This is a genomic window from Streptomyces sp. NBC_01717 (assembly GCF_036248255.1).
Classification (GTDB): Bacteria; Actinomycetota; Actinomycetes; order Streptomycetales; family Streptomycetaceae; genus Streptomyces.
On sequence record NZ_CP109178.1, the window covers coordinates 9,082,183 to 9,139,853 of the forward strand.

The following is a 57,671-nucleotide window of genomic DNA, read 5'->3' on the forward strand; positions in this document are numbered from 1 at the left end:
CATCTCAAGACCATCCCCGGCCCGGTCGTCCTGGTCGGCCACTCGTACGGTGGCGCAGTGGTCACCAACGCGGCCACCATGAGCTCCAACGTCAAGGCCCTTGTCTACGTCGCCGGCTTCGCCCTCGACAAGGGCGAGAGCGGCAACGAGATGTTTGCCAAGTTCCCGGGATCGCACCTCACCGACGACCCGGCCGCGCCGGTGCCCACCGCGCTCAACGCTGTTCCCTTCCCCCAGGCCGACGGCACGACGGGGGTGGACCTCTACATCAAGCCCGACAAGTTCCGCGACGTCTTCCTCAGCAACCGCCTGACGGCCCCCGCTGCCGCCTCCCTGGCTGCGACCCAGCGCCCGATCAGTGCCCAGGCGGCCGGGGACCTCTCGGGCACCCCGGCTTGGAAGACCATTCCCTCCTGGTACCTGGTCCCCAGTAAGGACCACGTCATCCCGCCGGCGGCCGAGCGTTACATGGCCGAGCGCGCGCACTCCCACACCATCGAGATCGACGCTCCGCACGCGGTCCATGTCAGCAACCCGGGCGTCGTCACCGGGCTCGTCGAGCGAGCCGCCTCCCAGGTCGGCTGAGCCGACGGCCCCGCTGCGGCATGCGGTGCAGCGGCTGCCGGTCCGACCAGATAGGTGTGGCGCGGTGGCGCCCCGGGCCGCACCGCCCGGTCGGGACTGCAGTCAGTCGACTGTACTGCGGGCCGCGGCGAGCCGATCGCTCGTCGGAACAGTCCGGAGGCTTTTGGGGAGTGCAGCAGGAATCCGACTGAGGTGCGCCGGCGGATTCTCCGAAGACGGTGACGTTGTCGGGGTTCCCACCAACACCCGGCGATATGGTCGCCGGAGGCACCCATGACTTCCTGAACTGGCTTACCGTAAGGGGGCAGCGCGCTTGTGAAGCGGGCGAGGCTGCACTTCGGAAGGCGGCAGAGCAGAGCGGGCCGGAACGCGAGCATGGCCGACGCGCGATTCGCCGGGCGCACCTAGCGGCAGCCGCACCGCAGCTGTCGGAACGGCCCGAAAGTACGATTACGCCAGGCTTCACCTGGGTGTCCATCTGCGTGACAACGCCGACGAACAGTCGCGGACGCCGACGCACACCTGCGGACTGCCCCAGCAGCTCAGAGCCGTATCACCTCAAGGCAGCGCCACCGCCCAAGTTGCTTCGGGACGAGGAGGGCCTTCCGCCGCATCCCTTTGCATAGCACAACGACCGGCTTGCCCGCCCCGGACCGCTCTCACCCAGGACCCGCACAGGTCTCTGCCAGGGGCACGGCATATCGTTTGTTCCCTGCCGCTGGAGGGGGAACGGCCATGGTGAAACAGCGGTTGGTGAGCATGGTCCTGCTCAGCCTCAGCGTGGGCCTCGTTTCCGGATGCCTGCCGTCACGGGACTCGCAGGTCACGCGATCCGACCTGGTCGGCGAGTGGCATTCCGGCGCCCCGTGTGATTCCTTTCTGAGGCTTGAGGATGACGGCTCGGCACGGGTGTCGGGATGGGTGACGGCGCTGAACGGCGAGGGTGATATTGCCCAGAGGAAGAACGACACGGGGACCTGGTCACTGGAAACATTCCAGGGCGAGCAGTATGTCGAGGTAAAGCGGGGCAGGACGTTCGAACCGTTGGATCTGCGCCGACGTGATGGCCGGCTCGTACTCCTGCAAATGCCGGGGGACGACCCGGACAACAGCATCGGTTGCCGCTTTGGGCGGGTCCATGAATCCAGTTGAAAGAGTGCTCGGCCGGTTGCAGTCCGGTACTCGCCGCCGCATTCCGGGCACGAACGTCAGGTAGGCACAACCTGAACTAGGCAGCATACGAAAGGCCGTGCCCGATGCATGCCCGATCAAGCGGAGAGCGGCGGTCGATCACGGGCTCCCACCAATACCGTTCTCGCAGCTCAGATTCCGGTTGGCCCCTGGCGGGGCCGGGGCCGGCGATACCCAAGCTCATAGCGCGAGTTCGGGCCTCGGCATGCGCTCCACCCGATAGCCCCAGGCCTGCTCCACCCAAAGGATCCAGCCCGTAGTAAATGATGTCGGTCTGCCACATCGAAAGCACCGGATGCCCGAAGCTTCCACGGCCGGCGGGAAGGTATCGATGGGCGTATAGGGGCAACCGGCTGGGTCAGGACTTGGCGGGCCGGGTGCGCAGTCCGTCGAGGATGAGGTCCAGGATGCGGGCGGCGCGGGCCTCCCCGTCCTCGCCCGGCGGGATACGCCACAGGATGCTGAGCTGGAGGAGTACGTCCTGCGGGTCGGTGTCCGGTTTGAGGTCGCCGGTCGCGGTGCCGGCGTCGAGGAGGGCGGCGATGGCGCTCAGGAAGGGTTCGTAGTTCTTGTCGTCGAGTCCGCCGTTGGTCGCCGCATGGATGACCTCGGAGACGCCGTACTTGAGTTTCCCGTATCGGGCGACTTCCTCGAACCAGCGGCGCAGCGCGTCGAGCGGGGGCAGCTCGGCTGCGAGGGTGTGGGCGAGGTCGATGACCTTCTGGATCTCTTGGTGGTAGAGCTCCACGATCAGTGCCTCGCGGGTGGGGAAGTGCCGGTACAGCGTCCCCACTCCGACTCCGGCCTGCTTGGCGATGGCCGTCATGGAGGCACCCGAGGACGCGGCGAAGGCTTCACCGGCGACAGTGAGGATGCGGGCCCGGTTGCTCAGTGCGTCGGTGCGGGTGGCGCGGGCGGGAGGTGGGGTCATGGCTGGTCCGATCGGTCCGGTTGCTAAGCGGAAGGGCTTCCGTTACGTTCGAGAGGTAATAACGGAAGGGCTTCCGTTTAATCTTGTCACACCCTGTGGAGGACAGCCATGCCGGAAACGGTTCTGGTCACCGGAGGCAGCGGCTATGTCGCCGGCTGGTGCGTCGTCGAGTTGCTGCAGCGCGGCTACCGCGTGCGCACCACTGTGCGCAGCCGCAGCAAGGAGCAGGCGGTGAGCGAAGCTGTCGCCACCCGGCTGGACGCGGGCGGCCGACTGGAGTTCGCGGTCGCCGACCTCACCGCGGACGAGGGCTGGCACGCGGCGGTGAAGGGCGTCGATCACGTCCTGCACGTCGCCTCCCCCTTGGGCGGCGCTGTCGCCGATGACTCGGAGGCCATGATCGCCCCCGCGCGCGACGGGGCCTTGCGCGTACTGCGCGCCGCCACCGCGGCCGGGGTGCGGCGCGTGGTGATGACGTCCGCGGCGAACACCGCCAGCCCCTCCTCCTACACCGAGGAAGGCGTCACCGACGAGGCCCTGTGGACCGACCCCGACGACCCGACACTGATCCCCTATCGCCGCTCCAAGACACTCGCCGAGCGCGCCGCCTGGGACTTCATGGCCACCTCCGGCGGCCCCACCGAGCTCACCACGATCCTGCCCGGCGCCGTCTTCGGACCGATCCTGGCCACCAGTACCATCGGCTCGGTCGGCATCGTCCAGCGGATGCTCTCCGGCGCCATGCGGGGCGTGCCGCGCATCGGCCTGGAGATCGTTGACGTGCGTGACCTCGCCGACATCCACATCCGCGCCATGACTTCACCCCTGGCCGCAGGCGAACGCTTCCTCGCCACCGGCGAATTCACCTGGATGCTGGACATGGCCCGCGCCCTGCGCGAAGAACTGGGCCGGGACGCCGCCCGGGTCTCCAGCCGCCAGATCCCCGACCTCGCCGTCCGCCTCGCTGCCCGCTTCCGCGACCCGTCACTGCGTGACATCACCCCGGCCCTGGGACGCCGTAACCGCCACAGCACCGCCAAGGCGCACCGCATCCTGGGATGGCGGCCGCGCCCGGCCCGCGAGACAGTCATCGACTGCGGCCGCAGCCTGCTGGCCCACGGCGCCGTGTGACAGGTACAGATACGGCGGCTCGCCGAACCGCGCTCACCGGCGGCAGCAGTGTCCGCCCCGGGATCTCATGAACGACCGTCACCGATACATTCGCCGACCAAGAATGAATGTCATTCTCTGCAGCTGATGCACGCGGTGACGGGGGAACTCGCGACAGTTGAATACGCGAGCTCACCAGCATCACGCCCAAAGTCGGCGCTGCGGCTGCGGAACGACCCAAGCGTGAAGAACCTGACGCTCGGGATGCTCCACCCGGCGGACTCGGTCAGCGCCGACAGGGAAAAGGGGACCTGGTATCGGGTGAGCCTGCAGGAGCGCTCCGAGTCCGGTCTGAAGCCCGGCACCACGGGCTGGGTCACGAAGACCGGCCTCAAGCCGCAGATGTGTATGCAGTTGGACTGACCGAAGCAATCGGCGAGGTGAGTAACCGGCCGAGTGCGAGTGGAAGCGGCCGCCCACCTGGAGAGTCGTGTCTGGCTGCTCTCGGGGCGTGCGGAAATAGCGGTGACGTTTCGTGGTCAGTAGACCCGCGGTCCGGCGTCGGTGACGCGCACCGGTTCGGCCAGTCCGCCCGGGGTCCTGCCCTTGAAGACGACCTCGCAGGAGTACTTGGTCTTCACGTTCAGAGGGACCAGTACGGCCTTGGGGATGTCATTGCAGCGCGCGTGGTCGATGCTGTCGCGGTAGTTGCCGTACAGCAGGCGTGCGACGCCGTCGCTGGTGAGGATGCCCTTGTCCGGGACCGCGTTGAATTCCACAACGTTGTCCGACCAGCCGGACTTCCTGCCGATGGTCACGTTCCACACAACCTTCAGACCGTCGTAGGTGGTTGTGCAGGTCGCCCGTGTACCGCTCTTCGATTCCAGGCCCTTGGGGCACTCGGCGGTGGTCTTGCCTGTGGCCTGAGCCATTTTGAGGGTTCTGAGGCGCAACTCGTACGCCAGATTCTCATCGAACGGGGCATTGTCGGCCGGGGACGGGTGCGGCTCCGTCTCCGGCTCCGTGTTCGGCTTGGTCAGCTTCTGCTGCAGCACGGTGGGGTCTGGCGCCGGCTTTGCGTCTCTCCCTGAGTTGGCACTTCCCCTCGCGCATCCCGTGGCCAGCAGGGCCACCGCGATGACAGCTGTAACGATCTTCATCCGCATGGCCGTCACCCTGTCGATCACACAGCGACCGCCTTGACCGGCAGCAGAGAGGGACACTCCCGCCTGCACTGTCAGATGCCGCGCCTAGGCTGTCCGCACGGACCGGCATCAAGGAGCAGCACAGTGTGGATAGAGCGTCATCAGGTGGGTGGGGCCGCCATTTCGGCGGCGCGCGAGGACTTCGCGAACCGGATAGGGGGACAGGTCCGGTCCATGTCGAAGGCCGGCCGGATGACCACCTACGAATGGCAGTCGATCGCCGACGAGTTCCTCGAATATTTGGGCGCCCTCTCCGTCGAGACGCCCACCCTCGATACCTCTGAGGCCAAGGCCGCTCTCAAGGACGCCACCGAGGCCGCGGCCGGCGCCGTCTCCTTCGCGGCGTACCACCCTCACTGCACCTTCCAGGTCTTCCTCGACTACGTGAACTTCGGCATCAGCTATGACCCCCGAGATGAGGACGACGCCGAAGAGAGCGTCACCCCTGCTGCGTGGATCGACGCGTTCTGCCTCACGATCCTCACGGACAAGGCCAAGTGGCACGGTGAGGCCTTCCACTTCGCGCGCGAGAAGTTCGCTGAGAAGGCACAGGGAAGCCCCGCCGGTGAGCTCGCCACGGGCTTCATGGCCCAGGTCCTCGACGACACCGGAGAGGACCAGGACTACCCGCCGAGTGGACAGGCGAAGCTCGCCGCCATCGACGCCGCGCTGGCCCGTATCCGCAACCGGGCTGAGGAGACCGGCGAAAGCCTCCTCGACCGGCCGGAGAGCGTGGCTCTGAGGACCTTGCGCGCCGTGGCCGCCGAGGACCGGGAGGTCTTCGACTCCGGGCTGACCGCCCTTCTGCTCGCGCACGCCACCGTGCAGGGCCCTACGGCCTCGCCGAGCAGTCTCCTCCCGCTCCTGCCGCTGGGCCTGGTCGCGCTCGCGTACCGGACCCTGGGCTGGTCGCCGGCCCTCCACACCGACTACCTCCCGCACGCCCTGGTCACCGGCTTCGAGACCCGCGGTCCGAGGGTCGCGGGTTTCGGCCGAGACCGGCGCCCTGACGCGGTTGCCGCGCTGGCCGCAGGACTGCTGGTGGTCGAGCGGCCGGCATGCGACCGGGCCGTGAACGCGGAGAGCGAGGCCCTGTTCGACCAGTACACCCGGGAGGCCTTCACCCCTCCGGAGGGAGAACCCCTTGTCGTAGGGCGGCTCGGGAGCGCCATGCGATACCAGGAGCTCCTCTTCAAGTGGCGCGCCGGGAACTCCGCCGATGTCACGGACACCCAGCTCGCGAACCTGCGGCTGGCCTCCCAGCTCGGGGCGGCCCTGTTCCGCGTCGCCTTGGCTGAGCCGGGCACCGAGGCCGAGGTGACCATCGACGGTCAGAGTCTGCGCTACCCGGCTGGGCGGGGCGAGGCGGCAGGCGCCGGCAACTGGGCGAACGCCACCGCCTTCGCCTTGATCACCGGTGTACGCGAGGACCTCGCCCCTCTGGTCGTTACCGGCCCCGCGGTTGCCGGCAAGGACGGCTCCGCCTACGCCGCGTACCGGGAGGCCCTCCACGTCCATCTGAGGGGAGTGGATCCCGAGCCGGCGGCGGAGCGGGCTCTGCGGGAGGCCGAGAAGGCCAAGGAATGGGGCTTCTTCGCGGCACCGGCCGTACTGCTGTCGCAGCTCGTGGAGGGCGATGAGGAGAGCTTCAACCTGGCTCTGGCCGATGCCCTCGAAGCTCACCGCGATCACTACCAGGTTGCTGACCGCGCCGACGATCCGGACGCCACGATCGATCTCGACGTCCTCGCCCTGGCCTGCCACGCCCATCGCAGGGGCTGGGACATCCGGGTCGAGTCCCCCTACCTGCCTCAGCGGCTCCTCAAGGCCGCCGAACACATCTAGCGGCCACGGAGCCTCCGCAAAAACCGTTTGTGGACCACGACGACCGTTGCTAATCTCCCGGAAGCCGTGCGAGAGAACGAGGAGGTGGTACCCGTGAACGCAGTATTGACATGGGTGCTCCCCTCCGGGGTCACGGTCGGGCGATAGGTCGTCCGGGAGCGCCGTTCAAGAGCACTCCCGAAAGGCACGACCATGCAATTCACTTCTGAAAAGCGCCTCGACGACGGCGTCCTCGAGCGCGAGTTCACCCTCGGCGAGATCCCCGGCACCCTGTGGACGCCCGGATCCGCGCCGGCCCCGCTGGTCCTGATGGCCCACAACAACGGTCTGCCCAAGGCGGAACCCCGGCTGGTGGCCCGGGCCCGGTACACCGCGGCGCGCGGCTACGCGGTGGCCACCATCGACGCCTCCGGGTGCGGTGACCGGCCCCGTTCCGCCGCCGACGAGCAGGCGCGGGCCGACCTCCGGCGGGCGATGCAGGCGGGTGAGCCGGTCGACGAGATCTTCGAGTCCTTCATCGGCCCGCTGGTCGAAAAGGCGGTCCCGGAATGGCAGACCACTCTGGACGCCCTCCTCTCGCTGCCCGAGATCGGCGGCCCGGTCGGGTACTCAGGGGGGTGGACCGCCCTCGGCATTCGGCTGGCGGTGGTCGAGCCGCGCATCGCGGCCGCCGGCTTCTTCGCCGGGGGGTACGTGCCCCGTGCCCAGCGCGAGGAGGCCCGGCAGGTCACCATTCCGCTGCTGTTCTTGCTGCAGTGGGACGACGAGGGGAACCCCCGGCAACGGGCCCTGGACCTGTTCGACGCTTTCGGCAGCCAGGAGAAGACGCTGCACGCCAATCTGGGCGGGCACACCGGCACCCCGTGGTTCGAGCTGGAGGACGGGTGCCGGTTCTTGGACCGACACCTGAAGTGAGGCCGGGCCGTCTGGCGGGCAGCAGACGGTAGGCGTTGTCGGCCAGGATGCCGTCATCGAGGAGAGGTCCCGGCCCTCCTCGATGGCGGTGGCCGGCAGATGTACAACCGCCCCGACCGGCCGGTACCGCCGCGATCGGGGCGGTACCGGCCGGTCGGGGCGGCGCTCGGCCACCGGCGCCGCCATCAGCTGGGATCATGCCGTGAGGCACTCGACCCGTACCTTGCGGATCGCCGGGCAGGCGACCGACTCGACCACCAGCGCCCGGGCCGGGCCGGGGTTGGCGGCCGGCAGCCGGCAGTAGGCACGCATCGCGGCGTTCAGCATTCCGCGGGGGCCGAGCCGCCATTTTTGCGCTGTGAACGTCGGGGCGCCCAGGTTAGGAGGACACTGGATCGTATGGCCCTACCCAAAACGCATCATTGCTCGGCCTGCTCGGACGGTGCCGCGCCGGACTCGGTCCTTCACGAAGACCTCGTCGTCGGAGCACCGCTGTCCATGGAGGATCTCACCGACGCGCAGCGCCTCGACCGGTTCGCCCGCAAGTACGCCCACGACGGTTGCCAGGTCAGAGAAGTCCGGCGGGTCCCGCACGACAGCTTGAGCGGCTACGCCTGGTCCGTCCGCTTCACCGAGAGGTCATGACGATTCGACCACCGGGCAGCTCAGGGAACATGCCTGAGAGGAGGATCCCGGCTCCTTGCACAGGCTCGGACTTCGCGTAGCGGACGGCGTTGCCGTGGCCCGCCGTCTCGCGATCGAACTTGCAAAGCGGGTGTGGCAGCCCAAGGGCCGGATGCTGAGAGTTGTCCCGTAAGGAACCAGCGCCGGTGTCGGACTCAAGTGGCTCAAGAGCCGTACGGCGAAACGGATTTGCCAGGGGGAGGTTCCACGGCATGACCTGCGATCATGAGCAGAATGGCGCAGGTCCTCGTCCTGGCGTGGCAGTTTCGAGCGGATACCCGATTGGTTCGTCGGCGGGTGGTACCTCTGGTTCTACCGGGAGAGCCAGCGCCGCGGGGTGCTCGCGGGCCTGGAGGCGTGGCCGTGGAACAACCCGGAGTGCGTCCAGGTCTTGCTCCACGACGAAGACGACGACTGCTCCGCTTGGGTGATAGCCCCCGCGTGGGTGGGAACACGGCGTAGCCGAGTGAGGTGACGTGGAAAGCGGGGCGGAGAGGGGCGGTTAGCCTGACCTGACCAGGAGCCCAGCAACGTCAGGAGTTACACGTGGCAAGGCTGGGAGCGGCGTGGAATTGGGTGGGGAAGCGGGGCCGCCTGCTGCCGGCCATCCTGCTTCTCATTGCCGTATTGATTGACCTCAGCACGCCTCGCACCGTCAGCGCTGCGGCCCTCTATGCGGCTGCGATCTTGTCGGCCGCTCCACTGCTGTCTCTGCGGGGCACCGTTCTCACCGGAGTGTTTGCGCTCCTCATGGACTGGATGATGTTCCGCTATTTCGGCTATCGCCGGAGTGCGATCGCGATCAGCGAGCTGATCATGGTTGCGACAGTGACCGTGGTCGCAGGCTTCCTCAATCGCGTCTTGTACCACCGGAAAATGCAGCTGGAGTCCGTACGTGACATTGCCGCGGCTGTTCAGCGTGCTGTCCTGCCACACCCTCCGGACAGAATCGGTCCGCTGCGCTTTGCCGCACGTTACGAGGCTGCTCAGGCGGATGCGCAGATCGGCGGGGACCTCTACGTAGTGGTCGACACTCCGTTCGGCGTGCGCTGCGTCATCGGCGATGTGCGTGGCAAGGGGATAGGGGCAGTCAGGGCGGTCGCGCTCGGCATCGGGACTTTTCGGGAGGCAGCCGTGCACGAGCCCACCCTGACCGGTCTCGTGGAACGGCTGGAGCAGGCCCTCGTCCTCGAGGCTCAGCAGTCAGGGATCCTGACCGAGCTCGAAGGGTTCGTCACCGGCGTAGTGGTCGAGTTCCCCCGGTGGGGAGACAAAGTTCGGTTGGTCAACCGCGGCCACCCGGCGCCCCTGCTCATCGTGGGAGACACGGTGCAGTATGTCGAGCCCGGTAGGCGAAGTTTGCCCCTGGGCTATGGGGCCCTCGACGCCGCCCCTGAGTGCGTCGACACGGTGACGTTCCCCGAGGGGGCCACTTTGCTGCTCTACACCGATGGACTCATCGAAGCCCGGGACGAGACGGGTACCTTTTACGATCCGATCGGCAAGTGCACGGGCCATCGCTATGCCGACCCGGATGCTCTACTCGACGCTCTGATTGCCGACCACTGCCGACACACCGGTGGCCGGAGAACTGATGACATGGCGCTGCTGGCCATCACCCATGCACCCAACAACCCGTGACCGATGAGCGTCCGCTAGGCGCGCTCCGACCTTCGATGGCGTCGGCACCTCGCTGACGTCAAGGGGGAGCCCGAGACCGGATCACGGCGGCAGACCCTCACGACCTCCGTGACAAGCTACCGAGTGCCGTAGCCGTCTGCGCGTTCCTGGGCTGCACGAGGATGCTCCGGTCCCGATCAGCGAGTCCCGTTTCTCGGCGACGAGTTGCTCGCAAGCGACACGTCCCGGAGTCCGGAAGCCACGTCCGCTGGGGCACCTGATATCGCGCCGCCGCGCCCGGCGCGGGCATACTCGGGCCCTGCGGGCGCATCGGCACCCGCGAGCAGCCGGAGGTGCGCGATGGTGTCGTTGTCGGGGACGGAACCCAGGAAGGTCACGATCAATGACGTCGCCAGGTCCGCCGGGGTGTCCCGTCAGACCGTGTCGCGGGCGCTCAACGACAAGGACGAGATCGACGGCTCCACCAAACAGCGCGTGCTCGACGCCGCCCATGAGCTCGGCTACCGGCCGAGCCGGTTCGCCCGCGGTCTGGTCCGGCAGGACACCACCACCATCGGGCTGGTGATCCCGGACCTGCTCAACCCGTTCTTCACCGAGGTCGCCGCGGGCGCTCTGGAGGCGGCCCGCGCCCGCGGCTGGCATGTCGTCGTATACGACACCGCGGACAGGGCCGAAGAGGAACTCGGTACGCTGCAGGTGATCGCCTCGCAAGTGGATGCGGTCGTGGGCTACTTCAGCTGTTCCGAGGACGAACTCGAGCTGTTCACCCGCGGTGTCCCGGTGGTGCTCATCGGCCGTGAGCACCACACGGCGCGGTTCAGCTCGATCCGGATCGACGGCGAGGCGGGCGTCCATGCCGCGGTCGCGCACCTGGTCGCCGCAGGCCATGAACTCATCGGCATGCTCGACCACGACGGCCGCACCGAGCCGAGCATCCGGCGCGAGTGGTTCACCACGGCCGCGGCGGCGTACGGGATCGAAGCCGGCATGGTGGTCGGCGCGGACCAGTCGGCCGACGGCGGCGGAGAGGCGCTCAAGACCCTGCTCACCGCCCATCCCGATGTCACCGCAGTCTTCACCTTCAACGACATCATCGCGATCGGCGTCCTGCGCGAGGCGCGCCGGCTCGGCAGGAGCGTTCCGCAGGATCTCGCCGTGATCGGCTTCGACGGCCTGCAGCTCGGATCCCTCGTCGAGCCCCCACTCTCCAGCATCGCGCTCGACACGCGAAAGCTCGGCGCGCTCGCCATCGACCAGGTCGCACGGCTGCTGACCGGGATGAACCCGCTCGGGGCCGACGACCTCGTCGTCCGGGCCGAGCTGCGGTTGGGCGGGTCCGCTTAACCTGCCGGACTCGTGCGTGACCCGAAAGCCTTGACACTCGACCGCACACGAGAGCACACTTCCGAGCAATTCACAACGCTCCCGTGCACGTTCCCGTGAACGCTCCCGTGAACGCTCACGGGAACGCTCACGGGAACGCTCACGGGAACGGGTCTGCTGATTCCCGCCACGGCGCTCGGCGCTTGAACCGACACCGTTGCGTCCTGTCCATTCCAACCAGAAGGCATCCGCCCGAGGTGTCACCGTCGACCCGTCCAGCGCCGTCGCCAGTCGTTCTCTGGTAAGGAAATTATGAGCAACACAGTCACGCGCATCCGCCTCGCCGTCGTCGCCGCGGCAGCCAGTGTCGCCGTACTCGCCGGGTGCTCGTCGCCCGCTCCGTCGGGTGATGCATCCGCAGCCTCCTGCGAGCCCGCGAAGGGCAAGGTCACCCTCGAGTACTGGAACACGGTTCCGGGCATGGACCAGGTCGTCGCCCTGTGGAACAAGAAGAACCCGAACATCCAGGTTGAGATGAAGAACATCTCCAACGACCAGTACGGCACCATCGGTAATGCCCTCAAGGCGGGCAAGGCGCCGGAGCTCGCGCAGGTCGGTTACGACGAACTCCCCTTCCTGCGCACCCAGAACGCCTTCGTCGACGCCTCGGCCTGCTCGGCGGCCACCGCGGTCAAGTCGAAGTTCGTGCCGTGGACCTGGTCGCAGTCCAGCTTCGGCGGCACCGGGGTGTTCGCCTTCCCGCAGGACACCGGCCCGATGGCCCTCTACGTGCGCAGCGACATCTTCACGAAGCACGGTCTCGAGATTCCGAAGACCTGGGACGAGTACGCGGCGGATGCGCAGAAGCTGCACAAGGCAGACCCCAACCTCAGCATCACGTTCTTCGACCCGAACAACGCCGAGTGGTTCAACGGACTCCTCTGGCAGAACAACGCCGAGATGTACAAGTACTCCGGCGACAAGTGGCACGTCACTGCCGCATCGGACCAGAGCAAGCAGGTCGCCGAGTACTGGCAGAAGCTGATCGACGCCAAGCTCGTTCGCACCGACCTCGCGCACGGTTCGACCCAGATGTACACCGCGTACCAGAAGAACCAGATTGCCAGTTACGTCGGCGCCGCATGGGGCTACAGCATGTTCCGCGACAACCTGCCCAAGCAGGCCGGCAAGTGGTCGATCGTTCCGATGCCGACATGGGGTTCGAGCGCCGCCTCCGGCGACTGGGGCGGATCCACCGTCGCGTTCATGAAGGGGAACACGCATCTGTACGAGTCGGTCAAGTTCAACTCCTGGCTGAACACCGACCCGGAAGCCCTCGCGCTGGAGAACAAGCTGGGTGGCCTCTACCCGGCAGCCACTGCCGGTTCGGAGCTCCCCGCACTCTCGCAGGGCGTCGAGTACTACAACAACGAGAAGATCTTCGACGTCTTCGCTGAATCGTCCAAGAACATCGACACCGACTTCTCCTGGGGCCCTACCCAGAAGACGGTGAACCTGGCACTTCAGGATGCGATGGCCAAGGCAGCAGCCGGCGACGGCACGCTCAACGACGCGCTCTCGGCCGCCCAGGCGACCGCGCTGAAGTCGATGAAGGATCAGTCAATCCCGGCTGTTGCGGGCAAGTGACTGCAGCATGACTGACATCGCAACCCGCGCGAACCGCGTGGTGGCGGAGACAGGGGGCCGCCGCCGTCACTACGGTGGCGGCCCCCGGGCGGGCACCATAGTCGCGTTCCTGACCCCGTTCTTCCTCCCGTTCGTGTTGTTCTACCTGGTGCCGGTCGGCTACGCGATCTGGCAGAGCTTCCTCGTCGTCCGCCGCACCGGCGGCCAGTACGGCACGTCGTACACGACCTTCGGCGGCTTCGAGCAGTACGCGCAGGTATTTCAGAACACCGAGTTCTGGTCCAGCATCGGGCGCATCGGACTGTTCGGCATCGTGCAGGTCCCGGTCATGCTGCTCGTCGCGCTGAGCATGGCGCTGCTGCTCGACACCCCCCTGCTGAAGATCAAGCCGTTCTTCCGCATCACGGCGTTCATGCCGTACGCCGTGCCCGGCGTCATAGCCGCGATCATGTGGTCGTACCTCTACTCGCCGCAGGTCAGCCCCCTCGTGGACGTGCTGAAGGGCATCGGCCTCCAGCCCGACTTCCTGGGCCCGGGCGCGGTGCTGTGGTCGGCGGCGAACGTCTCCACCTGGCTCTGGACCGGCTACAACATGCTGATCATGTACTCGGCACTGCAGTCGATCCCGCAGGAGCTCTACGAAGCCGCCAAGCTCGACGGTGCGAGCAACTGGGCGATCGCGTGGAAGGTCAAAGTCCCGATCATCGCCCCGTCAATCGTCCTCACGACGGTGTTCTCGATCATCGGCACACTGCAGCTCTACGCCGAGCCGGCCGTGTTGCGCCAGATCTCGTCGAACATCTCGAGCACATATACACCGAACATGCTCGCGTATGCGGTGGCCTCCGGGAACAACTACCAGCAGGCCGCAGCGATCTCCGTGGTCATCGCCGTCATCACCTTCGTCTTGAGCTTCGGGTTCATGCGACTGACCTCGAAGAAGGCCGGACTGTGAGCAACCAGACCCTGATCCGCGAAAGCCGCGTCAGCCGCACGGCTGCCATGGCTCTGATGTTCCTCCTGGCGATCTACTTCCTGCTGCCGATCTACTTTCTGATCGTCGCGGCGACGAAACCGCAGGGCGACCTCGCCTCGACCAACGGGCTGGCGTTCTCGCACTTCGACCTGTTCAGCAACCTGGGCACCCTGTTCGGCCGCAGCGACGGAATCTTCGGGCGGTGGGCTCTGAACAGCGTGATCTACGCGGTGCTCGGCGCGGCCGTCGGAACCCTGATCTCCGCGCTGTGCGGCTACGCGCTCGCCAAGTTCAAGTTCCGGGGCCGCGAGTTCCTGTTCTCCGTCATCCTCGGTGGCGTCCTCGTTCCCACCACCGCGCTCGCGCTCCCGCTGTTCCTTCTGTTCTCGGCGACCGGGATCGTCAACACCTACCTCGCGGTGTTCCTGCCCAGCATCGTCAGCCCGTTCGGCGTCTACCTCGCCCGCATCTTCACCGCCGCCGCCGTCCCCGAGGAGATCCTCGAGTCGGCGCGCCTGGACGGCGCCGGCGAGTTCCGCACGTTCTTCTCGGTGGCGATCAGGCTGATGGCGCCGTCGCTGGTGACCATCTTCCTGTTCCAGTTCGTCGCCATCTGGAACAACTTCTTCCTACCGATGGTGATGCTGCAGAAGGAGTCGCTCTTCCCGATCACGCTCGGCCTCTACCAGTGGAACGGCCAGACAGCCCGTGCCCCACTGCTTCAGGAATCCGTGATCACCGGCTCGCTGGTCTCGATCGTGCCCGTGATCATCGTCTTCATCCTCCTCCAGCGGTTCTGGCGCACCGGGCTCGCCTCCGGCTCTCTCAAGTAGCTCCGCACCCCTGCGCTTTTGCCTCCCACGTCACCCGCCAATAGAAGGTCCCTCGCGCTATGCAGAACTCCGCCGTCTTCGTGCCCCATTTCCATTGGGACCGGGAATGGTACGAGCCTTTCCAGGTGTTCCGGCACCGGCTTGTCGCCGCTCTCGACACCGTGCTGGAGACAGCCGAGGCGAACCCGGACTTCCGGTTCACCGTCGACGGTCAGATGGCCGCGATCGAGGACTACCTGGAGATGCGACCGGAGAACCGCGATCGCGTCGTGGCCCTGGTCGCCGATGGCCGGGTCGCCATCGGGCCGTGGCTCATCCTGCTCGACGAGTTCCTCTGCTCCGGCGAGACCATCGTGCGCAACCTGCAGATGGGCTGGGCGGCCGCGGCTGACCTCGGCGGCCCGATGCCCGTCGGCTACCTGCCGGACATGTTCGGCCACGTCGCGCAGATGCCGCAGATCCTGGCGCGCGCCGGCATCCAGCATGCGGCGCTGTGGCGCGGAGTTCCCGGCTCGGTCGGTGGTCACGCCTTCCGCTGGCGCGCTCCCGATGGCTCCGAGGTACGCACCGAGTTCCTCTTCGACGGCTACGACAACGGCCTCGACGTCTTGCTGGTGCCCGACCACATCAGGCGCGCGCTCGGCGAGTACGCGGAGATGACGGCCGACCGGTGGGGTGACGACCCGGTGCTCGCGATGGCCGGCACCGACCACAACGCGCCCGACCCGCAACTCGCGACCTGGCTTCGGCGCGCATCCAGCGACGAGCTCGCCATCACCATCGCGACACTCGACGAGTACATCCGGGAGCACGTGCGCGACGAGGTCTCCGCCCTCGTCACCGGTGAACTGCGCAGCCACGTGCGCGGCAACATCCTCCCGGGCGTGCTCTCCGTGCGGCTCGCGCTCAAGCAGCGGATGGCAGTCGCCGAGCGCACCATCGACCACGCCGAGCGGGTGAACGCTCTGTGGTCCCAGCGCGACGACTCGCCATTCCTCATGCTCGCATGGCACAAGATCATCGAATCGTCCGCGCACGACTCGGTCGTCGGCTCCGGCACCGACGAGACCTCCGATCAGGTCGAAGCTCGTCTAGCCGAAGCCACGCACGCTGCGCGGGCGGTCCGGGATGCGGCCCTCGCCGAGCCCGCCGCCCTGGTGCCGAGCGACGGCTACCTGGTCGCCAATCCGCTGCCGTTCCCGCGTACGGCATTGGCTGAGGTGGATGTCGTCGCCCCGCCCGAGGGAACCGTTCTCGTCGCGACTTCCGCGGACGGCTCGGCACACCCCGTGCAACTGATCTCGCAGGCCCCGACCGTGCTCAGTGACGAGCACATGGACGCCTCGCAGCTCGAACGTGTGCTGCGCCGCATCCACCGCCGGGAGCTCTTCGGCCGTCTGATCGACCACTACGAACTCACCCCGGGGTCGCTGGTCTTCCACCTCGCCGAGGTGCCGACCAGCGGACCGTTCGACCTGCTGATCCTGCGCCGGGAGGTCGCTGCCGCGGCCGCCGCGCATCCGGGTGAGTGGAGGGTGCTCACGCTGGAGGAGGCTCGCGCGACCGCGCTCGTGTCCCTGGACGTCCCTGCCTCCGGGCTCGCGAGTTTCCGGGTCGAGCCGAGCGACCGGACTGCCGCGCACTCGACGACGTTCGCACCCGCGACGGCGACGGCCCGCGCGCTTTCGAACGGACTGGCCGAGGTCGCGATCGCCGCCGACGGCACCCTGGACGTGGCCGGGGCCGACGGAACCGCGCTGCACGGAGTCGGCCGCCTCATCGATGGCGGTGACCGCGGCGACAGTTACAACTACGCTCCGCCGGCGCAGGATGTGCTCGTGTCGGAGCCGACGGAGGTCACCGTCGAACTCCTCGAGAGCGGCCCGCTGCGTTCGAGAATGCGTGTCACCCGCGTCTACGCATGGCCCGCCGCGCTCTCCTCCGAGCGCGACGTACGCAGCAGCCGGACCGTGCCGACCCCGGTGGAGACACTCGTGGAGGTGCGCGCAGGCGAGCCGTTCGTACGCGTGTCCACGTCGTTCCTGAACCAGTCCGCCGACCACCGGCTGCGCTTCCACGTGCCACTGCCCGAGCCTGCTGCCGTGTCCGCATCCGCCGGGCAGTTCGCCGTCACCGAGCGTGGGCTCACCGCCGAGGGCGGCTGGGGCGAATACCCGATCCCGACGTTCCCCGCGAGCTCGTTCGTGTCGGCCGGCGCCGCCAACGTACTGCTCGACCACGCCACTGAGTACGAACTGGTCGGTGACGGCTCCGAACTCGCCATCACTCTGCTGCGCGCGATCGGCTCGATCAGCGTAAACATCCATCCACTCCGTGACGAGCCCGCGGCGAGCGAGATCCCCGCACCCGGCGCGCAAGATCTCGGCGTGCGCATCGAGAACCGTTTCGCCGTCGTGCCCTCAACGACCGGCTGGCAGGGTGCGAACGTGGTCGCTCTCGCCGAAGAATTCCGCAACGACGTGCTGGTGGCCCGAGGGACCGCGCCCGCTGAAGGTCATCTGCCCCCCGACGCGACCGGCGTGCAGGTCGACGGTGCGGACATCCTCGTCTCGAGCATCCGCCGCGTCGCCGACGACGATCGCGGTGCCGGCACCGAGGTGCGGTTGGTCGCGATGAGCGACACGGGCTCGACCGTCCGCGTGACGGGCGCGTTCACAGAGGCCACCACGGTCGACCTGCTCGGCCGGCCGCTCTCCACGACGCCGATCACGGACGGACTCGAACTCGCCCTCGGCCCATGGGAGATCCGAACGGTCGTGGTCCGGTAGACAACTGCACGCACGAAAAGGATTACCAACCAAGCCCCGATCACTCGAGTCGGCGAATGCAGCCGGCGTTCGGATCCTTTTTGTCAGAAGAAAGAGTTGTGACCTCGTGTCCTCCCAACCTCCCGCTTATGTTTCGGACCCCACACCAGGGCGTGGCGCGCTGCGCACGGCGCGCTCGTGGCTGCACTCCGACGTCCCTTCTCGCTCCCTGAACGGGATGTGGCGTTTCCGTCTATCGCAAACGATCCCGGTGGCAGAGGATTTCGCGGCCGACGGCTTCGACGACAGCGGCTGGGACGACATCTCGGTGCCCTCCCACTGGGTGCTCCAGGGTGACGGAGCCTACGGCCGGCCGATCTATACGAACGTGCAGTTCCCGTTCCCGATCGACCCACCCCATGTCCCGGATGAGAACCCCACCGGCGACTATCGCCGCCATTTCGACGTGCCCGCAGACTGGTCGGAAGCCGAGCGCGTCCTGCTGCGGTTCGACGGTGTCGAGTCGCTTTTCAAACTGTGGGTGAATGGCGAGGAGATCGGCAGCGCCGGCGGCAGCCGGCTCGCCCACGAATTCGACGTGACATCGTCTCTACGCCCGGGCGACAACGTCATCGCTGTGCGCGTGCACCAGTGGTCGGCGGCCAGCTATCTCGAAGACCAGGACCAGTGGTGGCTGCCAGGCATCTTCCGCGATGTCACCGTGATCGCACGGCCCGCCGGCGGCATTGATGACGTCTGGCTGCGAACCGGGTTCGAGAATGGGCACGGACAGATCGAGACGGAGGTCACCGCCGATGCGACAGCATTCCCCGTCACCCTTCGCCTCCCTGAACTCGGCATCGAGCAGGTGTGGGCGACAGCGGCCGATGTGGCCCCGCTCGACGTCGATGGCGTGGAGCCCTGGTCGGCGGAGCAGCCTCGCCTGTACAACGTCACGGTGTCGACCGCCGCAGAGAGCGTCGCCATGAGGGTAGGTTTCCGCACGGTCGAGATCCGCGGCGACCAGTTCCTGGTCAATGGCCGCCGCGTCGTGTTCCACGGGATGAATCGCCACGAGACGCACCCCGCGCGCGGCCGCGTCTTCGACGAGGAGCACGCTCGCGAAGACCTGGCCCGCATGAAGCGGTTCAATGTGAACGCGATCCGCACCAGCCACTACCCACCGCATCCACGACTGCTCGACCTTGCCGACGAACTCGGATTCTGGGTCATCCTCGAATGCGACCTCGAGACGCACGGCTTCGACAAACTCGATTGGGTTGGCAATCCGAGCGACGACCCGGTGTGGCGTGACGCGTACCTCGACCGCATCCAGCGCACCGTAGAACGAGACAAGAACCATCCCAGTATCGTGATCTGGTCGCTCGGCAACGAAGCAGGAACCGGCAGCAACCTCGCTGCGATGTCGGCGTGGGTCCATGCCCGCGACGCCGGACGGCCTGTGCACTACGAAGGCGACCACGCAGGCGAATACACCGACATCTACTCGCGTATGTACGCGTCGGTGCTCGAGACCGAGCAGATCGGAACCGAAGGCTCACGCTCGAAGCTGCTGAACTGCACTCCCACGCAGGGCGCTCGGCAGCGCACCAAGCCGTTCCTGCTCTGCGAGTACGCCCACGCGATGGGCAACGGGCCGGGGGCGCTCGACCAGTACGAGGCGCTCGTGCACGAGCATCCGCGGCTGCATGGCGGCTTCGTCTGGGAATGGCGCGATCACGGCATCCTGACGACGACCCCGGAAGGTACGCCCTACTACGCGTACGGTGGCGACTTCGGAGAGGTCGTTCACGACGGCAACTTCGTGATGGACGGAATGTTGTTGAGCAACGACGTCCCGACTCCCAGTCTCCACGAGTACAAGGCAGTCGTGCAGCCGGTCCGCTTCACCTTCGACGGTGACGAACTTGCGATCACAAACCTGCGGCACTCGGCTGACACGTCTGACCTGCGCTTCCGCTGGCGCGTCGAGCACGACGGGACGCTCGTGGATTCTGGGGACATAGAGGTTCCCGTCATCGCGGCAGGCGCGTCGGCACGTGTGCCGCTTCCACGGATCCCGGTGTCGCAAGACTCGGAAACGTGGCTCACCATTGATGCGGTATTGGCAGCTGGGACTGCTTGGGCGCGCGACGGGCATGTGATCGCGACCGCCCAGCTGGACCGTTCGACGCGTCGTCCCGGGCCTGGTGTCCGACCCGAGACCAATTGGCGGCAGAGCGACGGAACGCTGACTCTTGGAATCGCCGAGTTCATCGACGGGTCCCTCGTACGCCTCGCCGGCCGCGCTGTGGCGGGCCCCCGGTTGGAACTGTTTCGGGCCCCCACCGACAACGATGAAGGCGCGTCCGAAGATGTCGATGAGAGCGACGCCAGCATCGCCGGGATTTCCAACGCTGAACTGTGGCATCGCGACGGTCTCGACCGGCTGACCTCGCGGCGAGTGTCCGTGGAGCGCACCGCGAAAGCCCTGCGAACGATCGAAAGAGTCTCCGCTGCGAACTCCGCCTTGTCGGTGATTGTGGAATCCGTCTGGTCACTTGAGGGTGACGAACTCGAGTTGCGTGTGGAGATCGAGCCGTCGAGCGGGTGGCTGACGGTGTGGCCGCGGATCGGGATTCGCTTCGATCTGCCGGACGGCGCGGCTCCCATCGATGGCGCCGAGTGGTTCGGCCTTGGCCCGCTCGAGTCCTACCCTGACAGTCTCCGCGCGGCACGCACCGGCCGTTTCACCTCCACCGTCCGCGACCTCTCCGTCGACTACGCCCGTCCCCAGGAGACTGGCCACCGCTCTCAGCTGCGACAGTTGGCGCTGACGAGTGCCAACACCAAGGTGCTACGCATCGTGACGTTCCCAGACACGCACGGACGTCGCCCCGGCTTCACGCTCAGCCGCCACACCCCGCAGCAGATTGCACGAGCTGGACACCCATTTGAGCTTCCGGATTCGACGACGAGTCACCTGATCGTCGATGCGGCCCAGCACGGGCTTGGCTCACGGGCCTGTGGACCGGATGTGTGGCCCGCGTTCGCGCTTCGCCCCGAATCTCGCACGATCAGGCTTCGCATTGCAGCAGGCCAAGGGCTGTCCCGTAATCCCTGAAGTACGTGCCGCACCGCCCGGCTGGGTGGGAGATGGCCGCACGGGCCTGACTGGGCTTCACAACCCGGTCAGCTCGCGCGACCTCTGCCGTGTCCGCACCCGTGAGAGGGCCATCGGTTGCGGGGGTCGGCTTGTCAGGATCCGCCGCATTCGCTGTTGTCGCCGCCGGACCGGCACAGCGCGCCCGGGTTGATGGAGGGGGAGGTCGGGGCGGGCTGTGGGTGCGTGTTGCGGTCTGCGTCGTTCATTCCGATGACGGCCATCAGGACCAGGGCCAGGCCGGCGAGGACTTGGGCATCGATGCTGATGATGGCGCGGGCCATGAACAAGGGGAGGGCGGAGACCAGGACGACCTGTGAGCTGGTTGAAGCAGTGTTCGACAGGAAATGCCGTCTGTCTGGGCGGACCGGTACTTCGAATGGGTGTGAGACGTCCAAGGCCCGCGGAGGGCATCAACCATGGCTGCTCACCCCCCGGTGACCATCACCCTCACCTGGTTTGGCGCCACGGTTGCCCGAACCGTGACGCCAAGCCGACGCGCAGGCACTACCGGACGAATTGGGTTACGGGGACCAATGTGAGACCAAATGTAGTGTTCTGCGCCCAATGGTCGTGCCGCTGGTCACGCCTAGCGTCGTTCTCACTGACGCAGTGGGATCCCCGGTCAGAGGGAGCGGGACATGAAGGCGACACATGGCACAGCAGTCGACCCGGGCCGGACCGTGCCACACGGCGCTTTGTCGAGCGGTAACGGAAAACCGTCCGGCGTGGAGCCGCGGGTACTGGGCGGACCGGAGCACTCCGACTACTACCTGCTGGACAACCTGCTCACCGACGAGCAGCGAGCCCTCCGCGAGCAGGTCCGCGAGTTCATGGACCGGGAGGTCATCCTGATCATCAATCCGTATTGGGAGCGGGCGGAGTTCCCCTTCGAGTGGTGCCCAAGCTGGCGCGGCTGGACATCGCGGGTTTCCAGATTTCCGGATACGGCTGCCCGGCGATGAGCAATGTGACGGCCGGCCTGGTGATTCTCGAGCCGGCTCATCCAGTACCGGCGGTCCCGGATGCTTGCGGACATCACCGACATGCTGTGCATGCAGTACCGGCTCAGCCAGCTCCTCGACGAGGGCGATTACTCGATGCCACGGGTCGTGCCGGCCAAGATGCACTACATCGAACGAGCCCGGGCCATCCTCGCCGACGCCCGCGACATGCTCGGCGGCAACGGGATCCTGCTCGACTACCACGTGGCCCGGCACCTGTGCGACATCGAGGCCATCGACACCTACGAGGGCACCGACACCGTGCAGGCGCTGATCGTCGGCCGCGACATCAACGGCTACAACGCCTTCGTGCCCGTGTCCGGCCACTGACCCGGCCTGTATCGCGCGGCGCCCCGTGGCAGCGGGGCAATTCCGGGCATCGCGCGACTTCACTGAGGAGAAGGAGCAGTCATGAGCAACACGCCCCTCCTGGAGGGACTGCACGTCGTCGATCTCGCGAGCTTCATAGCCGGGCCCGCCGCAGCCACCCTGCTCGGTGACTTCGGCGCCGACGTCGTCAAGGTGGAACCACCGCACGTGGGCGACGCATACCGTGCGCTCAGCCGTATCCCTCCCAACCCTCAGGTCGAAGGGGTCAACTACCCCTGGCAGCTGGACAACCGCAACAAGCGCAGCATTGCGCTCAACCTCAAGTCGCCCGCATCCGGTCCGGTGCTCGAGCGTCTGGTGCGGTGGGCCGATGTGTTGGTGACCAACTTCCCGCCGCGAACGCGGGCCGGTCTGGGCCTGGGGTACGACGCTCTGGCGTCCCTCAACCCCCGGCTGATCTGCGCCGATGTCACCGGCTTCGGCGAGGAAGGTCCGGATGCGCAGTTGCCTGGCTTCGGCGTGACGGCGTACTGGGCGCGCAGCGGCCTGATGGACCTCACACGCCAAAGGGACGTGCCGCCGGCCATGAACGCGTTCGGATCGGGTGATCACTCCACGGCGATCACTCTCTTCGCCGGGATCATGACCGCGCTGTACCGGCGGGAGAGGACCGGCCAGGGCGCGCGCGTCACGGCCTCACTGCTCGCCGAAGGCGCCTGGGCGGCGGGCATGTGGCTGCAGGCCGTACTGGTCGGGGCGAAGGCGCCCCGCCCCATCGACCGGTCCGACCCGCCCAACGCGCTGGGGAACATGTACCGCACGGCCGACGACCGCTGGATCGTCCTCGTCTTCGTCAACGAGGACAAGCAGGTCCCGCCCTTCCTCGAGGCCATCGGCCACCCCGAGGCAGCGAAGAACCCGCGCTACGCCGACACTCCGGGCCGCCGCGCCCACGCCGCTGAGATCGCCGCCCTGCTGGACAAGACATTTGCGGCCCGCTCGCTGGCCGAGTGGCGTGAGGTGCTCGACGCCGCGGGCCTCACGTATGGAGTCGTCCAGACGCTCGAAGAGTGCGCCCAGGATCCCCAGCTCCTCGCCAACCGGGTGTTCGTGCCGATCGACGACGGCAGCGACGAGGCGCACCTGACCATCGACAGTCCCGTCCGGCTGGACCAGGAACACAAGGTCCGTCCGGGCCCTGCCCCCGATCTGGGCGAACACACCGATTCCGTGCTCCGTGAGCTCGGCTTCGACGCTGCCGGAATCAAGGAGCTGCGCAAGGCCGAAGCCATCGACTGAGGCCACAGCTCAGCAGCACCATGGAGGAAGAGAAGCACCATGATGACCACGGCCACGGACCCGCCCGGCGTACGGACCGAGGAGAACGAAGGCATCTTCGTGATCACGATCGACCGGTCGAAGTCCCGCAACGCCGGCGACGGGGCCGCCGCCAGGGCGCCGGCCGCCGCCGTCGACCGCCTGGGGTCCCGCAACGAGCCATGTTGTAGGGCACGAGCCCGCACGGTCCGGCCCGGACACCAACCATGGCCCGGGGGCGAGGGACCGGGGTGGTTCGTCACCGGTGGCATCCGGGGGTTGAGCCGAGGCGACGGACCTACGCTTGCGCCGGGATGCTGCCCACCTCGCGGCCGGCCGGATCCACCCTGACGCCGCGCGCACGCAGTCGTACCTCAATCCTCGAGAGTGGTTCGTGACCTCTGATGACCGCCGACGGATTGGTCCATCGGCACCAATTCCACCTCGGAAGTTGTATTGCGCGCCCAGTGGCTTCCGCGCGCTCCACGCCTAGGCTCTGCTGACTGACGGAAACCGTCCGGCGTTCGGCCTGGGGGATCGACTGGCCTTTGGCCCGCTGTTCGAGAACCCCCGAGGGGCGATCGCGTTGACGAATATTCTCCGATACAGCCTCACAGAGGGGCCGAGCCCTCGAGAGGTGCCCGACGCTGCGATTGCGATGCTCGACGGCGACGGCACGGTGGTCGGTTGGACGAGGACCGCGCAGCGGCTTGTCGGTTACTCGGCCAGGGAGGTGGTGGGCCGGCCTGCCTGGTGCGTGATGCCGTTGTCCCGGAGCATGTGGCAGGTACAGGCTTTTGTCGAGGGCTGCCGGGCGCGGGGCGGGTGGTCGGGTACCACGGCGGTCCGTCATCGAGACGGGCACATGCTCCGTGTGGGTGTGCGGATCTCGCTGCTGTGGGGGCTGGACGGGAGTGTCCACTGGCTCGTCTCCGGCACCGACATCGCCGCTCTCTCCCCGGTGGCGATCAGCGGGTCGGTGCGCGAGTCACTTCTCGTGCGCACACCGATCGGCATCGTCGTGCGTGACCAGGAACTGCGCTGCACCTGGGTCAACGACGTCATGGAACGCCTGGACGGTGTCCCCCACGACTGGCGGCTCGGACGCCGCCTCACGGACTCGCTGCCGGGCTTCGAATCCGAAGCGCTCGAGGCGGTGATGCGGCAGGTTCTGAAGAGTGGCACGCCCACGGCCCACGAGTGCCGGACATGGCCACTGGAGGATCAGCCCCGCGAGCATGCCCTGGCGGCGTCGTTCTTCTGCCTCCACGACGGCCACGGCCGGCCGCTGGGGGTGTGCTCCGTGAGCGTGGATGTCACCGGCAGCAGGCGGGCGCACGAGCGTCTTGCCATCCTCAGCGAGGCCAGCACCCGGATAGGCAGCAGCCTGGACGTGATGCAGACCAGCCAGGAGATGGCCGACCTCGCCGTGCCCCTTCTGGCCGACTACGCCGTTGTCGACCTGGCGGATTTCGTCCCGCTCGGCGAAGCACCGGCGGCCCACATCCGCTCGACGGGGGAGTGCCGCCAGACCTTCCGCCGGGCAGGTGTGGCGTCGATCCACTCGGGAACACCGGAGTCTCCGTGGGCGCGCGGGGAATCGATCTTTGTGCCGCCGACCTCTCCCTGGATCCGTGTGCTGGCCTCCGGCAGCTCTCACCTGGAACCCGTCCTGGACACCTCTGCGGGTACCTGGGTCGGCCAGGACCCCGCGCGGGCGCGGTCGATCCGTGAGAACGGGATGCATTCCATGATGCTCGTGCCCATTCTTGCGCGCCATGCCGTGCTGGGCGTGGCCCTGTTCATCCGCACCGAGAACCCTGAGCCGTTCCAGGAGGACGACCTGCTCCTGGCGGAAGAGCTGGTCACCCGGGCCGCACTGTCGCTGGACAACGCCCGCCAGTACACGCGCGAGCACACCACGGCCCTCACTCTCCAGCGCAACCTGCTGCCCCAGCACCTGAGAGGCAGTACGACCGTCGAGGCCGCCTCGCGCTACCTGCCGGCCGATGCGGACAACGGCGTCGGAGGCGACTGGTTCGACGTGATTCCCCTCTCCGGCGCCCGGGTGGCGCTGGTCGTCGGAGACGTCGTCGGGCACGGCATCAACGCAGCGGCGACCATGGGAATTCTCAGAACGGCCGTACGCACTCTTGCGGACATGGACCTGTCCCCCGACGAACTGCTGTCCCACCTCGACGACACTGTCCGGCGCCAGGCCGAGGAAGACCCCGACGCCGCCGACGCGGCCATGGCCGCCGTCGGTGCCACCTGCGTCTACGCCGTCTACGACCCGGTCCACCAGCAGTGCACGATGGCACGAGCCGGACACCCCCCGCCCGCGATCGTCGACCCGCAAGGCAAGGTGACGTTCCCCGACCTGCCCACCGGAGCTCCGCTCGGCGTCGGATCGGTCCCCTTCGAGACAGTGACCGTGGAACTTCCCGACGGGGCCCTGCTCGCTCTCTACACCGACGGCCTGGTCGAGGCCCGCGAACGTGACATCGACATCGGAATTCGACAGCTGGGCTCCACTCTGGCGGACCAGCCCCATCGACCCCTGGAAGCCCTGTGCTCCGCAGTGATCGAGGCGCTGCCCACCCAGTCACCCTCTGACGATGTCACCCTGCTGGTGGCCCGGACCCGTTCTCCGAACCCCGTCCAGACCGTCTCATGGGATCTGCCCCGTGATCCCGCCGTCGTCGGCCGTGCCCGCGGCCTGGTGACCCGGCAACTGACCGGATGGGGACTGCAGGACCTGGCCATGGACACGGAGTTGATCGCCAGCGAACTCGTCACCAACGCGATCCGCCACGGCGTCGGACCCGTGTCCCTGCGTCTGATCAAACACCGGCTGCTGACCTGCGAAGTCTCCGATGTCGGCAAGTCCTTCCCACGCTTGCGTCACACCTGCAGCAGCGACGAAACCGGCCGAGGCATTCTCCTGGTCTCGCAGCTGTCGCGTAGGTGGGGCAGCCGCTTGACAACGGGCGGCAAGGTCGTCTGGGCCGAGCAGGATCTGCCTCGACAGGGCTGACCGTTGACGCCGGGCCACGCATCCATGAGTGCACAGGGCACCGGCTCGCCCGACCCCGCCGAGCGGGCTGATTCCGTGGCCGATCGTGCCGGTGAGCCCGACGGCAGGAGCGGGTGGTGGGACAGCTGACGGGCGCGGAACACCCCATTCGAGGAGGAATTTGGTTCCTCGGACGATCAACGCGGCGTTGTACTAGTTCAGTGTCCTCAGCGCTGCCGCGTCGTACGGCGTCAGCTCCTCGACCCGGCCCGCCAGGACCTTCGCCGCCCACTCCGGGTCCTGGAGCAGGGCGCGGCCGACGGCGACCAGGTCGAACTCGTCGCGCTCCATGCGGTCGAGCAGGTTGTCGATGCTGCCGACCGCGGCACCCTCGCCCGCGAACGCGCGGATGAAGTCGCCGTCGAGGCCGACCGAGCCGACGGTGATGGTGGGCCTGCCGGTGAGCTTCTTGGTCCAGCCCGCCAGGTTCAGGTCCGAGCCCTCGAACTCCGGGAGCCAGTAGCGGCGGGTGGAGGCGTGGAAGGCGTCGACACCGGCGGCGGCAAGCGGGGTCAGGATCGCGTCCAGCTCCTCCGGGGTCTGGGCGAGCCTCGCGTCGTAGGCTTCCTGCTTCCACTGCGAGTAGCGGAAGATCACAGGGAAGTCGGGCGAGACGGTCTCGCGGACCGCGGCCACGATCTCGGCCGCGAACTTCGTACGGGCCACGGGGTCGCCGCCGTAGGCATCGGTACGGCGGTTCGTCCCCGCCCACAGGAACTGGTCGAGGAGGTAGCCGTGGGCGCCGTGCAGTTCGACGCCGTCGAAGCCGATGCGCTCGGCGGCCGCGGCAGCCTCGACGAAAGCGCCGATGACGTCGTCCAGGTCGCGCCGGGTCATCGCCTTACCGGTGCCCTCGGTGCCATCGACGCGGATGCCGGAAGGGCCGACGGCGGGAGCGTCGGCGTAGGGCGCATCGCCCTGCTTGCGCACCATGCCGATGTGCCACAGCTGCGGGACGATCGTGCCGCCTGCCGCGTGGACGGCCTCGGCGACCTTCGCCCATCCCGCCAGCTGCTCCTCACCGTGGAACCGCGGCACACGGTCGCTCTGCCCGGCCGACTCGTGGCCGACGTAAGTCCCCTCGGTGACGATCAGGCCCACACCCGCGGCGGCGCGACGGGAGTAGTACGACCGCACGTCCTCACCCGGAACACCGCCGGGGGAGAACATGCGCGTCATCGGCGCCATCACGATGCGGTTCGGGACAGTCAGGCCGTTCAGCGCGACGGGCCGGGACAGGATCTCGGCCGCACGGGGGGTCGAAGTCGACGTGACGGTCACGGAGGTGCTCCTCGTGGTACTTGATAACTTTGATGGTTGACAACTTCAAGCAATGAGAAGACGGTAAATGTAGATATTTGAGATTGTCAAGTTTCCTGGGTAAAGTGACTCCCATGACAGGAACCGCCCGCGTCGATACGGCCCGGCTCATGGAGCTGCTCTCGGTGTGCCTCGGTGCCTATTACGGCGACTTCACGGTCGCGGCGGCGAGCGAGAACCTCACCGCGAGCCAGGGCAAGGCGTTGACCGTGCTGCGCCGCGGCCCAGCCGCGATGCGCGCCCTGGCCCACACCATGACCTGCGACGCCTCCAACATGACCGGGATCATCGACCGGCTGGAGAAGCGCGGCCTGGTGCGCCGCGAGGCCAGCCCCTCCGACCGGCGCATCAAGAACGTCGTCCTCACCGCTGAGGGCGAGCGCGTCGCCGACGCGATTCGCGCGAAGATGCGCACGACGCAGGAGGGCCTGGACGCGCTCAGCGACCAGGAGCGGGACTCCCTGCACACCCTGCTGGAACGAGTTTTCGTCTCCCAGCCCGCCGCCTGAACCGGGGATGATCAGCCGACCGGAGTTCTGAGTCTCCCGACTCGGAACACTGGGACTTGCCAAGAAGGTGCTCGCTCCGTGTGCCAGGGGCGAGCGGGGCGATGGCCATTGATCAGCGCGACCGTGCTTCGTACCATCTCCCGATGGGACATCACGACCTTCCGACTCTTGAACTCGCCTTTCCTGGCCCGGATCGTGACCGCGGCGTGGCGGCGATCCTGAGCGGTCAGAAGACCGCGCTCACGGGCCTCCTGGAGATGTACGAGCACGCCGGAGAGGCGGTACCCCAGACCGGTCAGCGATTCTCAGTGCTCGATTCCGAAGGCCGTTCGGCCGTCACGATCGAACTCGTCGACGTGCGTGTCGTCCCTGTCAAGGACATCGATGACGACTTCGCGCGGGCCGAGGGGCGCGGCTACTCCGACGTTGCACAGTGGCGGGCAGCTCACGAAGAGTTCTTCCAGAGCGATGGCGTGAGCGAGTTCCTGGGGCACAGGCCCGTCGTTGACGATGACACGCTCGTGGTTGCCGAACGCTTCCGGGTGGTCGAGCCCGACGGACCGGGTGGTCCGTGACTCTGCCTCGCAACGGACGGCGAGCTTGCCATGTCGCGTGGCCACGGCTGCCCACGTGATCATGCCCTTTGCATCGGCCCGCAGTTGCTCGAAGATCCGATTCCAGGTGCCGTCACGTTGCCGGCGCCGGAACGGGTCGTGGGCCCGGTCCCTTGGCCCATACCGCTCCGGGAGATCCCGCCACGGCGCACCGGTCCTGGTCGCCACCGTACGCCGTCGATCGGCTGCCGACGCGGCCATGTCGGCTGCCGCCCCGGTCAGTCCGAGTTCTCCCACACCAGCACGCCGGGCCCGTCGGGACTGAGGACAGGGATCCAGGCTTCAGCAGCCTCCGTAAACCGGGACTCGTCGAGGACCAGCGCCGTCGGATTCAGCTCGTCATGGCGGCCGGAGCCGTACACCGCGAAGGAGCTGACGGCAGCCCGCAGCCGGTCGAGCAGCTCCACCGACCACTCCTGGCCACGCATGCCCCACCCGCGCAGCTCGCCGACGAAGATCTCCTTCAATTCCTCGTCCAGGCCCGACCCGAAGAGCGGGACCAGGTAACCCTCCTGCTCGTACTGGGCGCAGGAGTAGCCACCACACTGATTCTGGTAGACGACACCCGTGGGCGCCGCCACGATGACGTACACCCAGCCCGAGCCGCAGCCGTCGGGGTCGAGGTAGATGTGGCGCTTCCCGTCGGCCTCGCAGAGGTGATCCATGGTCCCTTCAGCCCCCCGTACGTCGTCGTAGCCACTGCCCGCCACTGTGCTGGCGGTAAAGGCCGCCGCAGTGGCGGGGCGCAGATGGGTTCGGTTCCCGCGGTGCGCCGCTGAGGGCCACGGGGGTATCCAACCGGTCCGGCGCCTCGTGGGACCACCCGTTTTCACTGGGCGGCGCCGCCGTGTCCGCGTACTGGCACAGGCACCTCCGCAGGTCAGCGAGCCGCCATCTGGCAGATGCGCTTCGCGCCAAGACAGCAAACGGTTCTTCGCGAAGAGATCTTTGCGAAGAACCATTTGCGAAGAACTGTTTGCGGTCTAGAGTGCGCGGTATGACTGACTCGAGCGAGAGGCCTGATGGCACCAACGCCGAAGCGGACGCGGTTGTTCTGGATGCCAAGGGGCTGCGCGCCCTGGCGCACCCGGTGCGCGTGCAGTTGGTAGGGCTGCTGCGGAAGTACGGCCCGTCGACGGCTACCCGCCTCGCGGAGCGACTGGGCGTGAACTCCGGCACGGCCAGCTACCACCTCCGCCAACTCGGCGCGGCAGGGTTCGTCCAGGAGGACACGGAACGCGGCAACGCACGAGAGCGTTGGTGGCGTTCGGTGCACCAAAGGACGTGGTTCAACGACCCGAATCTGACCGACCGGGAACCCGAGGCCGCCCTGGCCTACCTGCAGTCGGTGGCCGCCACCTACACACTTCGCGTGCAGCAGACGCTCAACGAGCTTCAGACGATGCCCCGCCCGTGGCGGGACAACTTCGACATGAGCGACTGGGCTCTGCGGCTCACGCCCGAGGAGACCGCTGCCCTGAACCAGGAGTTCAGGGACGTCATCGCCCGATACCGACCGGAGACCCCAGAGGCGGCGGCAAGTGCCCCCGAGGGAGCTGAGCGGGTCGGCGTCATCATGCATGTTCTGCCCGAGCTGGATGCGCCCGCCGCATCGGCGGACCCTTCCAGTCCTCAGAAGGCGACAGGGGCGGTGACGTCGTGACGGCGGACGTCCCGGGCTCCGACGACATATCCAGTAAACGGTCCTTACGGCCGCTGGGCGGGGTGCTGGCGGCCATGGCCGTATCGCTGACCGGCACTCGGGTCTCGGCCGTTGCCTTGCCCTGGTTCGTGCTCGTCACGACCGGCAGCGCGGCCCAGACCGGACTGGTCGCCTTCTGCGAGATGACTCCCTACGTGGTGGTCAAGGCGTTCACTGGGCCACTCGTGGACCGGATCGGCCCACGGGCCATTTCCTGGACCACCGATCTGGCCAGCGCAACTGCGGCCGCTGCGGTTCCCGTCTTGCATGCCCTGAACCTGCTGTCCTTTCCGTTCCTGCTGATCCTGGTCGCGCTGATCGGCGCGGCACGCGGCCCCGGCGATCTCGCCAAGGAGGTCATGGTCCCGGAGGCGGCCGAGCGCGGCCGGGTGCCGTTGGAACGGGCCACGGGGCTGACCGGCGTGACGGAGCGGCTCGCTTCCACCATCGGCCCGGCGGCCGGCGGTTCCCTGGTGGCGCTGCTCGGCCCCCTGACGGGTCTTGTCGTCAACGCCGGTTGCTTCGCTCTCGGATCCGTGATCATCGGACTGGCGCTGCCTCGAGGCATGGGGCATGCCTCCCAGGAGATACCTTCGCAGGCCGGGACGGGACCGGGCTACTGGCGACGATTCGGCGAGGGCTTCTCCTTCCTACGCAGCCAGCCGTTGCTGCTCACTGTCATCGTCATGGTCGCGATCACCAACCTGCTGGACGCAGCTTTCGCCGCGGTGCTCATGCCTGTCTGGGCCCGAGAATCCGGCAACGGGCCGACCGCTATCGGCCTGACAGGCAGCGTGCTGGGAGCCGCGGCGGTCGGTGGGAGTCTGATCGCTGCGATGGCTGCGCACCGGCTGCGGCGCCGAGTGGTGTTCTTCACCGGATTCCTGTTGGCCGGGGCACCGAGATTCCTGATCCTCGCCTCCCACGCGCCGATGGGAGTGGTACTGGCCGTGTTCGCCGCCAGTGGATTCGGGGCGGGCTTCCTCAACCCTGTACTGGGGGCAATCCTCTTCGAACGGGTGCCCCGCCGGATGCTGGGCCGGGTCAGTGCCCTCGGTGACTCGCTGGCCTGGGCCGGTATCCCTCTCGGCGGTCTGATCGCTGGGGCGGCGGTGGCCTCCGTCGGACTTGTGCCAGTGCTCCTGGCCGGTGGGCTCTCCTACTTCCTCACCACGAACCTCACCGGGCTGCGGCCGGAGTGGCGCGAGATGGACCGCGTGGGTGGGGGAGGTGCCCCGAAGGGGCAACCTGAGGAAGACGCTCAGTCGACCAGCGCAAATCTCGGGACATAGATGCACTTCGTCAGGACAGCGCAGGCCCCGGCGCATTGGAGCCGTCGGTTCCTCATCGCGGTGGGCTCTGAATGGGGCCGAGTCACATTCCGGAGGGTCGTGTCGTCGTACTGCTGGGACGAACACACCACCCAGCGAATGGGAGACCCAGGAACGCTCGGCGGGACCGGATGCATCGCCGTTGTGGGGGTTTCCATCCCTTGGAGGCCCGGTGTCGTTCGTGCACCGAGTTCAAGGCGATAAGGAGGAATCCGATGAGTGACTTTCAGGGCATCGCGGATCGCGTCGAGATCGAGGCGCTGCGCGGTGAGTTCACCGACGCGGTGATGATGCGCGACTACGACCGTATCGCTTCGCTGTTCACACCGGACGGCACATGGCGGATGCCCAATATCCCCGTTGATCTCGAAGGACAGGAGCCGATCCGCGCCTGGGGCAGGCGGGTGCCGGATGTTGTGGACTTTCTTGTGCAGAACACGCACCCGGGCGTGATCCACCTTGACGGCGACACCGCGTCCGGCCGCGCGTATATGTCAGAGGTCGGGCGTGGCCGCGACGGCCGAGGAGGGATGAACTACGCCATCTACCATGACCGATACCAGCGCACCGGCAAGGGCTGGAAGTTCGCCAAGCGCGTCTATGAGGTCCGGTACGAAGACGCCTCGCCGCTGGCCGGCTCACCGCCCCGCCCGGCTGAGGATTCGTGACCAGCCCACCGCGAAAGCCTGGTCGATTGAGAACACCAGCCATCGGTGTTCTCAATCGACCAGGCACCCCAGCAGGGCAGAGAACCCGCTACCTGTCAGTCGCGCTTCGACGGACGCTCCGGCTGATCTTGCGTCGGTAGTGGCCTCATCCCGTTCTCGATCTCGGCGCCGTTCACCGGCGCGTCGAGAGATGCGCCGGAGAGCGGTACCGGCACAAAGCGACGGACCGCCGTCGTCATCTTCCGGCCAGGATGGCGATTCCGGCGCTGCAACTTCGGCAGCAGCGGTTCGATCACCGTCCACAACTTGTCGTCAACATCCCACGGCTTCGAGCGAGCCACCCAACACCCCCGGATCGCCAAAATCACGAAGCGATCCAACCACCACAGAGATCATTTCGTGAGGAGTTCATAAGGTGATGCCCGGAGGTGGAGAATGCGAGTGGGGTTGCACGCGCTCGGTATCGGCGACGGAGCCCGTCCCGAGGTGATCCGTGCGGTGGCCACAGCCGCGGAGACGCACGGCTTCGCGAGGCTCTGGTGCGGCGAGCACGTGGTGCTGGTGGATGCGCCCGCCTCGCGCTATCCCTACTCCGCGGACGGCCGGATCGCCGTGCCCGCGGACGCGGACTGGCTGGACCCGATGCTCGCCCTGACCTTCGCGGCGGCGGTCACCAGCCGGATCGAGCTCGCCTCCGGCGTACTTCTGCTGGCTGAGCACAACCCGCTCCTGGTCGCCAAACAGGCCGCCACACTCGACGTGCTCTCCGCCGGGCGATTCAGCCTCGGGGTCGGGGTCGGCTGGTCGGCCGAGGAATTCGCAGCGCTCGGAGTCCCCTTCGCCGGGCGTGGGCGGCGCACCGAGGAGTACCTCGCCGCGATGCGCGCCGTCTGGGCCGAGGACCCGGCCTCCTTCACAGGGGAGTTCACCCGCTTCGACGCGATCCGGGTCAATCCGAAGCCGCTGCGCGACGGTCGGCTACCCGTCGTGGTCGGCGGCAACAGCGACGCCGCTTTGCACCGCGCGGCAACGCTCGCCGACGGCTGGTACGGCTTCGACGTCCCGGCGGCCGACGTCCCGGCGCGCGTCGCCGTTCTCGCCGATGAGTGCGCGCGCCACGGTCGCGCTTTTGACGAGCTCACGGTCGCCGTCGCGCTGAGCGACGGCATCCCGGAGCACCTCCCCGCACTCGGTGCGGCGGGCGTCACCGAACTCGTCGTCGTCGGCGAACCCCCGCACGCTCCCGACGCGGCAGCCACCTGGGTCGCGGAACTCGCCCGGACCTGGATCCGCCCGGAGGAATAACCAGCGCCGGCCGGACAGCGGATGTCGTGGGGTGGGCCGAGCTCCTGGGCCGGCCGGTCGCCTCAAGGTTCGGGTCAAGCGGCGGCACAACCAGGCTGTCCCAGCCTCATTCTGTCAGGAATTCCAAGGAGCCCTCCGGTCCTCCGGCGCCATGCATGTAGGTCGGGGGCCGGCTGTCCACCGGCATCGCGCTGAACGTGATGCCCAACCGCGCAGACGAACATCTTTGAGTACCTGGCGGGCCGTGAGCCGACCCGATGTGGCGTTGTTGCCCGCGCCGGGCCATGTCGCCGCACCGGTCAGGTACAGGCCGGGGACCGCCGTGCGGTAGCCGCTGTGTCCAGACATCGGCCGAAAGAAGAAGTTCTGGGAAAGGTGGTGGCTGCCGGCGACACTGTCACCGCCGACAAGGTTCGGATTGGCCGATTCAAGGTCCTGGGGGGTGTATGCGGTGGTGCCGACAATCCGTGACCGAGTGCCAGGTGCGTAGTGCTCCAACTTGGTCAACACCCGGTCGGTCATGAGCAGCGGCTCCACGGGCAGGAGCCCCGCCTGCGACTCGGTATAGGTACGTGCCAGATCATCGACGTACGGTGCCACGTGCACGTAACCGAAGCTGGCAAGCTCGCTTCCCGCCGCCCAAGGCAATGGTCCGTCAAGTGCAAGGTGCAACATCATGGTGCCGGGGCCGTACAGGTATCCGCGTGATTTTCGGCGCACCTGCGCAGGCACTTGATCGGATTCCAGTAGTTGCTGATACAGGGCGGGGGGCCCGACGTTCGCAATCACGGCGCGACGCGCTGTCAGCGTGCTGCCGTCGGCGCAGCGCACACCGACAGCCCGGCCATTTGAGCACAGGACGCGGTCCACCTCCGCGTCGGTGTGGACCTCGCCGCCGTGCTCCGCCAGTACCGCAGCAAGCGCTTGGGGCAGTCGCTGCGCGCCCCCTTCGACGACGGACATGCCATTTTCCATGTCGGCGAACATTTCCAGGAGCGGGAACATCGCGCCGCCGGCCACGTCCGGGCCGAAGTCCAGGTGCATGCCCCAGCAGGCCGCCATGGCCCGCGCCTCCCGGGTGGTGAACCAGGTCCTGCCCATCTCCCTGGTGCTCATCAACAGCGTATGCGTGAGTTCTCTCGCACCACCCAGGCCATGGTGACGCAGCAGGTTCAGGACCTGCCGAACTGCCGCGCTCGACGGCACGGCACTCCCGTAAAGGCCGAACAGGTGCGGCGCGAATTGCTTGTACTGCCGATAGAGGCCGGCGAAACCTTCGGCATCCCCGGAGTTGTGTTTCGCCAACTGCCCGATGGTGCGCTCGTAGTCGGAATAGACACGCACACTCAACCCGTCCGGGAAGGCGTTGGCATAGGGGTGGTCGGTGGTGTGGAACCTCAGTCCATGGCGTGACAGGTCGGAACCGAAATCGGCGTACGTCCGGGATCCGAGGAAGAGGTTTTGGTTGGTGGAGTACAGGTCGTGGATGAACCCCGGCAATGTGACCTCACCGCTCGCGATGGCACCACCCACCGTGGCGTTACGCTCCAGCACCGCCACCGACCACCCGGCCCGAGCCAGGTACAACGCCGCCACGAGCCCGTTATGGCCGCCGCCGATCACGACCGCATCGTATGAACCTGCTGCAGTCATCTCTTGGGTCTCCTGCCGCTCGGCCCCGCGCTGAGGAGGACACCGAACCGGCCAGTGCCCGCATCCGCGACACGAACACCGTCAGCCGCGGTCGAGACGCTGTGACGCAGAAATGCCGCCCGCTCCCTGAAGGGATGGGGCATCTCGGCACCGACGTCCGAGGCCGCCCGAGCGCTGGAAATAGCGAGGATCTCCACATCGGTCCAGCCCATCTCTGCGGACGCCTTGGCGACCAGGATCTTTGCCTCTTCCCTGGAGCTCATAGGCATGTCTCCCGATCGGTTGCGTTGTTACTTCCGACTCCGGAATATCCCTTTTCCCATGCTCCTCCCGTCCCGACGGTACGCAACACCCGAGGATCGGCTGATGCTGCTGACCCGGGTCGGAGTGCTCACCTTCGGTCGCCCGCGCTGAAACGGCGGCGACGCCAATGCTTCTGCCCGTGTTCGGGAGAGCGGCGCAGACCCGTTCCGCACGGCGTTGCGCGAGGGAGCGCGTGAACACGACGCCGGGGTGGGCGGGACGCTGCTTTCAAAAGGGAACGGCGCAAAACCGAGCTACTAATTCCGGGATGAAGCCCCGAGGGAAAACGGCCTCTGAGCACCGGAAAGCGTTGAAGGCCGGGATCAACGGGCGGTCACACGGCGACGCCGGCGTCCTCGCGCGGTCCCGCCGGAGCGGCTTCGGGGGCCCGGCCGGCCAGCGGCACCGTGGGGTGGGTGTCCGGCTCACCGGCGGGGCCGTCCGCCGCGCGGCGACGCGCCACGGAGGCGATCGCGATGAGTGCGAGTGCGACGGTCCCGGAGAGCGCAGGCCAGTACACGTAACGGTAGTTGGACTCGGGTGCCGTGGGCAGGTAGGCGAGGATGTACAGGAGGGAGCTGGCCCCGAGGAGCCGGAGTTCCCGGGTGTAAGGGCCGGTCCACCGGCGACGCAACACAAGTACCAGCGAAACGGCCAGCCAGAACCAGCCCTGGAAAAGCATCGGCAGGTCGCGGGCGAAACCGGTCACATAGTTCTGCAGAGCGGACCTCAGTGTGTCGTTCAGCGGCTCCTTCTGCACCACAGGGTGCAGTCGGGCGCCGGCATTGACATGGGTGCCGTTCCAGAAGACCTGGTTGCTCTGGAAGAGCAGCTTGGTGAAGACCCGGACCCGGTACTCGGCGTAGCCTTTCCAATGCTGCGGCATCTGCTGCGTCCACATCCGGACGACAACGTCGGCGTGCTGATTCAGATGCGTCACGTCGAATGGCCGGCGGTGCGGGTAGCACTGCAGGTACGCATCGGAGGTGAGGTGCCGCTTCTGGCAGTTGACGGCGGTGGTGACCAGGCGGTCACGAAAGTCCGCGCTCGCGCCGGCCTGCTCGGCGGCGGTGCGCACCTGGGCCGGGGTGAGCACGTGGACGAGATCGTCCACCGGGATCACCGCGTACACGCTGGTGGCCAACGGGGCAGTGGCCGCGGACACACCGGCGCTGCCGGCGATCACGACCGCGACGAAGACACCGGTGGCGGCCAGCCAGCGGCGTCGGCCCGGGGTGGGCCACGCGGCGAGGACCAGCAGGGCGAAGACCGGGATCACAGCGGGGATACCGTTCTTCCGTACGAGGGCGGCGTACGCGAGGAACAGCACACCCAGCACCAGCAGGGCCCAGCGGGTCTTGGCCCGGCCCTGTGGCAGCTCACGCACGGTGAGCGCGATCGCGAAGACTGCGAGGAGCGCGTACGCCATGTGCACGTCCTTCCACACCACTCCCGTGAAGTTCATGATGTGCGGCGCGAAGCCGACGGCCAGCACCGCAAGGGAGAGCCCACGGCTGCCGGTCTTCTTCCACACCAGGTGGGCGAGGACCCACAGCGTCCCCCAAAGCAAGGCGGCCTGCAGGGCGGCCATGGTCGAGAAGTCCCCCGTGATCTGGATGACGATCCGCCACGCGAGCGCCAACACCGGCGGATGCCAGTCGTTCACCGGCTCATCCCCCAGCGCCTGCCACAGCTGGGTGTTGCTGTCCGCGCTGAGGTATCCGGGGTGAAAGACGGTGGCCACGGCGTATCCGCAGGCCGCCGCGATGGCCGCCAGGCACCACGGCCACAGCGTGCCGGCCCTCCATGCACTGCGCAGCGTGGTGGTCCACCGGTCGACGTTTCCGGACATGTGGGCGGGGTCCTCCCAGCCGATGATGACGGGTCGCGTTGTCGCTCAACTGCCAGCTGAGAGCAAACAGTTCGCGGGCAGCATGGCGGGAATCTATGCGTACCGGGCGCTAAAGGACAAACCGGAATGATTATTCACCTGCGCGGCGACCTCGCCGTGCGGCATCGCGAGATCGTCGGCGGAGGCGGAAATCGTGATCACTCACACTTGGCTAGGGCAACCCCCACCTGCTCGTCCCCCGGCTCACCCGGGCCCGCGGCGCTGCCGACTGATCGGTGCGATTCGTGCAGCCGACGACGCCGACATCACCGCGCGGCTACGCCGACTCGACCTACGAGCGGGACTGCTCAGCGCGTATGGGCGTCCAAGGCGTCGATGATCTCGCGCCAGAGTTCGCGGGGACGGTCGTGCCCCATGTCGGGGAGCAGCAGGAGCTTCGCTCCGGGCACCAGGTCGGCGGTGCGCTTCCCACCGCTGGGGTCGATCAGCGTGTCATCCAGACCATGAATCACCAAGGTCGGCACTCGAAGCTTGCGGAGTGCATCAGCGCGTGAGCCACCGAGGATCATTGCTCCGAGTTGCCGCCCGGCTCCGGCTGGGTGGTAGGCGCGGTCGTAGCTTTCGGCAGCCAGCTCACGAAGGAGTGCGGGGTTGGCGTAACGCTTGGAGGCCCACATCAGTTCTCTTTCCGCCGCTGCGATATACCCCTCGCGATCAGGCGGCTTCGGGCTGAAGAGCACTGCTTGGGCCTCGGCGCCGGGCTGGCCGTAGTCGGGCTCGCCGGTCGAGGACATCATCGACGTCAGGGTCAGCACGCGCGCCGGCTGGTTGATGGCCATCGTCTGGGCGATCATGCCGCCCATCGAGGATCCGACCAGGTGAGCTCGTTCGATTCCGAGCGTGGTGAGCAAGCCAAGGCCGTCGTCCGCCATGTCCTGCAGTGTGTAGGGCGCCATCGCGAGGGCGGACGAGATGTCTCCCGAGCTCACAGCGCTGATGAACCGGCCCATGTCGACGGGGTAGTCGTCGAACTTGGTGGACAGCCCGCAGTCGCGGTTGTCGTACCGGACCACGTAGCGTCCACGCTCTGCGAGTGCACGACAGAAGTCCTCGTGCCAGGCGATCATCTGCGCACTGAAACCCATCACGAGCAGGACGGCCGGATCAGAGGAATCACCGAAAGTCTCGTACGCGATGGACACTCCGGGCGAGGCTTCAACGATCGGCATGGTGGGAGTGTCCCAGCATCGCCCGTCTGCGCGCACCCGGGTATCAGCGCCCAGCCGAGCAGGTGCGGAAGCCCGTCGACTCAGAGCGGTCGGGGCGGCCACGGTGCCGGCCCCCGGTGGTTCCGCTGGAGACGGCGCTGCCAGGTCTGGCCGACGAGGTCGTGCCCGAAGCTGTGATGCGGCTCTTCGGTGACGAGCTCGAAGCCCTGCTTCTGGTAGATGCGCCGGGCCGAGCCGAGCACATCGTTGGTCCACAGGGTGATCGACTCGTACCCGGCCTCCCGTGCGAATCGCAGGCACTCCTCGACCAGGCGGGCACCCAGGCCCAGCCCGCGCGCCGCGGGATCGACGAGCAGCAGGCGCAGCTTCGCGGTCCGGTCGTCGCCTCGTACGCAGAAGACGCAGCCGGCCCGCGCTCCGTCGACCTCGGCGATCCATGCCGCCTGTGGTCCGGGGTCCTTCTGCTCGGCGTAATCAGCGACGATGCGGGCGACGAGCGCCTCGAAGCTGGTGTCCCAGCCGAACTCGTGGTCGTAGAGCGCGCCGTGCGCCATCACCACCCAGCCCAGGTCCCCGGGCCGGTCCAGCGGCCGAATGACCACCTGACGCTTCTCCATGATGTCCTCACTCCCGCATCACTGAAACGACTGTTTCAGTAGGCTAGCCCGGTGACCCGATCCGGAACAAACCCCTCCCCGCGGCGGCAGGAGCTCCTGGAAGCCGCATACGCCTACGCCCTGCGCAGCGGCCTCACCGAACTGTCGCTGCGCCCGCTCGCCGAGGAGATCCAGTCCAGCCCGCGCGTGCTGATCTACCTGTTCGGCAGCAAGGACGGCCTGATCCGCGCCCTGCTCGCGCGGGCCAGAGCCGACGAGCTGGCCGTCATCAGGGAGATCGCCGGCTCGCAGGATGGGCCCGAGGGGCTGCAATCGGTCGCCCGTGAACTGTGGCGGTGGCTCTCCGCCGCCGCCCACCGCGGCCTGCTGACACTGTGGGTCGAAAGCTACGCCCGCTCCCTCATCGACCCGGACGGGCCGTGGGCCGGCTTCGCCCGCGAAACGGTCGGCGACTGGCTGGCGCTGCTCGCCTCCGGGCAGCCCGCCGAATTCCGCGATACCGAGGCCGGCCTCGCGCAGCGCACCCTCGTCCTCGCAGCCCTACGGGGAGCGCTGCTGGACCTGCTCGCCACTGGCGATACCGCGCGTACCACCGCGGCGGTGCACCTTCAGTTGGCTCAGTCGGGGTGACGCGGGCCGGCATTCAGCAGACCTTCGGCCCCGGGGAGGATCGCAGTGGGAGTCCCGCGGCGGGCCTTGCGCTCGCGGGCCGGGCCGGCGCCCGGATGGCACAGGACTTCGGAGTGACCCGACAGTCGCGCAATGCCACAGGTTCAGTGCTTGGGGACGGTGTTGACGTAGTGGGTGCCGCTGTCGTAGAGGTCGTCTACAGCCTTGTGCACTTCCGCCAGGGACTGGGCCTTGTCGGCGTTGTAGTAGAACCAGTTGACCCGCATGTCCCAGGCGCGCGGACCCGTGAAGGGGAGGTCCACGAACCAGGTGTTGAAGTTGATGGACATGTTCTGGCGTGGGAAGTATTTGCCGCCGCTGCTGAACAGCTTGTGGCCGTCCACCGAGTAGGTGGCCACACCGTGCACGGCCGTGATCACCATCGTGTGCCAGCCCTGAAGGCTGGAGACCAGTTTGTGTGTGACCCGGTCCCCGGTGTCGGCGCTGTACCAGCTCGTGGTGTCGAGTTTGGGACCTGGCGCACCCCAGCCCCCGTTCGGCATGTACTCGTTGTCGAGTTCGCTGTAGCGAGAGTTGTTGGGCGAGATCGTGTAGAAGGACTCGTTGACGTGGTCGCCGTTGCGACCACTCGTGGGCTTGTCGTTGAAGTAGATCCGGGCGGCATAGGTCCCCGTCAGGAAGTTCGTGCCGCTGCTCTGCACCTCGGCCTGCTTGGTGCTCGCCCTCGTCCCGTCGGTGCTGGCCCGCAGTTGCAGGACCTGGCCGCCCGCAGCGGTTTTCTCGGCCGGGAAACTGACGCCGGCGGCCGACCATGTGTCGTGGATCCCCGGACCGCCCGGGCTGGTGCGGACCAGCCAGCCGTGCGCGTGGAGCGCGGGATCGTCGGGGCCGCTGTAGTGGAAGTCGTCGAACACGATCCCGCGCGGGTGGGCAGGCTTCGAGCGGGGGACCGACGAGCCCCGCGCGGACGCAGCAGCGTGGCCCGCGGAGCCGGTAGGGCCGGTGGATCCGGCAGGGCCGGTGGGCTCGTCCCCCCAGATATGCGCACCGCGCAGGTATGCGGTCACCTTCCTCGACTCCTGAAAGGTGGTGTCAGCGGCATTGAACGAACGGTCGTCCAGCTGATCCAGCTTCCTGCCGTCGGGGCGGTACAGCTGCAGTCCGATGGCTCCGCTCTTGGCGCCGGGTGCCAGGCTACCGGCGCCCGTCGTGAAGCTGATCTGGAGGTAGCGGTCGGCGGTGGTGGTGGGATCGGCCAGCGCGACGGTCTCCCCGGCGATGTTCGAGCAGCCGACAGTGGCCTTGACGCAGTTGAAGGCGTACGAGGAAGTCCCGTCTCCGGTGAAGTAGTAGCGAATCGCCACGTCTGACAGGCGCACCCTCTTCTTGGAGGTGTTGACAACTTCCAGCCATGGTTGGGCCACCGCGGCTGTGGCAGGGCTCCCGGCCTTGTACCGGACGGTGAGCTGCGGGGGCGCTTGATGCGCGGCACGCCACTCGGGATAGAGCGCGAGGCCACCGGCGGTCACGGCGATCACCAGGAGCAACGTCTTGAACACGGTCCACGCACGGCGTCGAGGCCCGCGGTCATCAGGACGGACAGGGCGGACGGTAGGGCGGGCAGTGCCCACAGAAGCTCCCAGTGCAGGTGGAGGGGCGGTACCGGGACCGGCGTGGGTAACGGTGGCGGACGCCGACGCCGACGCCGTCCTCCCTGAGCGCACCCCACAGAACGCTCAGGAAGGGTGGCGGCGGCAGTCTCCGTCGCACCGCCGTAGCGGATCGCCGACTATGCGTGTTCCCGCATGTACCGACCTTCGGACGGCCCCGACGCCAACCGAGCGGCGCCTACTGGACGGCCTGCGTCTGGGGGCTGGGAAGATCGAAGGCCGGCAGTGCGACCCCGCCGTCCGAGCTGTACGCGGGTCCGCTCCGTGGGTTCGCGGTGCCGTCCCAAGCCTGGTGGGGGATCGCGAGGGCCGGGGCCGGAGCACCGCCGCGGCTCTCGGGAGCTTCGGCGTCCATGCCGACCTCGATCTTGGCGCGGGTGCCCCATTTGGTGTGGCGCAGGGTCGCCAGGGACCACAGGCGCAGCGGCAGCAGCAGCGCGATGTTGAGCAGCGCGTACAGCGGAGCGGCGAGGAACGTCAGCACCCGGTCGACGATCCCGACCATGGCGGCGCCGCGCAGGTAGTGGATGGAGCGCACCCACGACATGACACACATGTAGCCGATGTAGCTGGCGAGCAGGGCCCAACCGGTCGGGTGCAGCGCGATGGCCACGAGGGCGGTGAGCATGGCCGCCGTGAAGGCAACCCAGGTGACGAGCTCGATCAGATTGAGCCACCAGTACATACGGCTCAGCCGGAACTTGGCGAAGAGCAGGAACCCTTCGCGGATGAAGGACTTGCCCCAGCGGATCTGCTGTCGGATGTAGTGCCCGAGACGCTCGGGGACGTCGGTGTAGCCGACAGCGCACGGCTGGATGAGGGACTTGCCCTCGGTGAGGCAGTAGTACGTGAGGCGCCGGTCGTCACCGAAGGTCGCCGGGCGCCCCAGGAACCGCTGGTCGAGGAAGTCGTCGAGATTCTTGCGGATGACCCATCCCCGGTACATCGCGAGGGAGCCACAGGCGCACAGGACGGAACCGAGACGGGAGTAGGCGACCCGTTCGCCGAGGAAGGCGTTGACGTACCGCATGTCGATCAGGCGCGTGAGGAGGTTCGTGCCGCGGTTGTGGGCGAGGACCAACCCGGTGACGCAGTGGACACGGCGCTCCCCGAAGGGTTCGGCGAGTTCGGCGACGGCGTTCTCGTCGAGCACCGTGTCGGAGTCGATGCACAGATACGCGTCCGCGAGCGGATCCTCCCGGAAGCCCGCGGCGAGTCCGTGGCGCTTGCCGCGGTTGTCGGGGAACCGGATGAAGCCGAGACGGATTCCGGCCCGCTCGAACTGCGGGCGCATCTCCCCGATGAGGGCAGCGGCGGACTGGTCGGCGGAGCAGTCGTCGATGACCGTCAAAGACTGAGGCGGCAGGGTCTGCGCGAGGATCGATTCCAGGCACCGTCTCAGCATCGCGGGGGATTCGTTGTACACCGTGACGACCCCGTGAATGCTGAGTCGATGGGTCGTTTTCCTGAATGTGAGCCCGGGACTGCGGCGCCGGCGGATGGACAGGAGCAACTTGATACCGAGGAGAGAGCCGACGGCCACCCCGTACCAGTGCAATTGGCGCCAGGACGAGTAGATCTCGTCCCAAGCGTGTATGAGGGTATGCATGACGAGTGAGGACTCCCTGACATCGTCGATTAGCTCGTACCCGGATAAGTATTGAACTCATGTGTCCAAAATGGGGATATTTTGTCTGAGACATGCGACACACGATGTCTCCGCGGCGCCCGCGAGCAGGCTTGAGCATGCCGCAATCCCGGGCGTGGGGCGGTTATTCGATCCCCCTGGCAGCAGGATTTCGTTGCGAATATATAAGGCCCGTTCAAGGCTTGTCGCCTCGAGCTCCGTGAGCTTGCGTCTCCGTATCTGAGGGCGGAGTTCCAGCGTTCGCCGATGTGTAATCGTCTTCAGCGCTGCTCGCGTCCCGGATGTCGGACAGGGGGAGCTGACCAGGCCGCGGGGACTGGGTGTCACGGGTGCGCAGCAGGGAGTCGTAGGTAGTGCAGCAGGGCGCGGTGCCCTTGGGCGGGTGGTACCCGTAGGTGTAGTTCGGTGCGGCGCCGTGAATGCGCCCTCGGTTGGGCAGCCAGACCTGGGTGCCGCGTCCGAGGTTGGCGTAGGTGTTCCCGGTAATCCCCGTGATGGGCCGGTGGCTTTGGTAGCCAACCAGAGGCCCCGCCAGGACGTAATTGGCGGGGCCTCATTTTCTGACACCGTCGACACTCTGTGTGGCAGATATCCCACGTCGGCACTTCATGTGATCGAACGGCTACCCGAACCGCATGAAACCCGGGATGAGTGCCCGAGACCTCGCCCGTGGAATGGCGAGTCCCCGAGGAAGAGGCCAACCCAGCAGCAACGCTCTCTGCCAGCCCGAATCGGGTATGTCCCGGATACCGACTTCACCGGGTACAACTTCTCCTACGACGCTCAGAAGCCGGTCAGGAGCACAACCGACACAAAACTTTTCCGCCACCAGGAAGCTTGCCCGTCGACACCGCGCTATCTGTTACGGCGGGGAGGAAGAAGAACGCCTACTCACGCGCACAGGCTTGGTTCAGAGAAGTGATGAGTCCGAACAAGATCGCCCCGCTCCAGATTGTCGACGGCATGCATACCTGGACCCCCTGGGTCGGCCGGGCGGTGGTCCAGCCGCGGCCGGGAGAGACATCCGGGCCACCACCCGTACATCGATCCTTACGCCGGAACGGGACCCTCGCACCTGGGCCAGCCGAGTGGTCCGCCGTCACCCGGGCCACCCCCTGATGCATGAGCGCCCCGACAGTCGTCCACAGCCTCTGCCCGTCGGGCGGGCGCAGCGTCGCCATCAGGCGGTTGGACGCGTGGGGCTACGCACGGTGGATGGAGATCGCGCCGAAGCTCTCCGGACGCACCGGCGGCAGCGCCGCCATCAACGACACCAAGGGAGATCGCTCACCGTGGCAGAGGTCGGAGTCACCTACGACGAGACTGTGGACGCAGCGTACGTGTACCTCACCGAACCACATGCCCGCGTGAGGTCCGCGGGCATGTATTCCTGCGATCCGGTGGACGTTGACGCCATGATCGACCTCGACTTCGACGAGCAGGGCCGCCTCATCGGCATCGAGGTGTTGGCGGCCAGTTCAGAGCTGCCCGAGTACCTGCTCCAGTCCGCGAAGCGGCTCGACACCGAAGGTGCATGAAACAGTCGACCGCACTGGCGGCGACCCCGGTGCGCTTCTTTGTGCCGGCGTAGATCCGGCAGCCGGAACACCACGCGAACGCGATGCACCGTTCGAACGCGGAGGACTCAGGCGGATAGAAGCGGTACTGGTAGGAGCGAACAGGCGTCCCGCAAGCGGCACAGATCCGACGGTCGCCGTCGGGGACCGTGTCCCAGGTTCCGCCCCTGAGCCAGCGCCGTCGTTGGTCGGGCGCTTGAAGCTGAGCTGCAGGGATTCCAACAGGACTTCTGGGGTACGCGGCGTCTACGGCTCGTTCGGTGAAGTGGAGGCGTCATGGCGGAGAAGGCGGAGGGCCAGCAGTTTTGTAAGGCGTGCGGCACGCCGGCGAGGGAGGGGGAGTTGTGTGAGCACTGCGGGCAGGTGATGGAGTTGTCGGATCAGCGGGGGCTGGTTGAGGACGAGGGGGCCGCTATGCGGCGTGTCTTTGAAGGCCGGGACGGCTGAGGGCTGTCCCGTAGGCGGCACAAACGGCAACAAGGCGCGAGAGCTGACTGCCTGTCACTCTATGGAGTGACGGCAACCCCTCATCAAGCCGGATGCGCCCCGTATGGCAGGGGTGTCCGTGTAAGGAGTTCCTGTGACCACCTATGTCATCACTGTTCCCGGTACTTTCGTCCACGGCGTCACCGATGCCTCACGCGCCGATATGGAACGCAGGCTGCGCCCCCAGGATCCGAAGAACACCGATCTGGGGGAGAGCGAGGAGTTGAACCTCCTGACGGTCGGTGAGGGCAGTACGTTTTCCGTCAGGATCGAAGTCGAGGCCGACAGTCAGGCCGGCGCCGAGGCGGAAGCAGTACGTCTGGTTTCCAGCGCGCTGAGGGATAGCGGCTTCACACAGGACGATGCCCCGCTGGGCCAGGCCGCCGTGACAGGCATCGACCGCGAATTCTGACCACAGGCACCGTTGCTCGACGATCTGCGAGATCTCGCCGGTGGCGGTGCGGCATCGTGATGCCGGCGTCGTGGGTGGCGGGTTTGTGCTGTTCGGTTGGTGGCGTGGGGGTTTCCCGTGCCGCCGAGGCCATCGATGGCTCGCCGTGTCGAATCGGCGCGCTGGTCATGGTGCCCTTCGCTGCGGTCAGCGATGAACTTGCCGGCGAGCGGCAGTGGGCAGGGCGCGGGTCAGACCCGGTGCGCGGCAGGCGAGGAGATCGATGGCAGAGCACATGCGTTGCTGGGCAAGGTGAGGTGGGTGGAACGTCGAGAGGCGTGCCGAAGGAAATTCGGTCCCGCGGCGTTCACATCCTGGACATCGGCGACGACCTGCACGGATGCCGTCGGGTGGGATCGTATGCCGTGGGCTGGCGAGTGTGCTCGAAAGCGCGCACAGGTGCGCATGATCCCGGCCGGTCCGGCACCACATCCGAAATGGCTCGAGCAACGGCGAGGAATCGATGAACCCGAGCGACGCTGACCGTGCTGAACAGGCCGTCGCCGAACGCGACGCCGAGACCGCGGCCGAGTTCAAGCCGTTGCTCGACGCGCCGCAGACGGCCGCGGCAGGGGTGGCGATGTGGATCTTCGTCGTCGGCCCGCCGATCTGCCTGATCGCTGCGGCGCTGTTCGCGTGGGGATGGGGCTTGTCCGTGCTGGACGTCGGCATGGCGGTGGTCGCCTACCTCGTGTCCGGCTTCGGACTCACGGTCGGATATCACCGCCTCTTCACGCATCGCTCGTTCAAGGCACGGCGGGGCCTGCGGATCGCCCTGGCCGTCGCGGGTTCGCTGGGGGTCGAGGGTTCACCGGTCCAGTGGGTGGCGAACCACCGCCGCCATCACGCCTTCGCCGACCGAGAGGGCGACCCGCACTCGCCCTGGCGCTACGGGACCGACACCCGCGCGCTGCTCAAGGGGCTTCTCCACGCGCATATCGGGTGGATGCTGAAGCGCGAGCTGAGTAACCGTGCCAGGTTCGCGCCCGACATCGCCGCCGATCCCGACCTGCGGCTCGTCGGTCGGTTCTTCGGGTTGCTGACCGCCGTCTCGCTCCTGCTCCCGGCACTGGTCGGCGGGCTCGTCACCGGCACCTGGACCGGTGCGCTGACCGGCTTCTTCTGGGCCGGCGTGATCCGGATGGCGCTGCTGCACCACGTCACGTGGTCGGTGAACTCGGTCTGCCACGTCGCGGGCAAACGCCCGTTCATCAGTCGGGACAAGGCCACCAACTTCTGGCCGCTCGCACTGCTGTCCTTCGGCGAGAGCTGGCACAACTCACATCACGCCGACCCCACGGGCGCGCGCCACGGCGTCCTGCCGGGCCAGCTCGACCCGTCGGCACGCCTCATCTGGGTATTCGAGAAACTGCGTTGGGTCCACGACGTGCGCTGGCCGAGCGCGGACCGTCTCAGCGCCCGACTGTTCCCCGAAGCGGCCGGCCCGCACCGTCCCGCCGTCTGACACCAAACTCACGAGGCGGCGAGAACTGCACTCCACGGCCCGTACGGGCACGCAGAGCCGGAAGACCGGCCGCCGGCGGGATGTAGGCGGGGAATCAGATGAACGCGCGCTTGTCGGCGTCCAGGCGGTGCTCACTGTCCCAGGTCACCGGGAGGGCGAGGCCGGCCCCCACGGAGTGCGGCCGGTGTTCGTCGGGGGCGTTCGCCCGGCCGTTGCTTGGAACTTGGCTGGATCTCGGCGGGAATGGGCTCGGTGTCCCGGCAACGCCGGTGCGCGCACTGCGTTGATCGGATCGGAGCGTGACTTGATACGAACTGGTATGCGGAGGGGGTTGATCCTTTTGACGTCGGACCCGATAGGCTCCCCTGCGGCGCTGCGAGTTGACACGAACGTACTCGATCGCCTCGTGCTGTGTTTTTGACGTATGCGGCGCTTGCACACCCCCCTTGTTCGGTCGTTTGCTTCGAAGGATGCAGATGGAACTTGCCTCTCCGCCCCCGGCGGCGCGTGCACCGGTTGCCCAGTACAGCTGGTGGCTGATGCCGATCGCTTTAGGAGCCGGGACCGTCGCCGCGGTGGTCGCGGGTCCTGACCAGGTCCAGATACCCGCGACGTTCGCCGGCGCCGCAGCCACGGCGGCCAGTGCTGTCTGTGTGAGACTCCTCGTCCGTGCCCGGGGCCAACTACGGCGTACCGACGAGCACTTCCACACCTCGCAGGCCGAGCTCTCCCGGCAGTGGGAGCAGCATGTGGCCGGCCTGGAGAGGAACTTCGCGGCTGAGCGCTCCGGCCTGAATGTGGAACTGGCCGAACAGGCCAGGGGTTTCGAGGCTCAGCTTGCCGAGCAGTCGCAGGCCCACGAGAGCGGCGTTGCTGCGCAGGCCCGGGTCTGGGAGGAGCAACTCGTCCTTCAGCAGGCCGTCGTGGGCAGACTCGGGGACTCGTATCTGCCCGATGCGGTGAAGCGGTTGCGGGACGGCGAGGCCATCGACGACATCCTGCTGGAGATCGGCCGGGAGACGGATGCCGGTCCGGAGTTGCGCGCCGAGTTGCGCAAGGTCCTGCGGACTGCGCTGATCGGTGTCGAGGAGGAGTTCGACCGTTCCACGTCGGCCGAGCAGGCTGTGATCAGTATCGGCAGCCGGATCCATGTGCTTACCAGCAAGCTTCGCGGACGGCTGCACGAGATGCAGGGCGAGCACGGGCGGCTGCCCGCGGTCGCCCAGGGGCTCATGGAGTTGGACCAGGAGATCGGCCCTGCCGACTGTCTCGCCGCCAGTATCGGTGTACTGGGGGGTTCGGACCGGCCGGGCCGGCAGTGGCAGGAGCCGCAGCGACTGCTGAGCGTGGTTCGTGGCGGCATCGGCCGGATCAAGGACTTCGATCGTGTCCAGGTCCGTCACCTGCCCGAACTCGGCGTCGACGGGGGTCTGGTGGACCACCTCACGCTGATTTTCGCCCACCTCCTGGACAATGCGGCGCGTTACTCGCCGCCCACCGAAGCCGTGGTCGTCTCCGGCAAGGAGGTCCCCAACGGCGTCGGCATCGAGATCCAGGATGCGGGCAAGGGCCTGAGCGAGGAGAAGAAGCGCGAGGCGGAGCAGTCCCTCGCGGGTACTTCGAAGGGCCCGGGCCTCGGTGGTATCTCGGAGGACGCGAACCTGGGCCTGCGTGTGGTGGGCTCCCTGGCACGCCGTTACGGCATCCGGGTCACCTTTGCGGACTCGCCGTGGCTCGGTACGTCGGTGGTCGTGGTCGTGCCGCACAAGTTCTTCAGTCAGTTGCCCGCCGCCGTCACCGAGCCGGCTCCGGCTGCGGTGGCCGCGCCGGCCCCCGAGCCGGTCCGGACCGGGTCTGTGGAGACTGCGGAAGCGCTGGACACCACCCCCGGTGGTCTGCCCAGACGCCGCAGCATCCGGAACGATATTGCGGTACCGCAGCCCGGTGCCGCCGACCGCAAGGAGACCGTGGCCGCCGTGCCGCCCGACGCGTCCTTCTCCGGCTTGGCCGCCTTTGCCACGGCCGGACGGGCAAGCGGCCCGCCGCGTGAGACGACCACGGACCGCGACCCGGCCACGGACGCCGAGACGACTGCCGTACGCGAGTTCAACGAGCACCGCACTGAAGAGAGCGACTAGTCCCATGACGCAACAGGGAACCGATGTGAGCTGGGCGCTCCGCGATCTGACGGAGAGCATCAAGGAGATCCGCTTCGCCCTCGTGGCATCGAGCGACGGCAAGGCGATCACTTCCTATGGTGCCGAGGACCCCGACGACGTGGACCGGTTCGCCGCCGTGGTCGCGGGCCTGCAGGCGCTGGCCCAGCCGGTGGCCAAGCAGTTCCCCAAGTACGCGGGGCAGTTGCGCCTCGCGATGATCGAGGTCGACGGGGGCCACTTGTTCGTGGTGCGGGCCGGTGTGGAGACATACCTGGGAGTGCTTGCCAGGGAAGGACTCGACCAGGGTCTCCTCGGTCACCAGATGAGGGACCTGGCGCGCAGGATGGGCGAGCTCCTCGGCACCACTCCGCGCCTGGACGAGCACTCTGGATGAGTGCTCCCCGCCGTCCCACGGACCCGTCCGGTCTCGAGCGCTACTACGTCCTTACCGGTGGCCGCAGCGGACCGGGCGGTTCTGCGGCGAGTCTTGACGTGGCGACCCTCATCGTTTCTTCTTCCGCTGCCGTTCCGGGCATGCAGCATGAGCACGAGGAGATCATCCGGCGTTGCCGCGATCCGCTGTCGGTGGCCGAACTGGGCGCCCATCTCGGATTGCCCTTCAACATTCTCGCGGTGCTCCTGGCCGATCTGCTGGACGCAGGCCGCGTCGAAGCCCGTAATCCCATCCCGGCGTCAGGCGCCGGCCGCGGGCCCGACCTCGCGCTCCTTGAGGAGGTACTCAGTGGACTTCAAAGGCTTTGATCATCCCGACCGAAAGTTGGGCGGCGGCACCCGCTCGGTGAAGGTGATGATCGCCGGTGGCTTCGGCACCGGAAAGACCACCATGGTGGGCTCGGTCAGCGACATCAAGCCGCTGACCACCGAGGAGACGCTGACCCAGGCCAGTGCCGGTGTCGACAACCTGATCGGCGTGGCGGACAAGACGGAGACCACCGTCAGCCTGGACTTCGGCAAGATCGGCATCAACGACGAACTGGTGCTCTATCTGTTCGGGACGCCGGGCCAGGAGCGGTTCTGGTTTCTGTGGAACGGTCTGTTCAAGGGTGCTCTCGGAGCGGTGGTCCTGGTGGACACCCGCCGTCTGGCCTCAAGCTTCAGGGCCATCGAGGAGATGGAGCGGCAGGACGTCCCCTTCGTCATCGCGCTGAACGTCTTCCCGGATTCCAAGGAGCACCCGATCGAGGAGATCCGCGACGCCCTGGACATCTCCCCGCACACCCCGATCGTGGCCTGCGACGCCCGGGACCGGGCATCCAGCCGCGACGTCCTCGTCGCGCTGATACGCCACCTCCAGGAACGCTCTGCCACCGCCGCTCTGGAGCCCCGATGAACGACCAGCTCACAAACGGCCCCTCCGCCCCCCGTGGCTGCCCCGTCGCGCACGGCGGCTCCGACGACCTCACCCGGCTGTACGGGCCGGACGCGGCACTCGACCCGCACAGCATCTACGGACGGCTACGCAAGGAGCACGGGGCCGTGGCGCCGGTACTCCTTGAGGGCGACATCCCGGCCTGGCTGGTCCTCGGCTACCGCGAGAACCGGCGGGTACTCGACAACCCCCGCCAGTTCAGCCGGGATTCGCGCATCTGGCGGGACTGGAAGGAAGGACGCGTAGAGGCCACCTCGCCGCTGATCCAGATGCTGGGCTGGCGCCCCGACTGCGTGTCCCAGGACGGCGAGCCGCACCGCAGGCTGCGCGGAGCGGTCACCGACAATCTGCAGAGCATCGCAGGCCGCGGCATCCGCCGCCATGTCACGCACTTCGCGAACAAGCAGATCGACGCGTTCGCCGACGAGGGCAGCGCCGACCTGGTGGGCGACTACGCCGAGTACCTGCCGATGCTCGTATTGACCAGGCTGTTCGGGCTCCCGGCGGCCGAGGGGCACAACCTCGCCGTCTCGTGTGCACAGGTCATCAAGGGCGGTGAGGGAGCCCTCGCCCACAACGACCGCATCATGGAGATCCTCGGGGAACTCGCCGACCGCAAGCGCGCCGAGCCGGGCTCCGACTTCACCACCGGGCTGCTCGGACATAAAGCAGGCCTCGACGGCGACGAGATCCTCAGCCATCTGCGCCTGGTGCTGATCACCGCGCACACCACCACCAGCAATCTGCTGGCCCGGGTGCTGCAGCTGATCCTCACCGACACCTCCCGGCTCGCGGGACTGGTGAGCGGACAGCTCAACATCACCACGGTCGTCGAAGAGGTGATGTGGAACACCCCGCCGCTCGCCGTCCTCCCGGGGCGCTTCGCCACCGCCGATCTCGAACTCGCCGGTCACCACATCAAGGAGGGCGACCTGCTGGTGCTCGGGCTCACCGCAGGCAACCTCGACCCGGAGATCCGTCCCGAAACGGGGGTCTCCATCCAGGGCAACCAATCGCACCTCGCGTTCAGCGGAGGCGCGCACGAGTGTCCGGGCCAGAACATCGGCCAGGCCATCATCGAGACGGCCGTCGACGTCCTGGTGCACCGGCTGCCGGGACTGCGCCTCGCCGTGCCGGCCGACGACCTCACCTCGACCGCCTCCACCTGGGAGGCGCGCCTGGACGGTCTCCCGGTCGAGTTCGTGGCCCAGACCGCCGCGGTCTGACCGGCACGGACCACCGGTATGTGATCCACCTCTGCCCGGCCGGGCGTACCCGGCCGGGCAGAGCCTTACGTCACACCGCGAGCAGATCGTCCAGCGAACCCTTGCCCGCCAACTCGGCGGTGGCGGCCGGGCCCTCCTTCGCCGCGGCATACCGGCCCGAGGTCAACGCCCACTCGTAGTTGCCGTTGATCCAGTGCTGGATGGCCTCCACCCCCATCCACACCTGGACCCGCTGATCGGTGTCCAGACCGAGCTCCTCGCACATCTTCGGCACGTGTGCCTCAAGTTCGAGGTACTCCTCGAGGCAGTCGGTGGTCATCCGGTACGCCTCAGCGGCGGCGTCCTCCCAGCTGCAGTTGCGCTCCCGATGGAGCACGGCTATCAGGTTGTGGCCGTCCCCACGGCGCTTCTCGCGCTCGAAGGAGTGGATGTCGTTCATGAACCCGATGGTGTCCGCGGCCAGATCCCGCATCCTGACCATCAGTTCGTGCGCCTGCACCTGTGGCGGAACCTCGAAGCCGCGGCTGCGCTCGCCCGCGTCGATGCTGTGGTGGATGCCCACCGTCCGGCGGCGGAACTCCGCGTACTCCTCCAGGCCAAGTGCTCCTGCAAGACCACGGGCCGCCAGGTCCACCTCCTCGGTGTGCGCCACGAGGAACCGCCCCCAGGAGGCGGCAAATCGCGTCCGCCACGTCAGGGACATGCCATTCGAGAGATGGGCCCAGACCTCGGCCCAGGCCACGGTGATCGGGCATACCACGCGAGGAGCGGTCCCGGCGGGGCGCAGCGGAGTGGCGATCAACTCCCGTGCGACCTCGGCGATTCGGTCCGCGCGATCGGGACTACCGGAGTCGAACTGATCATCGAAAAGGAACGCCAGAGAGAACCAGTTCATCAGCACGACCATGTCGTCGGCCGAGGCGTAGGGGTAGGTCCGCGCCGCTGCCTGGGGCAGATCCCAGGACTGATACTCCTCGAACCCGGCCTGGCTGCGCACCAGACCCATCTCCCACACCCAGCGCAAGTGACGCTCCCGGGCGTACTGGAGATGCTCGCTCACGGGAGTCTTGAAGGGGAGGTCGAATGTGACGTCCTGCGGCATTGCCGTCCTCTCTTGAGACGATTCACAGGCCCCCGCCCCTGCGAAAGGGCGATCTGAATTGACGCCCACTGACTCGAACTGCACCTTTTGAGCCGGAAGTTGACGACTCAAGTACGCTTCGAGACTGCCCAGAGCCTAAACGATCTATGCCGTGATCTCTGCAACGCGTGATGCAGGTGTGACTTCGCGCGGGAAGCGACTCAGCACCCCGCCGCAGCTGAAGTACGTCCCCTGCTTCGAGGCCTCGCACAGTGTCCCGGCGAAGTGCTCCCACGGCACGCTGACGGCCCGACCGACTTCGATCGCCTGGACAGGGATGGTGAGGCGACGCTCCGGAGCGCTCGGGATGCTCTCACCTTGCGGTCGAGGCGGGCAGTTGGTCGACACTGCCCGCCTCTTGCCCTCGGCGCTACGTGCCGCGGCGCCCCGGCTCTCTCGTGCGTGTGTCTCCGGTGGGGCTGGATCACGATCCGTAGCCAGGTGGGAGAGCCGAACCGAAGAACTCGTGCCCCAACTCGCCCATCGCCTATTGCCTTTGCCGGGACTTCAAAGGCTGCAACAGACGGGCTTCTTCGGCGCTTGCCTGCGACGTCGATGTTGCTTGCGGGTAGTACGCCATTGTCAGGGTGTCTGGCTTGACGGTGACGACGGCCTGAGTGCGAGGGGGGCGGGACGCGAGCGTGAAGCGAGGCCAGGCCTGGAGGATGCTCGCCAGGATGATCTGCAGTTCGGCCCAGGCGAAGTTTTCGCCGATGCACTTGCGGCGTCCGTCGCCGAAGGCGAGGAACGAACCACGGGCGGCGGGTGTGCGCTCGGCTGTCCAGCGGTCCGGGTCGAACGTGTCGGGGTCAGGAAAGTAGAGGGCGTCGTGCTGGTGGAGGTAAGGGCTCCACACGACGTCTGCCCCTTCGGGAATGAGATGACCGCCGAGGTCGATGTCACGAGCTGCGGTTCGGGTCACCATCCAGGCCGGCCCGTACTTGCGGATGGCTTCCTGCAGCACCTGGCGGGCGTAGTGGAGTTGAGCGACGTCGTCGTAGCGGAGAGGGCGGTCACCACAGACGGCGGTGAGTTCCTCGCGCAGGCGCCTCTGGACCTCGTCGTGCTGAGTGATCTCATACAGCGTCCAGGCCAAGGTTGTGCCGGTGGTCTCGATCGCCCCCGTCAGCAAGGTGATGGCCTCGTCCTGCAGTTGCTGCCCCGTGAGGGGCTCCTCGGCGGTCAGAAGGGTTTTGAAGAGTCCGTCCTGGCCCTTGGTCCGGGCTTCGGCATGCGGGCACCGTTCTGCATCGGCTGAGACCGCGTCGGCTGAGGGCGCCGGGCCCGGAGACCGCTCGGCGTGGTGATCGATCGCCTGGTCGATGAGAGCGCGTAGCCGGGCCACACGGTCCGCGTGCGCACGGTTGGCCGGCAGCGGGAGGCGAGCGATCCACGGCGGAAGGATCGTCTGGCGGATCGCCCCCTTCATGATCTCGGGCATGAGGGTGACGAACTCGCCCTCCAGATGTTCGGGGAGGTCCGCCCCGAACAGGGCGACCAGGAACGCGGAGAGGGCGACCTCGTTCATGTCCGCGTATACGTCGCGCGGCACAGCCGCAGGCCAAGCACTGACCACGTCCTGCACCTGGTCGATCATGGCGGCGGCGCGATCGGCGATGTGGGCCTTGTTGAACATGGGTTGTATCAGGCGGCGGTTGCGTAGATGCGTATCGCCGTCGGCGACTGTAGCGAGCCCGTCACCGAAGAACATGCGCAGCGCGTCAATGATCTTGCCGCCCTTCACGAAATGCGCGGAGTCGGTCACCAGGACCTTGCGGGTCAGGGCGGGGTCAGTGACGACAAAGGCGGGTGTGGGACCGATACGTATGCGGACGACGCTGCCGTGCTCGCGCAGTGAGGTCATGAACGGCAGCGGTCGGCGGGCGAGCTGGAGAGCATGCCCGATCAGCGGGAGGGAGCCGGGTGCGGTTGGCGTGGGGGATGTCGACGAGGCAGCGACGCTCGTGGGGGTCGTCGACGAGGCGGGGGCGCTCATGGGGCGGATCACTCCTTGTGGGGGGCATCGGCAACGGCCGGACCATTCCCACGTCGCGATCATGGAATGCCGCCCGATGGAGACCTTTGCGTTACATGCACGGGTCACTCACGGGGGACTGACGGATCTCGTCTCCGGGCGGGCAGGGCCCTGTGCTCTCCACTGCCGATCGCGTGACGTGGGTAGTCGGCACCGCGTGGAAGGAGCGAGGCCTGTCGCTGGGCGCCTCGAACCGCTGTGGCCCGCTGCACAGCAGGGGAGCGGTCACGGGCTCGGCCGACGTAGGGAACGCCGTCGTCAGCGTCAGCGACGGCCCCACAACGCATGAGTACCCGCCCGCGCAAGCTCGGCCAACCCTTCAGCTGCTGGTCGATCCGCAAACTCGCCGTGTCAGTGAGCGGGGGATCAGCGCTGGGCGTGCGGTTGCCCCGGTGTGGTGGTGGCGGGACTGTGGGACATATGGCGAGTCGGTATCACGGCGATGCGTTGCTGGTTGCTGGGCATCTGCAGATCCCTGTTCAGGCCGAGCTGATGGCCGGGCCCGAGGCTTGGCGCGGCAGTCTGCGCGGTGTCCCTACGAACCGGATTTTTGACCTGCTCGACAGTGACGAGCTCCGGCTGTGCATGCCGAACGGCCAAGAACGTCGAGTCCGCCAGGAGACGGCCAGTCACGCTCACGAGAGTGAGTTCACGATCGTGCCGATCTCGGGCGAGGGCTGCGCGCCGTTCTAAAGGCTGTCCCGTAATCCCTGGTGGATCGGCGCGCCGCGTCGGATGCGGTGCATCGCAAGGCGGAGGAGCGTCCTCATACTGGGCGTATTCGGGCGTTCCGACAACGGGGTACCCCCGTGCCGTTGAGGCTACGGGGGAGAGGTGCCGTAGCTGTCGTCGCGCGCCCGCCAGGGATTACGGGACAGCCCTTAGGCGCCCTTAGGCGTTCTCTGGACCCGTTCCCCTTGCTGGTGTCCTGTGCGACTGAATCCTGAGCGTTCGCCATCCTCGGATCATGGCTTTGACACGGCCGTGGCCGTTCAGCGTCACTGCCATGGCCGAGCGTGTCGAGGCGATTCTCAAGCCGGCCCGGTATGTGTCCCAGGCACTCGAGGGCCGCGGAACGGGAGCGTCCGGCTGAGGACGAGGTTGGTGGTCGTGCTCCCGAACTGGGCCAGTTCGTCGACGATCTCCTCCAGGTGGGCCATCGAGGTGGTCGCCACTTTGAGGACGTAGCAGTCGTCCCCGGTGGTGCGCAGGCACTCCAGGATCTCCGTGCGCTCCTCAAGCAGGCGGCGCAACGGCTCGTGGCGGGTCCCCGGCCCCGGGTATTTCAGCCGAACCACCGAAAGCACCCCGTACCCGATCCGCTCCAGGTCCACCTCCGCCCGGTATCCCGTGATCACCTCGGCCGCCTCCAGCCGCCGCACCCGCTCCTTCGTCGCCGACGCGCTCAGGTTCACCCGCCGTGCCAGCTCCGTGAACGCGATCCGGCCCTCCCGTTGGACTTCGGCGAGGATGGCCCAGTCCGTCGCGTCAAGACTCTCGGTCATCCGCCCAGAATACCGGCGGATCCACGGTCGATCTGCCTCTGGACAGGCGGGAAGGCCTTCTGGCATCCGATACACACTGGCTAGGCTCGGCGGCGTGAAGATCGGAGTCAACGTCCTCAATTTCGGCCCCGGCAGCGACCCGGGAGTCCTTCGGAGCTGGGCCCAGACCGTGGAGGGCCTGGGCTTCGACCTGCTGATGGTCTCGGACCACGTCGCCATCACGCCCGACGTCGCCGAGCGCTATCCGGCACCCTTCTACGAGCCGTTCACCACCTTGTCCTGGCTGGCCGGCCTCACAACCCGGGTCCGGCTCGGCACGACCGTCCTCATCGCTCCTTACCGGCACCCGCTGCTCACCGCCCGGATGGCGGCCAACCTGCAGGAGCTGAGCGGCGGCCGACTGGTTCTCGGCGTGGGAGTGGGCTGGGCACGGCAGGAGTTCGCCGCCCTCGGGGTCCCGTTCGAGCGGCGTGGACGACTGACCGACGAGCACCTGCGGGACATGCGGGCAGCATGGGCGGACACCGCCTCCTACGGCGACCGGAGGATCCCTGTGTGGGTCGGCGGCAACAGCGACGCGGGGCTGCGCCGGGCCGTGCGGCTCGGGGACGCATGGCATCCGCTGCGCTGCACCATGCCGT

The 57,671-nt window shown here is 67.4% G+C and carries 51 protein-coding genes and 1 pseudogene (2 of these 52 only partly in view); 35 read left to right on the top strand and 17 right to left on the bottom strand.

What is annotated here, in order from left to right; all coding sequences use genetic code 11:
* Positions 1-585: the 3' portion of an alpha/beta fold hydrolase gene (locus tag OHB49_RS41030; protein ID WP_329166075.1), read on the top strand. The gene continues 252 nt to the left of window position 1, outside the view; the window shows 585 of its 837 coding nt (coding positions 253-837); the start codon falls outside the window, past its left edge; its stop codon occupies positions 583-585.
* Positions 586-1,320: 735 nt separating this feature from the next.
* Positions 1,321-1,737, top strand: a complete 417-nt coding sequence (locus tag OHB49_RS41035; RefSeq protein WP_329166076.1) for a hypothetical protein — start codon at positions 1,321-1,323, stop codon at positions 1,735-1,737.
* 397 nt (positions 1,738-2,134) lie between these two features.
* Here OHB49_RS41035 and OHB49_RS41040 read toward each other — a convergent pair whose 3' ends face one another.
* Positions 2,135-2,707 (bottom strand): TetR/AcrR family transcriptional regulator, encoded by a 573-nt coding sequence (locus OHB49_RS41040; RefSeq protein WP_329166078.1) that lies wholly within the window; start codon positions 2,705-2,707, stop codon positions 2,135-2,137.
* Between the two features lie 108 nt (positions 2,708-2,815).
* Here OHB49_RS41040 and OHB49_RS41045 point away from each other — a divergent pair, with 108 nt between their 5' ends.
* Positions 2,816-3,838, top strand: coding sequence for an NAD-dependent epimerase/dehydratase family protein (locus OHB49_RS41045; protein WP_329166079.1), 1,023 nt, complete (start codon positions 2,816-2,818; stop codon positions 3,836-3,838).
* A 222-nt stretch (positions 3,839-4,060) separates the two neighbouring features.
* Complete coding sequence (locus OHB49_RS41050) at positions 4,061-4,240, top strand: hypothetical protein (RefSeq protein WP_329166082.1); 180 nt, start codon at positions 4,061-4,063, stop codon at positions 4,238-4,240.
* A 116-nt stretch (positions 4,241-4,356) separates the two neighbouring features.
* Here OHB49_RS41050 and OHB49_RS41055 read toward each other — a convergent pair whose 3' ends face one another.
* A complete protein-coding gene (locus OHB49_RS41055) occupies positions 4,357-4,983 on the bottom strand; it encodes a hypothetical protein (protein WP_329166084.1) in 627 nt (208 codons plus the stop codon).
* 144 nt (positions 4,984-5,127) lie between these two features.
* Between OHB49_RS41055 and OHB49_RS41060 the strand changes: the two genes are divergently transcribed.
* From OHB49_RS41060 to OHB49_RS41105, 10 genes are all read left to right on the top strand, one after another.
* Complete coding sequence (locus tag OHB49_RS41060) at positions 5,128-6,867, top strand: Imm49 family immunity protein (RefSeq protein ID WP_443079694.1); 1,740 nt, start codon at positions 5,128-5,130, stop codon at positions 6,865-6,867.
* Between the two features lie 192 nt (positions 6,868-7,059).
* Complete coding sequence (locus OHB49_RS41065) at positions 7,060-7,782, top strand: dienelactone hydrolase family protein (protein ID WP_329166088.1); 723 nt, start codon at positions 7,060-7,062, stop codon at positions 7,780-7,782.
* A 399-nt stretch (positions 7,783-8,181) separates the two neighbouring features.
* Positions 8,182-8,427, top strand: coding sequence for a hypothetical protein (locus OHB49_RS41070; RefSeq protein ID WP_030976192.1), 246 nt, complete (start codon positions 8,182-8,184; stop codon positions 8,425-8,427).
* A 585-nt stretch (positions 8,428-9,012) separates the two neighbouring features.
* Positions 9,013-10,107 (top strand): PP2C family protein-serine/threonine phosphatase, encoded by a 1,095-nt coding sequence (locus tag OHB49_RS41075; protein WP_329166089.1) that lies wholly within the window; start codon positions 9,013-9,015, stop codon positions 10,105-10,107.
* Between the two features lie 339 nt (positions 10,108-10,446).
* On the top strand, positions 10,447-11,451 hold the full coding sequence (locus tag OHB49_RS41080; protein WP_329166090.1) for a LacI family DNA-binding transcriptional regulator: 1,005 nt from the start codon (positions 10,447-10,449) through the stop codon (positions 11,449-11,451).
* Between the two features lie 291 nt (positions 11,452-11,742).
* Positions 11,743-13,077 carry an ABC transporter substrate-binding protein gene (locus tag OHB49_RS41085; RefSeq protein ID WP_329166092.1) on the top strand — a complete coding sequence of 445 codons (1,335 nt, stop codon included), beginning with the start codon at positions 11,743-11,745 and terminating at the stop codon, positions 13,075-13,077.
* A gap of 7 nt (positions 13,078-13,084) precedes the next feature.
* Complete coding sequence (locus tag OHB49_RS41090; RefSeq protein WP_030976199.1) at positions 13,085-14,032, top strand: carbohydrate ABC transporter permease; 948 nt, start codon at positions 13,085-13,087, stop codon at positions 14,030-14,032.
* Positions 14,029-14,886: a carbohydrate ABC transporter permease gene (locus OHB49_RS41095; RefSeq protein WP_030976201.1), complete on the top strand. Its 858-nt coding sequence runs from the start codon at positions 14,029-14,031 to the stop codon at positions 14,884-14,886. The genes OHB49_RS41090 and OHB49_RS41095 overlap by 4 nt, the downstream gene beginning before the upstream one ends.
* Positions 14,887-14,945: 59 nt before the next feature.
* Positions 14,946-17,675, top strand: coding sequence for an alpha-mannosidase (locus tag OHB49_RS41100; protein WP_329166095.1), 2,730 nt, complete (start codon positions 14,946-14,948; stop codon positions 17,673-17,675).
* 106 nt (positions 17,676-17,781) lie between these two features.
* A complete protein-coding gene (locus OHB49_RS41105) occupies positions 17,782-20,778 on the top strand; it encodes a glycoside hydrolase family 2 TIM barrel-domain containing protein (protein ID WP_329166097.1) in 2,997 nt (998 codons plus the stop codon).
* Between the two features lie 134 nt (positions 20,779-20,912).
* Here the strand turns inward: OHB49_RS41105 and OHB49_RS41110 are convergent, their stop codons facing one another.
* Positions 20,913-21,215: a DUF6234 family protein gene (locus tag OHB49_RS41110; RefSeq protein WP_329166098.1), complete on the bottom strand. Its 303-nt coding sequence runs from the start codon at positions 21,213-21,215 to the stop codon at positions 20,913-20,915.
* Positions 21,216-21,458: 243 nt separating this feature from the next.
* Between OHB49_RS41110 and OHB49_RS41115 the strand changes: the two genes are divergently transcribed.
* The 4 genes from OHB49_RS41115 (at position 21,459) to OHB49_RS41130 (ending at position 26,505) form a co-directional block, all read left to right on the top strand.
* Complete coding sequence (locus OHB49_RS41115; protein ID WP_329166099.1) at positions 21,459-21,782, top strand: acyl-CoA dehydrogenase family protein; 324 nt, start codon at positions 21,459-21,461, stop codon at positions 21,780-21,782.
* Between the two features lie 39 nt (positions 21,783-21,821).
* Positions 21,822-22,151: an acyl-CoA dehydrogenase family protein gene (locus OHB49_RS41120; protein WP_329166800.1), complete on the top strand. Its 330-nt coding sequence runs from the start codon at positions 21,822-21,824 to the stop codon at positions 22,149-22,151.
* A gap of 81 nt (positions 22,152-22,232) precedes the next feature.
* Positions 22,233-23,450, top strand: coding sequence for a CaiB/BaiF CoA transferase family protein (locus OHB49_RS41125; RefSeq protein WP_329166100.1), 1,218 nt, complete (start codon positions 22,233-22,235; stop codon positions 23,448-23,450).
* A gap of 655 nt (positions 23,451-24,105) precedes the next feature.
* Positions 24,106-26,505: a SpoIIE family protein phosphatase gene (locus OHB49_RS41130; protein ID WP_329166101.1), complete on the top strand. Its 2,400-nt coding sequence runs from the start codon at positions 24,106-24,108 to the stop codon at positions 26,503-26,505.
* Between the two features lie 192 nt (positions 26,506-26,697).
* On the opposite strand, the gene OHB49_RS41135 is transcribed toward OHB49_RS41130, so the two are convergent.
* Positions 26,698-27,825 (bottom strand): NADH:flavin oxidoreductase, encoded by a 1,128-nt coding sequence (locus OHB49_RS41135; RefSeq protein ID WP_329166102.1) that lies wholly within the window; start codon positions 27,823-27,825, stop codon positions 26,698-26,700.
* A 113-nt stretch (positions 27,826-27,938) separates the two neighbouring features.
* On the opposite strand from OHB49_RS41135, the gene OHB49_RS41140 reads away from it, so the two are divergent.
* Entirely contained in the window at positions 27,939-28,373 is a 435-nt protein-coding gene (locus OHB49_RS41140) for a MarR family winged helix-turn-helix transcriptional regulator (protein ID WP_030976219.1), read from the top strand.
* A 143-nt stretch (positions 28,374-28,516) separates the two neighbouring features.
* Positions 28,517-28,948 (top strand): ASCH domain-containing protein, encoded by a 432-nt coding sequence (locus OHB49_RS41145; RefSeq protein ID WP_329166103.1) that lies wholly within the window; start codon positions 28,517-28,519, stop codon positions 28,946-28,948.
* Positions 28,949-29,089: 141 nt separating this feature from the next.
* On the opposite strand, the pseudogene OHB49_RS45980 reads toward OHB49_RS41145, so the two are convergent.
* Positions 29,090-29,188: pseudogene (locus OHB49_RS45980) on the bottom strand (hypothetical protein); the annotation flags it as partial.
* Positions 29,189-29,205: 17 nt separating this feature from the next.
* The gene (locus tag OHB49_RS41150) at positions 29,206-29,652 is read right to left on the bottom strand and encodes a DUF6210 family protein (RefSeq protein ID WP_329166105.1); all 447 of its coding nucleotides are present in this window, start codon (positions 29,650-29,652) and stop codon (positions 29,206-29,208) included.
* A gap of 332 nt (positions 29,653-29,984) precedes the next feature.
* Between OHB49_RS41150 and OHB49_RS41155 the strand changes: the two genes are divergently transcribed.
* From OHB49_RS41155 to OHB49_RS41165, 3 genes are all read left to right on the top strand, one after another.
* Entirely contained in the window at positions 29,985-30,650 is a 666-nt protein-coding gene (locus tag OHB49_RS41155) for an ArsR/SmtB family transcription factor (RefSeq protein ID WP_329166106.1), read from the top strand.
* Positions 30,651-30,724: 74 nt separating this feature from the next.
* Positions 30,725-31,981, top strand: coding sequence for an MFS transporter (locus OHB49_RS41160; protein WP_443079623.1), 1,257 nt, complete (start codon positions 30,725-30,727; stop codon positions 31,979-31,981).
* 254 nt (positions 31,982-32,235) lie between these two features.
* Positions 32,236-32,688 carry a nuclear transport factor 2 family protein gene (locus OHB49_RS41165; protein ID WP_329166108.1) on the top strand — a complete coding sequence of 151 codons (453 nt, stop codon included), beginning with the start codon at positions 32,236-32,238 and terminating at the stop codon, positions 32,686-32,688.
* A 95-nt stretch (positions 32,689-32,783) separates the two neighbouring features.
* Here the strand turns inward: OHB49_RS41165 and OHB49_RS45985 are convergent, their stop codons facing one another.
* Positions 32,784-33,068 (bottom strand): hypothetical protein, encoded by a 285-nt coding sequence (locus tag OHB49_RS45985; protein WP_443079624.1) that lies wholly within the window; start codon positions 33,066-33,068, stop codon positions 32,784-32,786.
* A gap of 55 nt (positions 33,069-33,123) precedes the next feature.
* On the opposite strand from OHB49_RS45985, the gene OHB49_RS41175 reads away from it, so the two are divergent.
* On the top strand, positions 33,124-33,993 hold the full coding sequence (locus OHB49_RS41175) for an LLM class F420-dependent oxidoreductase (RefSeq protein WP_329166109.1): 870 nt from the start codon (positions 33,124-33,126) through the stop codon (positions 33,991-33,993).
* Positions 33,994-34,107: 114 nt separating this feature from the next.
* Here OHB49_RS41175 and OHB49_RS41180 read toward each other — a convergent pair whose 3' ends face one another.
* The 5 genes from OHB49_RS41180 to OHB49_RS41200 all read right to left on the bottom strand — a co-directional run bounded on the left by OHB49_RS41180 (position 34,108) and on the right by OHB49_RS41200 (position 39,647).
* Positions 34,108-35,646 carry a phytoene desaturase family protein gene (locus OHB49_RS41180; RefSeq protein ID WP_329166111.1) on the bottom strand — a complete coding sequence of 513 codons (1,539 nt, stop codon included), beginning with the start codon at positions 35,644-35,646 and terminating at the stop codon, positions 34,108-34,110.
* Positions 35,643-35,909, bottom strand: a complete 267-nt coding sequence (locus OHB49_RS41185) for a hypothetical protein (protein WP_329166112.1) — start codon at positions 35,907-35,909, stop codon at positions 35,643-35,645. Before OHB49_RS41185 ends, OHB49_RS41180 begins: the two co-directional genes overlap by 4 nt.
* A gap of 374 nt (positions 35,910-36,283) precedes the next feature.
* A complete protein-coding gene (locus OHB49_RS41190) occupies positions 36,284-37,801 on the bottom strand; it encodes a hypothetical protein (protein WP_329166114.1) in 1,518 nt (505 codons plus the stop codon).
* A 347-nt stretch (positions 37,802-38,148) separates the two neighbouring features.
* Positions 38,149-39,030, bottom strand: a complete 882-nt coding sequence (locus OHB49_RS41195; protein WP_329166115.1) for an alpha/beta fold hydrolase — start codon at positions 39,028-39,030, stop codon at positions 38,149-38,151.
* 80 nt (positions 39,031-39,110) lie between these two features.
* Complete coding sequence (locus tag OHB49_RS41200) at positions 39,111-39,647, bottom strand: GNAT family N-acetyltransferase (protein WP_329166116.1); 537 nt, start codon at positions 39,645-39,647, stop codon at positions 39,111-39,113.
* 51 nt (positions 39,648-39,698) lie between these two features.
* Here OHB49_RS41200 and OHB49_RS41205 point away from each other — a divergent pair, with 51 nt between their 5' ends.
* Positions 39,699-40,277 carry a TetR/AcrR family transcriptional regulator gene (locus tag OHB49_RS41205; protein WP_329166118.1) on the top strand — a complete coding sequence of 193 codons (579 nt, stop codon included), beginning with the start codon at positions 39,699-39,701 and terminating at the stop codon, positions 40,275-40,277.
* Between the two features lie 143 nt (positions 40,278-40,420).
* On the opposite strand, the gene OHB49_RS41210 is transcribed toward OHB49_RS41205, so the two are convergent.
* Complete coding sequence (locus OHB49_RS41210; RefSeq protein WP_329166120.1) at positions 40,421-41,815, bottom strand: cellulose binding domain-containing protein; 1,395 nt, start codon at positions 41,813-41,815, stop codon at positions 40,421-40,423.
* Between the two features lie 310 nt (positions 41,816-42,125).
* A complete protein-coding gene (locus OHB49_RS41215; RefSeq protein WP_329166122.1) occupies positions 42,126-43,556 on the bottom strand; it encodes a glycosyltransferase in 1,431 nt (476 codons plus the stop codon).
* Between the two features lie 1,331 nt (positions 43,557-44,887).
* Between OHB49_RS41215 and OHB49_RS41220 the strand changes: the two genes are divergently transcribed.
* The 8 genes from OHB49_RS41220 (at position 44,888) to OHB49_RS41255 (ending at position 52,349) form a co-directional block, all read left to right on the top strand.
* A complete protein-coding gene (locus tag OHB49_RS41220; protein WP_030976243.1) occupies positions 44,888-45,133 on the top strand; it encodes a DUF2283 domain-containing protein in 246 nt (81 codons plus the stop codon).
* Positions 45,134-45,752: 619 nt separating this feature from the next.
* On the top strand, positions 45,753-46,070 hold the full coding sequence (locus OHB49_RS41225) for a hypothetical protein (protein WP_030976245.1): 318 nt from the start codon (positions 45,753-45,755) through the stop codon (positions 46,068-46,070).
* Between the two features lie 502 nt (positions 46,071-46,572).
* Positions 46,573-47,574, top strand: coding sequence for an acyl-CoA desaturase (locus OHB49_RS41230; RefSeq protein ID WP_329166127.1), 1,002 nt, complete (start codon positions 46,573-46,575; stop codon positions 47,572-47,574).
* Positions 47,575-48,050: 476 nt separating this feature from the next.
* On the top strand, positions 48,051-49,712 hold the full coding sequence (locus OHB49_RS41235) for a sensor histidine kinase (RefSeq protein ID WP_329166129.1): 1,662 nt from the start codon (positions 48,051-48,053) through the stop codon (positions 49,710-49,712).
* A gap of 4 nt (positions 49,713-49,716) precedes the next feature.
* Positions 49,717-50,127, top strand: coding sequence for a roadblock/LC7 domain-containing protein (locus tag OHB49_RS41240; protein ID WP_030976251.1), 411 nt, complete (start codon positions 49,717-49,719; stop codon positions 50,125-50,127).
* Complete coding sequence (locus OHB49_RS41245; RefSeq protein WP_030976253.1) at positions 50,124-50,495, top strand: DUF742 domain-containing protein; 372 nt, start codon at positions 50,124-50,126, stop codon at positions 50,493-50,495. The genes OHB49_RS41240 and OHB49_RS41245 overlap by 4 nt, the downstream gene beginning before the upstream one ends.
* A complete protein-coding gene (locus OHB49_RS41250) occupies positions 50,476-51,084 on the top strand; it encodes a GTP-binding protein (protein WP_329166132.1) in 609 nt (202 codons plus the stop codon). The genes OHB49_RS41245 and OHB49_RS41250 overlap by 20 nt, the downstream gene beginning before the upstream one ends.
* Positions 51,081-52,349: a cytochrome P450 gene (locus OHB49_RS41255; protein WP_329166133.1), complete on the top strand. Its 1,269-nt coding sequence runs from the start codon at positions 51,081-51,083 to the stop codon at positions 52,347-52,349. The genes OHB49_RS41250 and OHB49_RS41255 overlap by 4 nt, the downstream gene beginning before the upstream one ends.
* 70 nt (positions 52,350-52,419) lie before the next feature.
* On the opposite strand, the gene OHB49_RS41260 is transcribed toward OHB49_RS41255, so the two are convergent.
* Together OHB49_RS41260 and OHB49_RS41265 are read right to left on the bottom strand one after the other, a co-directional pair.
* Positions 52,420-53,451, bottom strand: coding sequence for a 7-epi-alpha-eudesmol synthase (locus OHB49_RS41260; RefSeq protein ID WP_329166134.1), 1,032 nt, complete (start codon positions 53,449-53,451; stop codon positions 52,420-52,422).
* Between the two features lie 526 nt (positions 53,452-53,977).
* Positions 53,978-55,486, bottom strand: a complete 1,509-nt coding sequence (locus OHB49_RS41265) for a cytochrome P450 (protein WP_329166135.1) — start codon at positions 55,484-55,486, stop codon at positions 53,978-53,980.
* A 459-nt stretch (positions 55,487-55,945) separates the two neighbouring features.
* Here OHB49_RS41265 and OHB49_RS41270 point away from each other — a divergent pair, with 459 nt between their 5' ends.
* Positions 55,946-56,218, top strand: a complete 273-nt coding sequence (locus OHB49_RS41270; protein WP_030976265.1) for a hypothetical protein — start codon at positions 55,946-55,948, stop codon at positions 56,216-56,218.
* Positions 56,219-56,556: 338 nt separating this feature from the next.
* On the opposite strand, the gene OHB49_RS41275 is transcribed toward OHB49_RS41270, so the two are convergent.
* Positions 56,557-57,030: an Lrp/AsnC family transcriptional regulator gene (locus tag OHB49_RS41275; RefSeq protein ID WP_329166136.1), complete on the bottom strand. Its 474-nt coding sequence runs from the start codon at positions 57,028-57,030 to the stop codon at positions 56,557-56,559.
* Between the two features lie 94 nt (positions 57,031-57,124).
* On the opposite strand from OHB49_RS41275, the gene OHB49_RS41280 reads away from it, so the two are divergent.
* Positions 57,125-57,671, top strand: partial view of an LLM class flavin-dependent oxidoreductase gene (locus OHB49_RS41280; RefSeq protein ID WP_329166138.1) — the 5' portion only. It continues 317 nt past the right edge of the window; 547 of the gene's 864 nt are visible here — the first part of the coding sequence; its start codon is at positions 57,125-57,127; its stop codon lies off the right edge, out of view.

What these genes read in the sequence shown, in the direction of transcription:
- OHB49_RS41035 (WP_329166076.1), top strand. Translation starts at nt 1,321, where the DNA reads ATGGTGAAACAGCGGTTGGTGAGCATGGTCCTGCTCAGCCTCAGCGTG.
- OHB49_RS41255 (WP_329166133.1), top strand. Translation starts at nt 51,081, where the DNA reads ATGAACGACCAGCTCACAAACGGCCCCTCCGCCCCCCGTGGCTGCCCC.
- OHB49_RS41115 (WP_329166099.1), top strand. Translation starts at nt 21,459, where the DNA reads ATGAAGGCGACACATGGCACAGCAGTCGACCCGGGCCGGACCGTGCCA.
- OHB49_RS41085 (WP_329166092.1), top strand. Translation starts at nt 11,743, where the DNA reads ATGAGCAACACAGTCACGCGCATCCGCCTCGCCGTCGTCGCCGCGGCA.
- OHB49_RS41235 (WP_329166129.1), top strand. Translation starts at nt 48,051, where the DNA reads ATGGAACTTGCCTCTCCGCCCCCGGCGGCGCGTGCACCGGTTGCCCAG.
- OHB49_RS41180 (WP_329166111.1), bottom strand. Translation starts at nt 35,646, where the DNA reads ATGACTGCAGCAGGTTCATACGATGCGGTCGTGATCGGCGGCGGCCAT.
- OHB49_RS41040 (WP_329166078.1), bottom strand. Translation starts at nt 2,707, where the DNA reads ATGACCCCACCTCCCGCCCGCGCCACCCGCACCGACGCACTGAGCAAC.
- OHB49_RS41265 (WP_329166135.1), bottom strand. Translation starts at nt 55,486, where the DNA reads ATGAGCGCCCCCGCCTCGTCGACGACCCCCACGAGCGTCGCTGCCTCG.
- OHB49_RS41045 (WP_329166079.1), top strand. Translation starts at nt 2,816, where the DNA reads ATGCCGGAAACGGTTCTGGTCACCGGAGGCAGCGGCTATGTCGCCGGC.
- OHB49_RS41140 (WP_030976219.1), top strand. Translation starts at nt 27,939, where the DNA reads ATGACAGGAACCGCCCGCGTCGATACGGCCCGGCTCATGGAGCTGCTC.
- OHB49_RS41155 (WP_329166106.1), top strand. Translation starts at nt 29,985, where the DNA reads ATGACTGACTCGAGCGAGAGGCCTGATGGCACCAACGCCGAAGCGGAC.
- OHB49_RS41200 (WP_329166116.1), bottom strand. Translation starts at nt 39,647, where the DNA reads ATGGAGAAGCGTCAGGTGGTCATTCGGCCGCTGGACCGGCCCGGGGAC.
- OHB49_RS41165 (WP_329166108.1), top strand. Translation starts at nt 32,236, where the DNA reads ATGAGTGACTTTCAGGGCATCGCGGATCGCGTCGAGATCGAGGCGCTG.
- OHB49_RS41195 (WP_329166115.1), bottom strand. Translation starts at nt 39,030, where the DNA reads ATGCCGATCGTTGAAGCCTCGCCCGGAGTGTCCATCGCGTACGAGACT.
- OHB49_RS41055 (WP_329166084.1), bottom strand. Translation starts at nt 4,983, where the DNA reads ATGCGGATGAAGATCGTTACAGCTGTCATCGCGGTGGCCCTGCTGGCC.
- OHB49_RS41145 (WP_329166103.1), top strand. Translation starts at nt 28,517, where the DNA reads ATGGGACATCACGACCTTCCGACTCTTGAACTCGCCTTTCCTGGCCCG.
- OHB49_RS41125 (WP_329166100.1), top strand. Translation starts at nt 22,233, where the DNA reads ATGAGCAACACGCCCCTCCTGGAGGGACTGCACGTCGTCGATCTCGCG.
- OHB49_RS41245 (WP_030976253.1), top strand. Translation starts at nt 50,124, where the DNA reads ATGAGTGCTCCCCGCCGTCCCACGGACCCGTCCGGTCTCGAGCGCTAC.
- OHB49_RS41090 (WP_030976199.1), top strand. Translation starts at nt 13,085, where the DNA reads ATGACTGACATCGCAACCCGCGCGAACCGCGTGGTGGCGGAGACAGGG.
- OHB49_RS41190 (WP_329166114.1), bottom strand. Translation starts at nt 37,801, where the DNA reads ATGTCCGGAAACGTCGACCGGTGGACCACCACGCTGCGCAGTGCATGG.
- OHB49_RS41175 (WP_329166109.1), top strand. Translation starts at nt 33,124, where the DNA reads ATGCGAGTGGGGTTGCACGCGCTCGGTATCGGCGACGGAGCCCGTCCC.
- OHB49_RS41100 (WP_329166095.1), top strand. Translation starts at nt 14,946, where the DNA reads ATGCAGAACTCCGCCGTCTTCGTGCCCCATTTCCATTGGGACCGGGAA.
- OHB49_RS41185 (WP_329166112.1), bottom strand. Translation starts at nt 35,909, where the DNA reads ATGAGCTCCAGGGAAGAGGCAAAGATCCTGGTCGCCAAGGCGTCCGCA.
- OHB49_RS41065 (WP_329166088.1), top strand. Translation starts at nt 7,060, where the DNA reads ATGCAATTCACTTCTGAAAAGCGCCTCGACGACGGCGTCCTCGAGCGC.
- OHB49_RS41150 (WP_329166105.1), bottom strand. Translation starts at nt 29,652, where the DNA reads ATGGATCACCTCTGCGAGGCCGACGGGAAGCGCCACATCTACCTCGAC.
- OHB49_RS41080 (WP_329166090.1), top strand. Translation starts at nt 10,447, where the DNA reads ATGGTGTCGTTGTCGGGGACGGAACCCAGGAAGGTCACGATCAATGAC.
- OHB49_RS41240 (WP_030976251.1), top strand. Translation starts at nt 49,717, where the DNA reads ATGACGCAACAGGGAACCGATGTGAGCTGGGCGCTCCGCGATCTGACG.
- OHB49_RS41160 (WP_443079623.1), top strand. Translation starts at nt 30,725, where the DNA reads ATGGCCGTATCGCTGACCGGCACTCGGGTCTCGGCCGTTGCCTTGCCC.
- OHB49_RS41215 (WP_329166122.1), bottom strand. Translation starts at nt 43,556, where the DNA reads ATGCATACCCTCATACACGCTTGGGACGAGATCTACTCGTCCTGGCGC.
- OHB49_RS41270 (WP_030976265.1), top strand. Translation starts at nt 55,946, where the DNA reads ATGGCGAGTCGGTATCACGGCGATGCGTTGCTGGTTGCTGGGCATCTG.
- OHB49_RS41275 (WP_329166136.1), bottom strand. Translation starts at nt 57,030, where the DNA reads ATGACCGAGAGTCTTGACGCGACGGACTGGGCCATCCTCGCCGAAGTC.
- OHB49_RS41070 (WP_030976192.1), top strand. Translation starts at nt 8,182, where the DNA reads ATGGCCCTACCCAAAACGCATCATTGCTCGGCCTGCTCGGACGGTGCC.
- OHB49_RS41260 (WP_329166134.1), bottom strand. Translation starts at nt 53,451, where the DNA reads ATGCCGCAGGACGTCACATTCGACCTCCCCTTCAAGACTCCCGTGAGC.
- OHB49_RS41230 (WP_329166127.1), top strand. Translation starts at nt 46,573, where the DNA reads ATGAACCCGAGCGACGCTGACCGTGCTGAACAGGCCGTCGCCGAACGC.